Source organism: Streptomyces sp. NPDC030840, assembly GCF_055572015.1.
In genome coordinates this window covers 57672-113886 of the sequence record NZ_JBVIEE010000031.1, presented here as the reverse complement: position 1 = coordinate 113886, position 56215 = coordinate 57672, and the positions used below count along the sequence as shown (strand labels likewise).

The following is a 56215-nucleotide window of genomic DNA, read 5'->3' as shown; positions in this document are numbered from 1 at the left end:
ACGCTGTTGAGTTCTCAAGGAACGGACGCTTCCTTCGTACTCACCCGAGAGACTCTCTCGCGGCTTTCCTCCGGGCGCTTCCCTTCGGTGTTTCCAACACTATCAGCGTTTTTCCGTCTCCCTGACCACCGTCCTGCGGACATGCAGAAGGACCCAGAGAAAGGATGTGACAAGTTGGATGCTGCCGGACTGGGACACCTGATCGTGTCACTCGCCCCCAGGCAGGTGTACGACTCTACATCTGGGTCCGGAGGGGGCGCAAATCGGTGGCGAGGGGCTCCAGGACCGCCACCCCGTACGTCTCACGCGGAACCGGCAGTTCATATGACATACCCTGCTCCCCAGTGCGCCGTCCGGGACAGGCAGTGACGGCCCATATGAATCTCCCCTGGGAGGCTTCCCATGACCACCGTGACGTCCCCCCTAGCCGGGCGGGCCATCGGACTCGCCGCGGTACCCGACCCCGTCTTCTCGGGTGCGATGGTAGGACCCGGTACAGCAATCGACCCCGTGCGGGAGGCCTCCGAGGCCGTCGCTCCCGTGGACGGGGTCATCGTTTCTCTCCACCCGCATGCCTTCGTCGTGGTCGACGATGCCGGCCACGGCGTGCTCACCCACCTCGGCATCGACACCGTGCAGCTCAACGGTGAGGGCTTCGAGCTTCTCGTCACCAAGGGTGACACCGTGACGCGCGGCCAGGCCGTGGTGCGCTGGGACCCCGCCGCCGTCGAGGCCGCGGGCAAGTCTCCGATCTGCCCGATCGTGGCGCTCGAGGCCACGGCCGACTCTCTCACCGGACTCCGCGTCGATGGTGACGTCAAGGCCGGCGACGAACTCTTCGGCTGGCAGTGACAGCAGCGGCGTACCGGACTGCGAGTCGGACAACCACCGCGGCGGTTGGACCCGCCGCACTATCGGAGACGGGTGAGATGGAAACAACGCTGCGAGGCGTCGGCGTGAGCCACGGTGTGGCGATCGGCGAGGTTCGGCACATGGGGACGGCGGTCCTGGAACCGCCTGCCAAGCAGATACCGGCGGAGGAGGCGGAGCGCGAGCAGGGTCGCGCCCGCAAGGCTGTGGAAGCCGTGGCGGCCGATCTGATGGCCCGCGGCAACCTGGCGGGCGGCGAGGCCCAGGCTGTGCTCGAAGCCCAGGCCTTGATGGCGCAGGATCCCGAGTTGATGGCGGATGTGGAGCGCCGCATCGCTGTCGGCAGCACGGCCGAGCGCGCCGTGTACGACGCGTTCGCCGCGTACCGTGCGCTGCTCGCGGGCGCCGGTGAGTACCTTGCGGGTCGTGTGGCCGACCTGGACGACGTGCGGAACCGCATTGTCGCCCGGCTGCTCGGGGTGCCCATGCCTGGTGTACCGGACAGCGACGAGCCGTACGTCCTTATCGCGCGTGATCTGGCGCCGGCGGACACGGCGCTGCTGGATCCGACGCTCGTGCTCGGTTTCGTCACCGAGGAGGGCGGCCCGACCAGCCACAGCGCGATTCTGGCGCGGGCGCTCGGGGTGCCGGCCGTTGTCGCGCTGCCGGGTGCCGGTGAGCTGGCCGAGGGCACGGTGATAGCTGTGGACGGCAGCACGGGTGAGATCTTCGTGGAACCGAGCGCGGAGAAGAAGGCCGAGCTGGAGGCTGCCGCGGCCGAGCGCAAGGCGGCGCTGGCCGCTTCGACCGGCCCGGGTGCCACCTCTGACGGGCACAAGGTCCCGCTGCTGGCCAATGTGGGCGGGCCCGCTGATGTGCCGGCCGCCGTCGAGGCCGGGGCCGAGGGTGTGGGGCTCTTCCGTACCGAGTTCCTCTTCCTCGACGACAGCAAGAAGGCGCCGTCGGAGGAGAAGCAGGTCGAGGCGTACCGGCAGGTGCTTGAGGCGTTCCCCGAGGGCCGTGTCGTGGTGCGTGTGCTCGACGCGGGTGCGGACAAGCCGCTGGACTTCCTGACGCCGGCCGACGAGCCGAATCCGGCGCTGGGCGTGCGGGGGCTTCGGACGCTCCTCGACCACCCGGAGGTGCTGCGGACACAGCTCACCGCTCTGGCGAAGGCCGCGGAGGGGCTGCCCGTCTACCTGGAGGTCATGGCTCCGATGGTGGCGGACCGTACGGACGCCAAGGCGTTCGCGGACGCGTGCCGTGCGGCCGGGCTGAGGGCGAAGTTCGGTGCGATGGTGGAGATCCCGTCGGCGGCGCTGCGAGCGCGGTCGATCCTTCAGGAGGTCGAGTTCCTGTCGCTGGGGACCAACGACCTCGCCCAGTACACGTTCGCCGCGGACCGGCAGGTGGGCGCGGTGTCCCGGCTGCAGGACCCGTGGCAGCCCGCGTTGCTCGACCTGGTGGCGCTGTCCGCCGAGGCGGCGAAGGCCGAGGGCAAGAGCTGCGGTGTCTGTGGTGAGGCGGCGTCCGACCCACTGCTCGCGTGTGTGCTGACCGGTCTGGGTGTCACCTCCCTGTCCATGGGTGCGGCTTCGATTCCCTATGTGCGGGCGACGCTGGCGAAGTACACGCTGGCGCAGTGCGAGCGTGCGGCGGCCGCGGCGCGGGCGGCGGACACCGCCGAGGAGGCACGCAACGCGGCTCAGGCGGTGCTGTCCGGCGAGTGACACCGGGTAGCACCGCGCAACCGCCGGCGTGATCAAGTGGGTGGTCAGGGGCGCTCCGCCTTCGGGTGGGGCGCCCCTGGCGCTTTCAGTGGGCGTGGCCTCCCCTCATCGTGCCGGTGTCGCCGAGGTCGGGTGGGGCGCAGTAGTCGACGCCGGATTCCGGGGAGACGAGGTCACCGGATTCGATGTCTGTGCAGTAGGCGTCGAAGACCTCGCCTGCGGTGAGCGGGTCGAGGGCGTCCCCGCGCAGGCGCCAGCCGTAGACGCGATCGGTCGCGCCGGGAGCGCTGGTGCGCATGACGAGGCCGCCGGCGGTACGGGTGGCGAGGCCCACGGCCAGGATGGTGGTGAATTCCAGGCCTTCGGTTTCGTCGAGGTGGAGAGTGCCGTCGGGCTTCTCGTCCACCCACAGTGCCGCGACGAGTGGTTCGGGTGCGGCCGAGACGCTGCACACGAGGTGGCGTTCGCCCGGGCCCGCGGTGTCGAGGATGCGAGTGAGGAGATCGGTGGCCCGCAGGAAGGCGTCTCGCCCGATGTCCTCGCCGCAGGAGGCGCAGGCGCCGATGCCGGCGAGAAGTGTGGTCGCGTACTGCCAGGTGGCCTGCCGGACGGCCTCGTCGACGAGGTCGGGGACGAGTTCGTCGAGGGGTTGCCCTCGGTAGGGGACGCTGGGCCCCAGGGCGGCCAGTTCGGCGGTGTAGCGGGTGCGGCTGGCTGCGGCGTCGGGGTCCAGGCCGGTCTCGGTGCAGAACTCCGCGTACTCCTCGGGGTCGAAGAGGGCGACCGTGGTGTGGCTGCCCTGGGACGCGAGCGTCCTGAGCAGGCCCTCCACTTGTCGGAGGTAGGTCGCGTGGTCGTCGAAGGCGAAGGTGCGGTAGCGCCGCATCGCCGTGAAGTCGTGCTCGTCCGTGAGCAGGCCGATGGTGCCGGCGATCTCGCGGCGCAGGACGCGTCGCATGGTCCGGTGCCGGGTGTGCGTCATTCTTCCCCCTGTGCTGTGCGCAGTCGATCAGTGCTCACTCACAGTAATCAGCAGCACTGACAACGCCCGTCGGGCCAGGGGGCGAGGGGGGTCAGGTGCGCTTGCGTGCCAGGTCCTCGTAGAAGCGCAGCAGGTCGACGTTGTCGATCGATCCTGGGTTGACCGCCTTCTCCAGTGGCGTGCCCTGGAGAAGGCGCTTGACCGGGACCTCGATGCGTTTGCCGGTCAGGGTGTGGGGGACTCCGGGGACCTCGATGACCTCGTCTGGGACATGACGCGGGGAGAGCTGTTCGCGGATGATCTGTTTGATGCGGTTCAGGAGGGTTTCGTCGAGGACGGCTCCGGGGGCCAGGTGGACGAAGAGGGGCATCCAGTAGCCGCCGTCGGGCTGTTCGATGCCGATGACGAGGGATTCCTTGATCTCGGGGAGACGCTCGACGGCTTCGTAGATGTCGGCCGAGCCCATGCGGACGCCCTGGCGGTTGAGGGTGGAGTCGGAGCGGCCGTGGATCACGACCGAGCCGCGTGAGGTGACGGTGATCCAGTCGCCGTGGCGCCAGACTCCGGGGTAGGTGTCGAAGTAGCTGTCGTGGTACCGGGTGCCGTCGGGGTCGTTCCAGAAGTGGATGGGCATGGACGGCATGGGGTTGATGACCACGAGTTCGCCGACCTCGTCGGTCAGGGGTTTTCCGCTGGGGTCCCAGGACTGGAGGTCGGTGCCGAGACTGGGTGCTTGGAGTTCGCCGATGTGCACGGGGAGTGTGGGGACGGCTCCCGCGAAGCAGGAGCACACGTCGGTGCCTCCGCTGACGGAGGCGATCCACAGGTCTGCTCCGGCCTCCGCGAACTCGTCGTGCAGCCAGCGGAAGCCGTCCGGCGGCAGCGGTGAGCCCGTGGTGCCGACGCACTGCACCCGCGAGAGGTCGTAGTCGCGTGCGGGGTGGACGCCGGCCTTGCGGCAGGCCATGACATACGCCGCGGAGGTGCCGAAGAGGGTGGCTCCGGCGCGTTCGGCGACGCGCCACTGGGCGCCGGTGTCGGGGTACCCGGGGCTGCCGTCGTACAGGACGATCGTGGTGCCGGTGAGCAGGCCGGAGACGAGGAAGTTCCACATCATCCAGCCGGTGGAGGTGTACCAGAAGAAGCGGTCGTCGGGGCCCAGGTCGCAGTGGAGGCCGAGCTGTTTGAGGTGCTCGATGAGGATGCCGCCCTGGGACTGGACGATGGCCTTGGGGAGGCCGGTGGTGCCGGAGGAGTACAGGACCCACAAGGGGTGGTCGAAGGGGACCTGCTCGAAGACGGGTTCGATGTCCGCGGAGGTCAGCGCGGACCACTCCAGGGCGCCGTCGGGGGTTTCTGTGCCGAGGAGCGGGATGTGGACGACGGCGCGCAGGGTGGGCAGTTCGCGGCGGAGTTCGGCGACGGTGTCGCGGCGGTCGTGTTCCTTGCCGCCGTAGCGGTAGCCGTCGACGGTGAACAGGACGACCGGTTCGACCTGCTGGAAGCGGTCGAGGACGCTTCGGGCGCCGAAGTCGGGCGCGCAGGAGGTCCAGACGCCGCCGACGGCGGCCGTGGCGAGGAGGGCCACGACGGCCTGGGGAATGTTCGGGAGGTATCCGCTGACGCGGTCTCCCGGGCGTACGCCGAGGGTGCGCAGCTCAGCGGCGAGGGAGGCGACCTGGCGGCGCAGCTCGGCCCAGGTCACCGGGCGCGGCTCATGGGATTCGTCGACGTGCAGGAGGGCTGGTTCGTCCGTGCGGGTGGTGGCGGCGCGGAGGGCGTGTTCGGCGTAGTTGAGGGTCCCGCCGGGGAACCACTGGGCGCCTGGCATGGTGCGATCGCCGAGTACGCGCGCGTAGGGGGTGGAGAACCGTACGCCGAACCACTCGGTGACGGCTTTCCAGAACGTGTCGAGTTCGTCGACGGACCAGCGGTGCAGGGCCGGGTATCCGCCCTCGGCCGGGGCGCCGTGGTGCTCGGCGGCCCAGGCGTGGAACTTCGTGATCTGGGCCCGGGCGATGCGTTCCTGATCGGGCTGCCAGAGCGGTGCGTCGTTCGCTGAGGTCATGGGGCGGCTCCCGGGGTTCTGCGCGTCGTGTGCGGCTGTCGCGCACGGGCTGGGGTGCGCGCGTACGCGGCTGACACGGACGATGCCATGTGATCGACTTCTACACCAGGGTGCGCCGCACATGGTCGGCGCCGTGAAGATGTGCCCTCACCACGGGTGAACGGCAGTTGAACGACTCACCACCATGGGTGAGCAAGTGGCAGGGTGAGCAGCATGAGCGGTCGTGACCTGGTGCGTTCGGTGAAGGCGGTCGGTTCTGCGGGGGCGGCGCAGGGTTTTCGCGCCGTGCGGGCCGCGTGGCGCAGGCGGCGTGCCGATGCCGCCGGGCTGCCCGAGCGGGGGGCTGAGCGCGCGCGGGTGCCCGGGCCCGTGCGGGAGGCGGAGCCGGGGCCCGGTGGTGGGGTCGTCCGGTTCGCGCGATCCGAGCTGCTGATCACGGTCACCACGAGCGGCGCCGTGTTCTGGGGCTGGGACGGCGCCGGACCGGAGCCCTCGTACGCGCTCGCGGACCGCTGCCCGGAGCCTGATCCGCGGGCCGTTCTGGAGCCGGACAAGGACGGTGCGTGGCGGGTGGTGGCGGAACGCGTCACGATCGTCGTCTCGCGGCACGGAGCCATCGAGGTGCAGACGCCCGGCGGGGTGCTTCTGCGGCGGGAGCTGCCGCCGCGCTGGTGGGAACCTGCCGGTGGGGGCGGGGCGCGCTGGATGCAGCGTTCCGAGGTGCCGGCCGACGCGCGGTTCTTCGGTCTGGGCGGGCGCTCGTCGGGGCCCCGGCTGCGTGACGGAACGTACCGCTTGTGGAACACCGACCCCGGACACACGTTCGTTCCTGGTGACGATCCTCTGTACATCACCATGCCGGTACAGATGGTGGTGGCCGACGCGGGCACTCACCTGCTGTTCCATGACACCTCGTGGGACGGCACCGTGGTGTTGCGGGAGGGCGAGGAGGGCGCCGGTTCCGGGCACGACCGTACCGGGACGAGCGAGCTGCGTGTGGACGGTGGCCCGCTGCGCTGCTGGATGATGGTGGGTACCCCCGCGCGCGCGCTGCACGCCTGGGCGACGCTCACCGGGGCGCCCGCGCTGCCGCCCGCGTGGGCGCTGGGGCACCATCACGCGCGGTGGGGCTTCGGCAGCGAGCAGGAGGTGCGGCGGATCGTCTCGGGTTACCAGGAGCACGATCTGCCGCTGGACGCGGTGCATCTGGACATCGACCACTTCGACGAGCACCGGGTGTTCACGGTCGACAAGGAGCGCTTCCCGAAGCTGCCTGTACTCGCCGAGGAGCTGCGCCGGGACGGGATCCGGCTGGTGTCGATCGTCGATCCGGCGGTGCGGGCCGAGCCGGGCAACGCGGTGTACGACAGCGGGACGGCCGAGGACGCGTTCGTGCGGGACGCGGCGGGCCGGCCCGTGGAGGGCGTCGTCTGGGCCGGGGAGTCGGTGTACCCGGACTTCACGCGCGCGCGTGTGCGCGAGTGGTGGGGCGGGCTGTACGAGGAGCGGCTGGCGCAGGGGTTCGCGGGGTTCTGGCACGACATGAACGAGCCGACGTCGTTCACGGCCTTCGGGGAGAACACCCTGCCCCGGTCGGCGCGGCACGATCTGGACGGCCGGGGCGGTGACCACCGGGAGGCGCACAACGTGTACGGGCTCTGTATGGCCCGGGCCGGGTACGAGGGTCTGCGCAGGCTCGTTCCCGAGGAGCGGCCGTTCGTCTTCTCGCGCTCCGGGTGGGCCGGTATGCAGCGCTACGGGGGGACCTGGTCGGGGGATGTGGCGACGGGCTGGCCGGGGCTGCGGGCGTCGTTGTCGCTGGTGATGGGCCTGGGCCTGTGCGGGGTGCCGTATTCGGGCCCTGATGTCGGTGGTTTCGACGGGAGCCCGTCCGCGGAGCTGTATCTGCGGTGGTTCCAGCTGGGCGCGTATCTGCCGCTGTTCCGTACGCACGCGAGTCTGCGGGCGGGGCGCAGGGAGCCCTGGGAGTTCGGCGAGGAGGTACTGGGCCACGCGCGCGTGGCGCTCGTCGAGCGGCGCCGGCTGCTGCCGTACTTCGTGACGCTGGCGCATGTGGCACGGCGTACGGGGGCTCCGTATGTGCGGCCGGTCTGGTGGGGCGCGCCCGAGGACCGGGCGCTGCGCGACTGCGAGGACGCGTTCCTGCTCGGTGACGATCTCCTGGTGGCGCCGGTGCTGGACCCGGGTGCCGACCGGCGGGCGGTGCAGCTGCCGCGGGGGCGCTGGTACGACACGGTGACCGAGGAGGCGTACGAGGGGCCGGGGCAGGTGCTGATCGAGGCGCCTCTGTCACGCATCCCGGTGTTCGCGCGCGCGGGTGCCGTCCTGCCCGTCCGGGGCGCCGACGGCGGTCTGGAGCTGGAGGCGTGGGCGCCGGAGCGGGGGCGGGCCGGGGGTGGGCTCGTGGTCGCCGACGCGGGCGACGGCTGGGACGAGCCCGAGGTCGAACGGTATGTGACGCGCTGGAAGAAGCGGCGGGTGGTCGTGGAGCGGGAGAGGAACAACGGACGGAGGGAGCCCGCCCACCCCGTGCGGGTACGCGGGCTCGCCCCGTCGTGACTCAGACGTAGCGGCCCTCGAAGAACGCCTGGACCGCCAGCGTGTGCAGCGGGAAGGCGAGTTCGGCCGGCCTGTGCAGCAGGTGCCAGCCCTCCGTCTCGTCGGTGGCGACGGACGGGGGCAGACCGGCGGCCGGGCGTTCCGGGAGGAGCCCGAAGAGGAGGAGGTGGCCGTCGGGTGAGCTCATCGCGTCGGCGAGGCGGACGTCTCGCTCGTGAGCGTCGATGCCCGTTTCCTCCTTGAGCTCGCGGACGACGGCGCCGCGCCAGTCCTCGCGTTGCTCGATGAACCCTCCGGGCAGGGCGGTGCCGCCGCGCGCGGGGGCGATGGTTCGGGTGATGACGACCAGGGCTGTGCCCTTGGTGTCGTACACGGGCTGCAGCGCAACCGCTACGGGCAGCGGGTTGCGGTAGGCGACCGTGTGGCAGGCCGGGCAGGTGCGGGGCCAGCCGGAGACGCCCTCGCCGTAGGGCGCTCCGCAGCTCGAACAGTGGGAGTCCGGCGCGGAGTTGACGTTGGGGTGTTGAGTTGCGGACACGCGGCGGACTGTATCCGATCACGTGGAGGGCGTCTCCTGCGGGCGGCTCAATCAGCGGGAGTGAGGGATTTGCTGGTCACCGGGAAGTCGAAGTAAGTGTCCGGATAGGACTCCGGCTTGTACGTGAAGTGCCACCATTCCTCGGGCAGGTTCACGAACCCGAGGGCTTGCAGAGTGTCCTTGAGGAGCTGCCGGTTGGCGCGTTGTGTGCCGGTGATCCGCGGGTCGTCCGTGTGGGAGAGGGTGTCGAAGCAGTCGTACCCCGTGCCCATGTCCACTGAGTTGTCGGGAAACCGCTCCCTCTGGGGGGCGTAACAGGGCACCAGCGGCTCCCCCGGGTGATACGGCCGGGTGGGCCTTGCGGGGAGTTCCACTAGGGTGAGGTCCACGGTCGAGCCGCGGCTGTGGCCGGACTTCTCCGCGATGTAGCCGTCGGTGAACAGGCGGGTCTTGTCGACCTGGGGGTAGAACTCGGTTTTCATCCGCTGGTCGTCGAGGTCCTTGGCCCAGCGGACGAAGTGGTCCACGGCCCGCTGGGGCCGGTAGCAGTCGTACACCTTGAGTGAGTAGCCCCTCTGCAGGAGTTCCGTCTGGGCCTTGTGGAGTGCTTCGGCGGCGGGGCGGGTGAGGATGCACAGCGGCTGCTGGTAGCCGTCGACGCGCTCGCCCACGAAGTTGTGCGGGGTGAAGTAGCGGATGTCCTGGAGGATGGTCGGGTCGACGGTTCTGAGGGCTACGAAGTCCTCCGGGGCCCTGGGTTCGGCTGCCGCCCGGGCCGCGGGGGCCGTCAGGGCCAGGGCGAGCAGGGACGTGGCGGCGGCGAGCAGGGGGCGCAGCAGTACCGCAAGTCTTTTCATGCCCCTCCATCTACCAGTCGGCCGGGTTCTCCGACAGAGGGCCGTGCGCGGAGGGCGCACGCCCGTCGTGCGTACGGGACGGTCGCGTGCTCTCGCGGGTGGTACGGCCCTGTGGGACGGTGACGGTACCTGGCACGTCTGCGGAGGTCGGATCGATGATGAGCGTCCCACCGGAGCACACTCCGGATGCCGAACGTCTGGCTGAGGAGATCGTCACGGGGCTCCGTGCGGCGCTGGAGATCTTCACCGTCGACGTCGGTGTCCGCCGCGGTCTGTACGAGGCGCTGGCCTCGCACGGCCCCATGACGCCCCGTGACCTGTCGAAGACGTCGGGTGTCCACGCCCGGTACGCGCGCGAGTGGCTGGAGCAGCAGGCGGTGGCCGGCATCCTGACCGCCTCCGGGGCCCCTGGGGCCGGCGGCTACGAGCGGCTCTTCGAACTGCCCGCCGAGCACCGGCGGGTGCTGGTGGACCGGGACGACCCGCTGTACCTGGCCACGGGTCCCCAGTTCGTCGCCTCCCTCGCCGAGACCCTGCCCGAGTTGCTGGAGGCCTTCGCGACGGGTGCCGGTGTGCCGTACGAGCGCTACGGCCGGGGAACCCGCGAGGGCATCGCGGGGCTGAACAGGCCCATGTACCGGCCTGAGACGGTCGGTTCCTGGGTCGCCGCCATGCCGGATGTCCACCGGCGGCTGACGGACGGTCCCCGCGCGCGCGTGCTCGATCTCGGCTGCGGACTGGGGTGGTCGACGATGGCGCTGGCCCGCGCCTTCCCCGGTGCGCGGCTCACTGGTGTCGATCTGGACGCCGTCTCGGTGGACGAGGCCCGGCGCAACGCCCGGGAGGCGGGGCTGGACGATCGGGTGGCGTTCGCGCGCACTGATGCCGCGGGGGTCGACGTGGACGGTTCAGTGGACCTGGTCACCGTGTTCGAGGCACTGCACGACATGGCCGATCCGGTGCGGGTGCTGACCTCGGTGCGTCGGCTGCTGGCGCCCTCCGGCGCGGTGCTGATCGCGGACGAGAAGGTGAGCGAGGAGTTCACCGCCCCGGGTCCGGAACTGGACCGGATCAACTACGCCTTCAGTGTGCTGCACTGCCTGCCCGCGACCCGCGCGGAGGGCGCCAAGGTGGAGGCCGGCACCGTCCTGCGGCCTGACACGGTACGCGCGTACGCGCTGGAGGCCGGGTACGGCGGTGTCGAGGTGCTGGACGTCGAGCACGAGCTGTGGCGCTTCTACAGGCTCAGTGTGTGAACCGCCGTCGTCCGACGCCCTCCCGCCGTGGCGGACGGCACTGAGGGACGGCCGGAACCACCCCCGTGGGCCCCGGCCGTCCCTCCTGATACTGCGACGCCGTTGAGGCGCGGTTGGTTCGCCGGGACGCCTGCCGAATTACGGTTGCCCGTGGCACACTTCTGACGTTCCGTCAGGTCTGGGTGCGGGAGGGGCTTTGGCACGTACACGCACACCCGTGGTCTCGGGATGGTTCACCGGAGAGGGGGATGCCTTCCGGCTCCTCGGCACGCGTTGCTCGGCGTGCGCCTCGGTCTTCTTCCCGCGCGAGGACGCCCACTGCCGCAATCCGGCATGCGATGGAGGTGACCTGGTAGAGGTGCAGCTGTCGCCACGCGGGCGCGTGTGGTCCTACACGGACGGGCGCTACCGGCCTCCGTCACCCTACGTGTCCGATCCGGAACTTCCCTGGGAGCCTCGCACGTTGATCGCTGTGGAACTGGCTGCCGAGCGTCTCGTGCTGCTCGGGCAGGCGGCTCCCGGGGTCACCGTCGCCGAGCTGACGGTGGGCATGGAGGTGGAGGTCGTCCCGGGCGTGCTCAGCGAGGACGCGGAGACGACCTGGACGACGTGGCACTGGCGGCCTACGGGAACACGGGGGGTGAGGGCATGACGGGTGACGTGGCGGTCCTGGGCGCGGGCATGCACCCGTGGGGCAAGTGGGGCAGAAGCTTCGTGGAGTACGGGACGGTGGCCGCACGCGCCGCGCTCACCGACGCGGGAGTCGACTGGCGGGACATCGGCTCGATCGTCGGCGCGGACACGGTGCGTGGCGGCTACCCGGGGTACGTGGCGGGGGCGACGTTCGCGAAGGCCCTGGGCTGGCAGGGGGCCCGGGTGACGAGCGTGTACGCGGCGTGCGCCTCCGGGGCCCAGGCCATCGCCGCGGCACGGGCGCAGATCCTGGCGGGGCTGGCGGACGTCGTTCTCGTGGTGGGGGCCGACTCCGCGCCCAAGGGGTTCTTCCGGCCCGCGGGCGGGGACCGGCCCGACGACCCCGACTGGCTGCGCTTCCGCGTCCTGGGGGCGACCAACCCGACGTACTTCGGGCTGTACGCGCGCCGGCGGATGGCCGTGCACGGGGACACGGTGGACGACTTCGCGCAGGTCAAGGTGAAGAACGCCGCTGTGGGCGCGCTGAATCCGTACGCGCGCTACCGCAAGCGGGTCACCGCCGAGGAGGTCGCCGCCTCGGCGGTGGTCGCCGATCCGCTGCGGTTGCTCGACATCTGCGCGACCTCGGACGGAGCCGCGGCGCTGGTGCTGTCCAGCATGGACTTCGCCCGGCGTCACGGGGTTGCCGATGCCGTGCGGATCCGGGCGGTGTCCACGGTGACCCCGCGCTACCCCACCACGGTGCTGGACCTGCCGGACATCGCGACGGACTCGGCGGTCGCGGTGGAGCCCGCACCCGAGACCTTCCGGGCGTCCATCGCGCGCGCCGCCTATGAGGAAGCGGGGCTCGGGCCCGAGGACCTGTCGCTGGCCGAGGTGTACGACCTGTCCACGGCACTGGAGTTGCAGTGGTACGAGGATCTCGGGCTGTGCGGCGCGGGCGAGGCGGCGAAGTTGCTGCGGGAGGGCGTGACGGCCCCGGGCGGACGCATACCGGTGAACGTCAGCGGCGGGCTGGCCTCGTTCGGGGAGGCGGTCCCGGCGCAGGCGATCGCCCAGGTCTGCGAGGTTACCTGGCAGTTGCGGGGCGACGCGGGTGACCGGCAGATCGACGGTGCGCGGGTGGGGATCACCGCGAACCAGGGTCTGTTCGGGCACGGGTCGTCGGTGATCGCGGTGCGGTGACCACTGGACGGACACCCGCCGCTTGGCCTTCCAGGCGGTGGTCAACCTGCCGACGCGCTGCGCGACGCCGTACGGGAGGCGGGCACACGACCTGGCAGCGGGTGTGCTGTGGGGACGGACCGGTGACGTCGGTTGACGCCGACCGCCCGCTCGGGTGCGGGGCGGTTCGCGGCGGCCTCGTCTTCGGTGCCGTACGGAGCCTCAGTGCCCCACCGCGCGTCGTCCGCCGTGCAACCCGCCTGCCTCCGACCGCGGTTGCCCTGAGCGGGAGGGTCGGGGACCGGGGCCCCGCCGCAGGTGCCGGGTGGCACCGGAGGCCGACCCGGCTCCCACGCCCACTCCCCATCACCACCACCAACCGGTGTCGTCCGCGACCTTGACGCTCCCTGGGCGCCGGTGAACACTTCCGGGTGTCAGTCGGCATCGCCGCTTTCAAGTGACTTTGCGCACTGCGCCGTTCGGGCACCCCGCCTGCGTACGGGCCATCCCCCACGGGCGATTCGGCTGCGGTGGGACGCTCGTCGCGGACGTCGAGCGGGGCGCGGAATCCTCCCTGCTTCGGCCGAAGCAGCCATGGGAAACGCACCTGCACGGAGGACCGGGGGGATCACCCCGGCCCAGGGCCTAGGAGCCGCCATGAGCAACGGAGACATTTTCGTCGGAGAACTCATCGGAACCGCCATCCTGATCCTCTTCGGCGCCGGCGTGTGCGCCGCCGTCACCCTCAGATTCTCGAAGGCGAGGGCCTCGGGCTGGATCGTCATCGCGTTCGGCTGGGGCTTCGGCGTGCTGGCCGGGGCGTACACCGCCGCTCCCCTGTCGGGCGGCCACCTCAACCCGGCCGTCACCATCGGCATCGCCGTGGACACAGGGAAGTGGGACAAGGTCTGGGTCTACCTGCTGGGGCAGATGATCGGCGCGATGCTGGGCGCGGTTCTCGCGTATCTGGTCTACCTCGCGCAGTTCCAGGCCAACGTCCCCAAGGTGGGCTCGGCGGACGAGCCGTTGCCGACGCTCGGCATCTTCTCCACCATCCCGGAGATCCGGAACCCGGTCGCCAACCTCATCACGGAGACCATCGCCACGGTCGCCCTCGTCCTCCCGGTCCTCGCGTTCGGACTCACCAAGGGCCTCGGCGAGTCCGGCACCCAGGTGCTCATCGTGTCCCTGCTGGTCGTCGGGATCGGTCTGTCACTCGGTGGCCCCACCGGCTACGCGATCAACCCGGCGCGTGACCTCGGCCCGCGCATCGTGCACACCTTCCTGCCGATCCCCCACAAGGGGACCTCCGACTGGGGTTACGCCTGGATACCGGTCGTCGGCCCGCTGCTCGGCGGGGCACTCGCGGGACTCATCTACAACGCAGCCTTCTGACGCATCTGACGTGAGACGTAAGGGGACGTCATGCCGGACAACGCCCAGAAGTACGTCGCCGCGATCGACCAGGGCACCACTTCGAGTCGCTGCATCATCTTCGACCAGGACGGCGCGATCGTCGCCGTCGACCAGCGCGAGCACCGTCAGATCTTCCCCAAGCCGGGCTGGGTCGAGCACGACGCCACCGAGATCTGGTCCAAGGTGCAGGCCGTGGTGGCCGGTGCGATCGCCAAGGCCGGCCTGCGCGCCGACCAGCTCAGCGCGCTCGGCATCACCAACCAGCGGGAGACGACGGTCCTGTGGGACCGCGCCACGGGCAAACCCGTCCACAACGCGATCGTCTGGCAGGACACGCGCACGTCCTCGCTGTGCACCGAACTCGGTGGCGCGGACGGGCAGGACCGTTTCCGCGAGCAGACGGGCCTGCCGCTGGCCAGCTACTTCTCGGGCCCGAAGGCGGCCTGGCTGCTCGACAACGTGCCGGGGCTCAGGGCCCGCGCCGAGCGCGGTGAGATCGCCTTCGGCACGATCGACTCCTGGCTGATCTGGAACCTCACCGGCGGCACGGACGGCGGACGGCACGTCACCGACGTCACCAACGCCGGACGCACCATGCTGATGAACCTCTCGACCCTTCAGTGGGACTCCGCGATCCTCGCGGCGATGAACGTCCCCGAGGCGGTCCTCCCGGAGATCCGCTCCTCCGCCGAGGTGTACGGCACGGCCGTGGGCCAGCTCGCGGGCGTGCCGGTCGCGTCGGCGCTCGGTGACCAGCAGGCGGCCGTGTTCGGGCAGGCCTGCTACGACGTGGGCACGGCGAAGAACACGTACGGCACCGGCAGTTTCCTGCTGCTCAACACCGGGAACCGGCCCGTGCCGTCGAAGAGCGGACTGCTCACCACCATGGGGTACAAGATCGGCAGCGAGGCTCCGGTGTACTGCCTGGAGGGGTCGATCGCGATCACGGGTGCCCTGGTGCAGTGGTTCCGCGACCAGCTGGGCATCATCCGCGCCGCGGACGAGATCGAGTCCCTGGCGGCGAGCGTGGACGACAACGGCGGCGCGTACATCGTGCCCGCGTTCTCCGGCCTGTTCGCGCCCTACTGGCGGTCCGACGCGCGCGGAGTCGTCACCGGCCTCACGCGGTACGTCACGAAGGGACACCTCGCGCGTGCGGTGCTGGAAGCGACGAGCTGGCAGACGCGTGAGGTCGTGGACGCCATGTTCCAGGACTCCGGGGTGAAGATCACCACCCTGAAGGTGGACGGCGGCATGACCAAGAACAACCTCCTGATGCAGCACCAGGCGGACGTCCTCGACGTGCCGGTGATCCGCCCGAAGGTCTCGGAGACGACGTGCCTGGGCGCCGCGTACGCGGCCGGCCTCGCCACCGGGGTGTGGAACGACCTGGACGAGTTGAAGTCGCACTGGCAGAAGGACGTCGAGTGGACGCCGGCCATGGAGGCGTCCGTCCGCGACCGCGAGTACCACAACTGGCGCAAGGCGGTGGAGAAGAGCTTCGGCTGGCACGAGGACGACCCGAGCTGAGAATCGAGGTCCACGCGCGCGTGCCGTTCTTGCCTCCGTCATGAAGGTCCACGCGCGCGTGCCCCCGGGCCCACGGCTCGTACCCCGGTCGGCGGGGGTACGAGCCGTGCTCGTGCGTCCGGACCGGGGCGTGGCGTCAGGTCGTGACGCTCTGTCGGCGTTCGGCCACCTGCGTCATGGCGTGCTGTACGACCGTGACGAGGAGGTCCTTCACGGAATCCCGCTCACGTGCGTCGCACAGCACGACCGGTACGTCGGGGTCGAGGTCGAGCGCCTCACGGACGGTGTCGGCCGGGTACCGTGCGGCGCCGTCGAAGCAGTTGACGCCGATCACGAAGGGGATGGAGCGCCGCTCGAAGTAGTCCACGGCGGCGAAGCAGTCCTCGAGCCGGCGGGTGTCGGCGAGTACGACGGCCCCCAGGGCGCCCGTGGCGAGCTCGTCCCAAAGGAACCAGAAGCGGTCCTGGCCGGGAGTCCCGAAGAGGTACAGCACCAGGTCCTCGCGGAGCGTGATGCGCCCGAAGTCCATCGCGACGGTGGTCGTGTTCTTGCCCTCCACGCCACTGGTGTCGTCGACCGGCCGACCCGCCTCGGTGAGCATCTCCTCGGTCCTCAACGGCTTGATCTCGCTGACCGCGCCGACGCAGGTCGTCTTGCCCACGCCGAATCCGCCGGCCACCAGGATCTTGAGCGTGACGGGCTCGACCGGGGACTTGCCGCGCTCAGAACGCCCGAAGATCATCGGTCTCTCTTCCTGCTGGTTCGTGGTCACGCGGCGGTGGTCCGTAGCCCCCGCCGCCGGGGGTTTCGATGACTAGTACGTCGCCGGGGCCGACTTCCGCCGTATCACTTCCGCCGAGTTGGACGACACCGCCGTCGGCGCGCTCGACCCGGTTGGCGCCCAGGGTGCCGGGGGCGCCGCCCGCCATCCCGTAGGGCGGGACCCTGCGGTGCTGGCAGAGCGTGGAGACCTTCATGGGCTCGTGGAACCGGATACGGCGTACGGCCCCGTCCCCGCCGCGCCAGCGTCCGGCGCCACCGCTGCGGTGCCGCAGCGAGAACTCCTCGAGCCGGACGGGAAGCCGCCACTCCAGGACCTCGGGGTCGGTGAGGCGGGAGTTGGTCATGTGGGTCTGGACGACGGGCGCGCCCGGGAAACCGTCGCCCGCGCCCGACCCGGAGGCGACGGTCTCGTAGTACTGGTGCCGCTCGTTGCCGAAGGTGACGTTGTTCATCGTCCCGGACCCCTCGGCCTGAACGCCCAGGGCGGCGTAGAGGGCGCCCGTGATGGACTGTGAGGTCTCCACGTTGCCGGCGACGACGGCGGCCGGGGGTTCGGGGGCCAGCATCGAGCCGGGCGGAACGATGATGTCGAGGGGGCGCAGACAGCCGTCGTTGAGCGGGATGTCGTCGGCCACCAGCGTGCGGAAGACGTACAGGACGGCCGCGTTGACCACCGACAAGGGTGCGTTGAAATTGGTGGCGAGCTGCGGTGACGTGCCGGTGAAGTCGACGGTCGCGGAGCGCTTGTCGCGGTCCACGCGTACACGTACGCGGATGACGGCGCCGGAGTCGGTCTCGTAGCCGTATGCGCCGTCGTCCAGGGCGTCGATGACGCGCCGTACCGCTTCCTCCGCGTTGTCCTGGACGTGTTTCATGTACGCCTGGACGACGTCGAGGCCGAAGTCCTCGATCATGCGGGCGACCTCGTCGACGCCCTTGTTGTTGGCGGCGATCTGGGCGCGCAGGTCGGCGAGGTTGGTCCGGGGGTTGCGGGAGGGGTACGGGGCCTCGGTGAGCAGGCGGAGGGTCTCCTCCTCGCGGAAGCGGCCGGCCTCGGCGAGCAGCCAGTTGTCGAAGAGGACGCCCTCCTCCTCGATGGTCCGGCTGTTGGCCGGCATCGAGCCGGGCTGGATGCCGCCGATCTCGGCGTGGTGACCGCGCGAGGCGACGTAGAACAGGATCCGGTCACCCTCCGTGTCGAAGACCGGGGTGATCACCGTGATGTCGGGCAGGTGGGTGCCGCCGTGGTACGGGTCGTTGACGGCGTACGTGTCGCCCTTGCGCATGCCGTCGCCGCGCCGCCGGATGACCTCCTTGACGCTGGTGCCCATGGAGCCCAGGTGGACCGGGATGTGGGGCGCGTTGGCGACCAGGTTGCCGTCGGGGTCGAAGAGGGCGCAGGAGAAGTCCAGACGTTCCTTGATGTTGACGGACTGGGCGGTGGACTCCAGCCGGGCGCCCATCTGCTCGGCGATGGACATGAAGAGGTTGTTGAAGACCTCAAGCAGAACCGGGTCGACTTCTGTGTCGAGATCGGAACTCTCCGTAATCGCCGTGCGTTCCATGACCAAGTGGCCGTCGCCGGTGACGGTCGCCTGCCAGCCGTCGTCGACGACCGTGGTGGCGTTGGCCTCGGTGATGATCGCGGGTCCGGTGACGGTCCCGCCGGGCGGGAGGTGCTCGCGGCGGTGCAGGGGTACGTCGCGCCAGGTGCCGCCCGTGTGGAGGCGGACGGTCTCGGGGGCGGTGGTCCCGGTTCCGGTGGTGGGGCGCTCGTAGGAGGCGAGGGCGGAGAGATCAGGGGGGTCGGTGATTCCGGTGGCTTCGACGGAGAGTGCCTCGACGACGACAGGGCGGTCGAGGGTGAAGGAGTACGTGGCGCGATGACGTTCTTCGAAGGCGTGCCGCATGGTGGCGGGCCCGGCGAGCTCGACGGTGAGGGTCGTGTCGGTCCCGTCGTAGCGGAGCTGGGCGCGGCGTGTGACGCGGATGCGGTCCTCCGGGACGTCCTCGGCGAGGAGTTCGGCGCGCGCGGCTCCTTCCAGGGCGTCGGCGGTCTTGAGGACGCCTGGCATCGAGGCGGGTTCGAGGGGTGCCTCGACGGATTGTTCGCGCATGGCCGTGGTGTCGGCGAGGCCGATGCCGAGCGCGGAGAGCACACCGGCCATGGGCGGGACCAGCACGGACCGGATGCCGAGCGAGTCGGCGACCATGCAGGCGTGCTGGCCGCCTGCACCTCCGAAGGTGGTCAGCGCGTACCGGGTGACGTCGTGGCCCTTCTGGACCGAGATCCGCTTCACGGCGCCCGCGATGTTGGCGACGGCGATCTGCAGGTAGCCCTCGGCGACCTGTTCGGGCGTGCGGTTGTCGCCGGTCCGGTCGCGGATCTCGTGCGCGAGAGCGTTGAACCGGTCGCGGACGAGTGCGTCGTCGAGGGGCTCGTCGCCGCCGGGGCCGAACACGCGCGGGAAGTGGCCGGGCTGGATGCGGCCGAGCATGACGTTGGCGTCGGTGACGGTGATCGGGCCGCCGCCGCGGTAGCAGGCGGGCCCCGGGTCCGCGCCCGCCGAGTCCGGCCCTACGCGGTAGCGGGAGCCGTCGAAGTGGAGGATCGAGCCGCCGCCCGCGGCGACGGTGTGGATGTCCAGCATGGGCGCGCGCAGCCGGACCCCGGCGATCTGTGTGGTGAAGAGGCGTTCGTACTCGCCCGCGAAGTGCGAGACGTCGGTGGACGTGCCGCCCATGTCGAAGCCGATGACCCGGTCGAAGCCGGCGAGCTGCGACATGCGGGCCATGCCGACGATGCCGCCCGCGGGTCCGGAGAGGATGGCGTCCTTGCCGCGGAACTGCCCGGCTTCGGCGAGCCCGCCGTTGGACTGCATGAACATCAGGCGCACATCCCGCAGGTCGTCGGCGACGTGCTGGATGTAACGGCGCAGGACGGGCGACAGGTAGGCGTCGACGACGGCGGTGTCACCGCGCGGGACGAGCTTCATCAGCGGGCTGACCTCGCTGGACAGCGAGACCTGCGGGAAGCCCGTGCGGCGGGCCAGCTCGCCGATGGCCCGTTCGTGGGCGGGGTGGAGGTGACTGTGCAGGCAGACCACGGCGACGGCGCGGATCCCGTCGTCGTACGCCTCCCGGAGGGGCCCCGCGAGGGCGTCGAGGTCGGGGGCGTGGAGCACGGTGCCGTCGGCGGCGATGCGCTCGTCGACCTCGATGACGCGTTCGTACAGCAGCTCGGGCAGCTCGATACGGCGGGAGAAGATGCGGGGGCGGTTCTGGTAGGCGATGCGCAGGGCGTCGCGGAAGCCTCGGGTGATGACGAGGAGGGTGCGCTCACCCTTGCGTTCCAGCAGGGCGTTGGTGGCGACCGTGGTGCCCATGCGGACCGTGTCGACGGGGTCCCGGGAGCCGTCGAGGAGTTCGCGGACACCCGCGACGGCCGCGTCCGCGTACCGTGCGGGGTTGTCGGAGAGGAGCTTGTGCGTGAGCAGGCGGCCGTCCGGGCGACGCGCGACGATGTCGGTGAAGGTGCCGCCTCGGTCGACCCAGAACTGCCAGCCCGTCACTTCTCCACTCCGCTTCCGCGCTGCTCAGAGCGCCCGGAGGCCGTTGATCACGTCGCGCAGGATACTCTCGTCGACCAGCTCGGCAGGGGGTACGGGGCGTGTCACGTGGACCATTTCCCCGTCCACGAGATCGCCCACGAGGACGCGCACCACACCGACGGGCAGGTCGAGCTCCGCGGCGAGTTCGGCCACCGACTGCGGGGTGTCACGGCAGAGCTCGACGATGTTCACGTGCTCCGGGGACAGCGAGTGATCCGCCTCATGGCCGTCCGCCCGCGTCTCCGCCACGACCACGGCGATGAGGTCGAGGCGATGCTGGACCGCGTGGCTGGTGCGGCCCCGCGTCATGGCGTACGGCCGGACCACCGGTCCGGCCTCGTCGTCGAACCAGTGGCTTCTTCCCTGACCGTCTCCGCTCATGACATCCCACTACCCGTCCTAGGGCACATCGGTGCGCGGAGCGGCGCCCAGATGTACGCCGACGCGCTTCACGAGGAGTGTCATCTCGTACGCGATCTGTCCGATGTCCGCGTCGGCGTCCGCGAGGACTGCGAGACAGCTGCCGTCGCCCGCGGCTGTCACGAACAGGAAGGCGTCGTCGAGCTCGACGACGGTCTGCCGGACGTTGCCCGCGTCGAAGTGGCGTCCGACGCCCTTGGCCAGGCTGTGGAAGCCCGAGGAGACGGCCGCCAGGTGCTCGCTGTCCTCGCGTGTCAGGTCCTGGGAGAAGCCGGTGGGCAGCCCGTCGCTGGACAGCACGAGTGCCTTGCGGATGCTGCCGACCCGCTCCACCAGATCGTCCAGAAGCCAGTTCAGCTCCCTCGACTGCGAGCCTGCGGCGGGCCCTGGGCCCTGCGGTGCGGTCATCGACCGTCCCCCTTAGTCGTTCCTCGTGCTGAGCCGTCCCGGGCGTCGTCGCCCGCGGCGTTCTCCTCGCGGCCGCGCTGCCAGCCCCGCTGGAGGGAGGCCATACGGCTGCGTACCTCGTCGGCGTCCCGTTCGGCGACGTCCACCCGGTCCTGGCCGGCCTTGTCGCGTTCCGCGAGCCGTGCGGGGCCGTCCTTCAACTGTGGCGCCAGGTTGGCCTGTCGTACGCGCCGGGGCAGCGGCCTTGTTCCCGATTCTGCCTCGCCGCGTGCGCTGTCGTCGCCCGGGGTGGTCCCGACGGTGTGGGCCGACGAGGTCGTACGACGGCGCTGGGGCAGAGCGGGCGGCTCGTCCGTCGCGCGGGCGGGGGACTGCCTCGGGTCGGTGGGCCGGAGGGCGGACAGCCCCGGGCGGTCACCCCGCCGGGCAGGCAGACGCTTCGGCTCCTCGAGGCCGCCCTCCGCCGGCTCGGAGCTCTCGGGGAACTGCTCGTCCTCGCGCCGGGGCCTGCCCGTGACCGGGCGGCCGTGGGAGCTGACCAGCTTCGGCACGCGCCGCTGTGGCAGCGGTGCGGGGCCGCCACCCGGCTGGTCGGGGGCGGCGTCCGTGGGGCGCTCGACCCGCCCCTCGCCACGCTGCGGCTGCTCGTGGGGGACACCCGCGATGGAGCGGCGTGGCCGGAAAAGACCGCCGTGTTCACCGTCCTCGTCGCCCAGGACACCCGGAAAGGCGCCGAACGTGTCCTCCAGGCCTACCGGCGCGTCGAGGTCGACCGGTGCCTCCAGCTCGACCGGGCCGTCCAGCAGCGAGGCCGGGAGGCCGGGGAGCCGCACGGGCACGTCGGAGAGGGCCGCGCGGCGCTCCGCCTCGAGTTCGGCCTCCCTGGAGGGGTGCGCCCGGTCGAGACGGAAGCCGATGCCGTTGGTGTCCGGGACGTCGTCCGTGAGCAGGGCGTCGGGGATGAAGACGACGGCGGTGGTGCCGCCGTACGGCGAGGGCTGCAGGGACACCCGGACGTTCTGCCGCTGGGCCAGCCGGCTGACCACGAACAGGCCGAGCCGATCGGTGTCGGACAGTTCGAACTCCGGGGTCTCGGCGAGCCGCAGGTTCGCCTCGAGGAGTGCCTCGGCCGTCATGCCCAGGCCCCGGTCGTGGATCTCCAGGGTGAAGCCGTTGGCGACACGCTCGCCCAGGACCTGGACGGCGGTGTGCGGGGGCGAGAACACCGTGGCGTTCTCCAGGAGCTCGGCCACGAGGTGGGTGAGGTCGGCGACCGCCGGGCCCGTGACGGCGACACGGGGCAGCCGGCGGACCTCGATGCGCTCGTAGTCCTCGACCTCGGCGACGGAGGCGCGCACGACGTCCATGAGCTGGATGGGTTTGCGCCACTGCCGGGAGGGTGCGGCGCCCGAGAGGATGACCAGACCCTCGGCGTGGCGGCGCATGCGCGTGGTGAGGTGGTCGAGGCGGAACAGGTCGGCGAGTTCGTCGGTGTCCTCGGTGCGGCGCTCCATGGTGTCGAGAAGGGTGAGCTGCTTGTGGAGCAGGACCTGGCTGCGGCGGGCGAGGTTGACGAAGACCTCGGAGATGCCGTCGCGGAGTTCGGACTGCTTGACCGCGGCCTCGACGGCGGCGCGCTGGAGGGTGTTGACGGCCTGGCCGACCTCACCCATCTCGGTCTTGGCGTACTCCAGGCGCGGGACCTCCGTCTCCACGTCGACCTTCTCGCCCGCGGACAACCGCCGCATCACGCTGGGCAGGCGGACACCGGCGGCCTCGTTGGCGTCCTGGCGCAGCCGGCGCAGGTCGCGGACGAGCGACCGGCCGATACGCACGGACATGAACAGCGAGAACAGCAGGGCGGCAAGGCCGAGGACGCCGGCGATGACGGCCTTGAGGACGACGTTGACGACCAGGGGCCGGACCCGCTCCTGGAACCGGTCGCCCGCCTGGACGTTGAGGTCGGCGAGTTCGTCGAGGACGTCACCGGCGGCGGTGTCCCAGGTCTTCGCTGTGACGCCGCGGGGCTTGCCGGGTTCGGCGTTGGTGACGGACTGCTCGATCACACGCAGGGGGCCGGTACCGGCGTTGTCCCAGTAGCTCTCGAAGCGGTCGCGTTCCTCGGAGGGCAGCAGCGGCAGGTTGGCCTCGTACATCAGCGTGCGCTGAGCGATCAGGTCGGAGACGTCCCGGATCTCGCCACGCGTGATGGTGCCCGAGACGAATGCCGAGCTCAGGAGGGCGTCCTCGCGGGAGAGCAGTTCACGGGCGCGGGCCACGTTGACGAGGGCGCGGCCCTGTTTGTCCATCTCGACGTTGTCCAGGACCTGGAGGTTGGCCAGGAGGGCGAAACCGGGGTCGACGAGGCGGTTGTAGAGGTCGAGGGCCTGGGAGACGTTGACGGTGCCCTGTTCGACGCTGCTGCGCAGGGAGGCGAGGCCGTCGAGGGCGTCCAGGAGCGCGGTGAGGCCGGTGGACGTGGTCTCACCCATCTCGTCCCGCACCTCGCCGTCCTCGGACTTCTTCCGGATGGTGGCGACGGCCTTGTCGGTGGCGGCCCGGCTGCGCTCCAGTGCGGTCAGCGCGTCGGAGGCGCGGGGGTCGGCGAGGTAGACGAGGGTCTGGCGGCGTTCCTCCTGGAGGACCTGGATGGTGTCCTCGGTGGGATAGCCGATCTGCTCGACGACGTCCGAGACCGCGAAGAGCTGGTTGACGTCGCGGACCGTGAGGTACGTGGCGAAGGCCCAGATGCCGGTCAGCGACAGCAGGGGCACGAGAAGCAGCGCCACGATCTTCCGGCGGATGGACTTCCCGCGAAAGCGCATGGCCTCCCCCAGCTCGGCCCCCACCGCACCGGGGGCACACACGTGCGTCAACAAACTTGCGTGAGCCTACTACTGAGACACAGGTAACTCGAAGGCCAGTCCGGGTGCACGCCCTGCGTCCGGGGAACGAGACATGGGGAGTTGTCCGTTCATTACGGGAGATTGCCTCCCGCCGTCCGGCACTTGGGCCGATGACATCCCGTCGGGGAACTTTGCCGGTTGGCCGGAATTCTTCGGTCGTCGGGAATCTTCTCCGGACGCCGATCGTCCTTCTGTACAGGATGTGGGGGCGGAATCGGCCACAGGTGCCGCATGCCGCGCTCAGGCGGCGTAGATCAGCGTAAGCCGGGCAGCCAGAGGGGTGCCGGGGTCTTGTGATCCCGGAGAGAGAGCTGTCTGCGGCGGTGGGGAGGACATGTTGATGGGCACGGCGGAGCGGCGCATGGCGCCCGGAGACGGCGTGACCGCGCCCGAGGCGGACAACGGCCGGGAGCCCGGGTCGGAGCAGGGCATGGCGGCAGGAGCCGCGCCACGGCGGAGCGACCCGACCCGTGACCCGACCGGCGCGCGGGGCGGTGGGACGTACGAGCGGGACGGCGGCGAAGACCAGCCGTACTACCGGCCGTTGTGGATCGAGGAGCCCGCGCGGAAGCGGCGGTTGCCGGATCCGGTGCGGACCGCGGCCGTGCGCGCGGTGCTCATCGCGGCGGTCACCCTGCTCCAGGCGATGGTGGCGTTCCTGTGCACGATGGCCGGCTCCTGGCTGGCGTTCCCCATGGTCCTCAGCAGTGTCGCCAGCACGGTCGTGGCGACCTGGGGCGTGCTGGACGTGTGGGTGACCCGGCAGGTGTGGAACCAGCGCAACGGAGTGGTGTCGGCCCCCAGCAGCACCGCTCGTGCCCTGCGCCGTGAGCGCCGTCGGGCGCGGCGGCAGGCCCGGGCCGCGGTACGGAGTCAGGAGCGAATACGCCGACGGCAGGGCAGGGCTGGGCAGTTGTCGCACTCGTAGGGTTCACCAGACCCGCGAAACGCTGCCGCCCGGCGACCTGTGCGCCTGTGCGCCTGTGCGCCTGTGCGCCTGTGCGCCTGTGCGCCTGTGCGCCTGTGCGCCTGTGCGCCTGTGCGCCTGTGACGGAGTGTCAGTCCTGCGGTGTCACGGGGTGCCGGCCGGACGTTTGAACATCCGGGTCGCCGTGATCTCGCTGTGGACCGCCTCTCCCGCCTGGGGCTGCTCGGGCAGTCCGGGGCGGAGGTGTTCCTCCACCCGGATGTACTTGAGGCCGGCGCGCAGGTCGGCGTCGTTGCGCAGCCGGATGACGAGGGGGAACTCGGCGAGCGCGGTCGTGTCGAAGAGTCCTGTGGTGTAGAGGAGTTGGACACCGAGGGCGTCGGACACGGCCCGCTGGAGCTCCAGCAGATACGTGGCGTTCGCTCGCCCGATGGGGTTGTCCAGGAACAGCGTGCCCGCGTGCCGGTGCTTGTCGCGGCCCCGGTCATTGCTGCGCAGCGCGGCCATCGTGCAGTACAGGGCGATGGCGGCCGTGAGCAGCTGACCGCCCGAGAACACGTCGCCCATCTGCCCGACGGGCACGCGCTCGGCGCGCAGCACGGCGTCCGGCTTGAGGATCTCGACGGCGACGCCCTTGGGCTGGAGGGCCGCGCTGACTCCCCTGAGCAGCAGGGACATGCCGTCGCGGCGCAGGTCGGAGTTCTTTCTGACGGCGGCGCGGGTGGCGTCGTCGATGACTTCGCCGAGCCGTTCGGTGAGGGTGGCCTGGTCGGGTTCCTCGAAGCGGATCCGCAGGAACTCCTGGCCGGACCACTCGCCGAGCCCCTCGGGCAGCCGGGACAGCCGCTGGGCGGACCGGAGGGTGGCCAGAGCCGACTCGACGAGGCCGCGCAAACGGTCCACGATCGAGTCCCGGTTGCGCTCCAGTTGCTCCAACTCGTCCGTGAGGACCCTCAGTCGGGGCGCGAAGGCAGCGGCCCACTTCTGGGCGTGCTCGGGGAGCGCGGACGCGGGCAGCTCACGGATCTGCTGTCGGGCGGGTGTGCGGACCTGCTCGTAGCGCGTGGAGTTGGCGTGCCGTACGAGAACGTCGCTTGCCTCACGGACGGTGGCCTCGGCGGCGGACAGGTCGGCGGCGCAGCCGCGCAGCGAACGGCGGGCCTCCGCGGCCGCCTTGCGGGCCTCCTCGGGGCCGCCCGGGTACGGCTCGGGTTGTTCCTGCTCCTCGTCGGCCGTGTGCTCGCGGAGGAGGTCGCGCAGGAGCGCGGCCGTCTCGTCGAAGCCGCCGGCGGCGTCCTCGGCTGCGCGGTGGGCGTCGAGCAGTTCGGCGTGGGCTTCCCGTGCCTGGGTCAACGCCTCCGTGTGGGAGACGAGTTCGGCCGTGGCGGTGCGCAGGAGGGCCTGAGCGTGGTCGGCGTCGCGCGGGACGAGTTCCTCGGGCAGCTCGGTGTGTGCCTCGCCGTCCTCGGGGGCGTGCCGCTCCGCCTCTCCGCGCAGCCGTCCGAGTTGCTCGCTCGCGGTGGACATGCGGGTCTCCAGGAGCTGCACGAGCTCCTCGGCGCGGGCGGCGGCGGCCTGCCGGGAGGGCCCGTCGGAACCGTCGGGGGACTGCAGAAGCTGCTCGGCGCGGTTGCGGACCTTGTTGCTGAGCCGGTCGAGTTCCGTGCGGGCGGCGCTCTCGTCGCTCTCGGCCCGGGCCTGCTCGGCCCGCAGGTCGGCGCCGACGCCGACCTTCTCGTACACCTGGGAGGCGGCGCGGTACGCCTCGCGGAGGGCGGGCAGGGACGCCTTCGGTGCCTGCGTACCGTCGTCCGGTACGTCGTCGGGGGCGCCCGCGATCTCGGCGCGCTCGGCGCGCAGGGCGCGGGCCGTGCGGCGGGCGTCGTCGGCGGCGCGCTGGGCGGCACGACGGTCCTCGTCGGCGGCGCGGGCGCGCTCCAGGCAGACCTGGGCGCGGGTCTCCGACTCGGCGGCCTCGTCGGCGAGTTCACGTACCTTGACCTGCCAGCCGGAGCGCTCGCGCAGGCGGTAGGCGAGGCCGGCGAGGGCGTCGGCGGAGCGGCGGGCCCTCTGCGCGGCCTCCTGCCGCTCGTCGCGCACCTGGGCTGCCTCGGCCGCTGCCTCCTCGGCCTCTGCCCGTACGGTGCGTGCCTCGGCGAGCTCGGCCTCGGACTCCTCGGCGAACGCGCGCGTGTCCCGGGCGGCCGTGGCGAGCTCGGTGAGTCGTCCGGCCGGGCATCCCGTGCGCCAGGAGGCGAGCCGTGCCGCCAGTTCGCGGTCCTTGCCGAGACGTGCGGCGAGGGTGCGGATCTCCTCGTCCCGTTCGGTCGCCCGCGCGCGCAGCGCCTGCCGCTCCTCGTCGGCGGCGTGCTCGTCGTGCATGGCCGGGTTGGGTGGTACGAGGAAGACACCGCCGTCCCCCTCGTCGGGGGCCGGGGTCGGGGCGAGCAGGGCGGCGGCCGTGCCGACGGCCACGGCGGACCTCGGCAGCAGGGCCGCGTCGGAGAGCGCAGCGCGGGCGCGGGCGTGTGTGTCCGGGTCGGTGATGATCACACCGTCGACGAGTTCCGGCCGCGCGGCCAGCACGCGCGCGTGGTCGGTCGGGTCGACGGCCTGGGCGAGGTAACGCCAGCCGGGGAGCGCGGGGATGCCGTGCTCGCCGAGGAACTCGACCGTGGCCAGCACGTCCGGGCCGGGCGGCAGCAGCCCGCCGTCACCGAGGGCGCCAAGGATCCGGGAGTCGTCGGCGGCGGCGGTCCGCAGTTCGAAGAGGTGACGCTCGGCGGAGGCGACGTTGTCGTCGAGCAGTTCGCGGAGCTCGTCGGCGTAGCGGTCCAGCTCCTCCGCAGTGAGGTACCCCTCGTCGGCGGCGCGGAGCTCGAGGTCCGCGGAGTCGGAGGGGTCCGCGGTCGTGGTGTCGTCGCGCCGCTGCTGCGGTACGGCCTTGCGTGTCCGCTTTCCGCCGCCGAGGCCCAGCAGTTCCGCCAGCCGCTCCTCCCCCGCCAGTGCCTCGGCGGTGCGCCGTTCGGCGTCGTACGCGCGCTCCGCGGCGGTCGCCGCGTCCGCCGCGCGGGCCGCGGTCAGCTCGGCCCGCGACTCGGCCGCGGCCGCCTCCCGGGCGTGCTCGGAGGCACGGCGGGACGTCTCGCGCGCGGTGTCCCAGGCGGCGACGGCCGTCTTCTCGGCGTCGCTGGCGGCGAGCGCGGCGCGCGCCGGATCGGCGTCCGGGGCGCTGTCGTCGAGCCAGCCCGCGCGGACGGCCTCGGCGGTCTCCTGCTCGACCTCGGTGAGTCGCTCCCGCAGGTGCCCGGCCTCACTGCGGGCGCGCTGGGCCTCGGTCGCGGCGGCCGTCGAGTCCCGGTACGCGGCCTCGCTCACCTCCTGGAGGGCGGCGGACCGCTCCTCCTCCTCGTTGGCGTGGGTCTCGGCGCTCTCGGCGGCACCGTGCAGGGCGCGTACGAGGTCGACGGCGGCCTTGGTGCGGGCGGCGAGCGCCGGCGCGGCGTCCCGCTCGGCCTCCTGGATCGCGGCGGCCACGCGCGCGACCCGGTCGGCCGCGGCGCGGTGGCGCAGCACGGCCTCGGCGGCCTGCCAGGCGGAGTGCAGGGTGCGGGCGTCGGCGAGTTCGCGCTTCTGCGCGGCAGCCGACTTCTCGGCAGCGGCGAGCGCCAACGAGGCATGACGGTAGGCGAGTTCGGCTGCGATCAGTGCGCTGCGCTCGCGGGCGGTCTCGGCGTGTGTGACCGCGTGCGCGGCGGCGGTGACGCGTTCGGCGAGGTCGGCGCCCCGGAGGCGCTCCTGGGCGGCGCGGGCGGACAGGCGCCTGGCCAGGGTGCGGGTGCGCCGCTCGGCGCCGGCGTGGATGTCCCGCGCGCGTGACCTCGCCTCGGCCGCGTCCACGATCCGGTTGAGCAGGTCCACGGAGCCCGCCGTGAAGTCCCGCTCGGCGATCAGCTCGGCCCGCCGGCCCAGCTTGTTGCCGAAGCCGCTGACCAGGTCCGCGAGCCCGTCGGTGTCCCGGGTGTCGGTCACGGCCCGCAGCAGCAGGTCGGTGAAGTCGGAGTCCTTCTTGACCGCGAAGAGACCGGCGGCCTCACCCTCGTCGGCGTTCATCTCCCGCTGGTACCGGAAGAGTTCAGGGTCGAGGCCGAGGTCCGTCAGGTGCTCGTTCCAGCGGTCGTGGATCTCTTCCCAGTGGACCTCGAGGTACGGATACGCCTTGCCCGCCTCCATGAGCGCGTCCCGGAAGCCCTTCATGGTCCGGCGCCGCCCCTTCGCGCCCGACTGGCCCTCGACGGGCGGCCGTACGGCGGTGGACTCGGCTACGGGAAGGTTGTCCAGGCTCATCCCCGGACCGGGCCGGAAGGAGTACCAGGCTTCGGCGAACTTCCGTGGGTCGTTGGAGACCTGACGCCCCCGCCACTCGCTCACCTTGCCGACCACGACGCACTCGCCGGTCAGCGTGTGCTGCCACTCCAGGGCGACGTGCCCGCAGTCGTCCGCGAGCAGGAACTTGCGCAGCACACCGGAGCTGGCGCCCCCCAGCGTGTTGCGGTGGCCGGGCAGCATCACCGAGAAGATCAGCTTCAGCAGCACCGACTTGCCGCCGCCGTTCTCCAGGAAGAGCACACCGGCGGGCGCCGGGCGGCGCGGCGGCCCGGTGGGCTCCTCCTCGAAGAACTCCGCCTGCTGGGGCGCGGGGTCGGGCACGGGCTCACCCACACCCCGCAGGTCCAGCACGGTGTCGGCGTAGCGCGCACCGGCCGGCCCGATGGAGTAGAGGCGGACCCGGGACAGCTCGTACATGGCGGCGGAACTCTCGCAGTCGTAACGGTGGTTCGAACGGTCAGGACGACCAGGACGGTCAGAACGGTCAGGAGTGGAACGGCAGCCCGGCGTCGGCCACCAGCTCCAGGTCGTCGGTGTCCTCGGCGGGCAGCAGCGTGGCCGTGCCGTCGGTCACCGGGACGACGCCCAGCTCCAGCAGCTCGGCCATGGCGGCGCTGCCCGCCATGTCGCGCACCTGGAGCTGGTAGCGGGCGGTGGTCCGGTACGTCCCGCCGTTGTCGTCACCGGTCCGCTGCAGGAACCCGGAGTCGGTGAGGAAGGCGACCGCCTTGCCGACGATGCCGGTGGTCGAACCCACCAGTCTGCGCGCGTCCTTCGTGGCACCGGTGGCGCTGCGCCTGACCCAGATACGCCAAGCGGCCTCCAGCCCCGGCGCGTCCGTGGCCGGGTCGGTGTTCTCGCCCTGCTCCTCGGCCCGCTCCTCCAGCCGCCGGCAGGCCTGCCGTACGAAGGCGTCGACCCCGTTGACCGACACGCGTCCGATGTACCCGTCGTCGGCCAGGTCCTCCGGGCGCGGGAACGCCAGGGCGGCTACCGCGAGATGGGCCAGCCCGTGCAGGAACCGGTCCCCCGAGTCGGCCGAGGTACGACGCGCGTAGTCCCCCATCCGGACGGCGAACACGGAGTCCTCGGCCGCCGTGACGGCCATCCCCGCACGTGGGGACACCTCCAGCACGACGAGCCCCAGGCCGGCGGCCACGGCATCGGCGAGCCGCGCGAACGGCGGGTCCTCGCGGTACCGGCGCAGCAACTCGCCGTACTCCTGGTCACGGGCGGGCTGCAGCTTGGGCTGCAGCCCGAACGCCACGAGCCGCGCCGCGTCGGCGGCGTCGGCGGGGGTGACGGCGGCGGACGCCGGCGCGGCGGCGGCTTCCGGCTCACTCCACTCGACGTGCTCGGTCACGGTTGGGGCTCCTTGGTCTGAAGTACCTGACATGGGGTGGTGAGGGAGCGCGCCCCGCAGGGGGCGCGAGGAACTGCGCGAGCAACCACGGACGACCCGAAGCCAAGAAACGACCCGCACTCTCCCGGCTCTCTCAGCGGAGCGCTCACGCCGCGCTTTCTCAGCGGAGCGCTCACGCCGCCTCCGTTCGATCCGCCGCCATCCCCGCCGCGTCCAGCAGGGCCGTCCCCACGATCAGATCCGCGCCCCCGAACTCCGGATCGTCCAGCTCGGTCCCGTCGTCCACGGCGAACAGCAACTTCTCCTCACCCTGCCGGTAGGCGGTCCCGACCGGCGGACTGGCCGCGTGCACCGCCAACAGCGCGACGAGGTAAGGCAGTTCGGGATCGCTGCGGCGGGCTTCGGCGAGAAGCCCCGACAACCGGCGCGGCGCGTCCGCGGGCAGGTCGAGCAGCTCCATGGCGGCGGCCAGTTGCTCCTCGCTGAACCGGCTGTCGTCCGGCGTGGCGATGAGGTCCGGCTCCGGCATCTCCGCACCGAGGTGCTCCCGCTCGACCGGCGGGGTCAGCAACAGGTCGACGAGGTCCGCGACGCGCACGGAGGCCCGCGTACGGAATCCCGTGCCGCGCCTGAAGAAGGCGTCCGTGACGCGGACCGCCTGCTCCAGCGGGAGCGGGAGCACGGGCGCCAGCAGATGCCCGTACAGGTCTGTCCCCGACGTGGCCAGCGGCGTGGCGAAGGCCTGCCGGTCCTGTTCGGCGCGGAAGAGCGGGCCGGCTTCCAGCAGCCGGGACTGCAACTGCGTGTGACGGCGGATGCAGTCCTTGACGATGTCGACGAGCTCCGCGGCACGCCGCTTGTGCTCGGGGTCCTCGGACTCGTCGCGGGCCTTGCGGATGTTGGTGAGGATCGCGTTCTCGTGGCGGTAGCGGTCGGCGACGTGGTCCAGCGCCTCGGCGATCATGTCGGGCACGGCCTGGAGCCAGTCCACCGCGCGTACGTTGCGCCGGGTGGCGTCCAGCGCCCTGCGCAGGCTTTCCGAGTACTGCACGGTGCGGTAGCGGGCCTGCTCGGCGGCCAGCTGGGCGTCGGCGAGGCGACCACGGCTGATGAGGACCTCCAGCTTGACCTCGGCGGCGATCTGCGCACTGGTGACGTCGGTGTCGAGGGCGCCCACGAGGACGTTGACGGCCTCGTCGGTCGTACGGAGGTAGACGCCGCCCCCGTAGCCGGGAACCTCTTCGATCAGCTTGAAGTCGTAGTCGCGGCGCACGTACGTGCCGTCGGGTGCGAAGGTGCCGTAAACGGCCCGGAAGCCGCGGTCGACGCTGCCGACGTTGATCAGGTTCTCCAGGACCCAGCGGGCGACGCGCTCGTGTTCGGCGACGGGGCGCCGCGGGGCCTGGGCAGCGATGCGCGGGATGAGACGGGCGACGATCTGGTCGTGGTCGGCGCCCGTGTCGAAGTCCATGTTCAGCGTGACCAGGTCGATGGCCGCGAGGGCGACCTCCGCCATGCCGTACACCGAGTACTCACCGGCGAGGTTGGCCTTGCGCGCGTCGAGGTCGTGCAGTGGCGCGGTGCAGGCGAGCGCGCGCAGGCGCCGCGCCAGCCCCTCGTCGGCGGCCGGGCCCAGGGCGGGGCGCGGCCCCGCGCTGAGCTGGGGCGGAGCAGTGTCCGTCGATGCGGGTGAAGTCACGCTGGACAGATTAGGTCCTGGGTCTGACATCCACCCAAACGATGGCGCTCCGCTGGGAGAGCCGCGTACTAGGGGGTTTGTCTCCCGGGTGCGGGTCGTCCGTGGTTGCTCGCGCAGTTCCCCGCACCCCTTTCAAGGGCACCCCCGAACCCGTGTTCAGCCGATTCCTTGCGCCCCGTCCGCGACCCTCCGCCCGTACACCTCGACCAGCCCCTTGAGCGAGTCCGAGAGGTAGGCCTCCAGCAGCTTCTCCGCCTCGTCGCGCTCGCCCGCCTCGAGGGTCCGCAGGATCCGCTGGTTGCGTGCCAGGTACGGCTCGTGGAGGCGGCGTGGGTCGTCCACGACGTGGAAGGCCAGCCGGAGTTCGGCGAAGACGCTGCGCATCAGTTCGTCGGTGCGCTCGCTGCCCGCGAGGGCGACCAGCTCCTGGTGGAAGTGGATGTTGGCGGTGCCCACGCCTTTCCAGTCACCTTCGCGCGCCGCACGCTGCCCTTCCGCGACGGCCCCGGCCGGCCCGTCCACGGCGTACGGCGGCTCGCCGAGACCACGGACGACGGCGCACTCGACAAGGCTCCGGACGCGGTAGATGTCCTCGACGTCCTCGACGGTCAGCACCCGGACGAAGACGCCGCGGTTGAGCTCGTGCACGAGCAGCCGTTCGTGGGTGAGCAGGCGGAAGGCCTCGCGGAGCGTGTTGCGGGAGACGCCGAGCGCGCCGCCGATGCTGTCCTCGGACAGCCGTGTCCCCGGCGGGAAGAAGCCCTCGGCGATACGGCTCCGGAGGATGTCCGAGACCCGCTCGGCGGTGCTGGTGCGGCCCAACAGCGCTCGGTCGTCGGCCAGTCCCGTCAGTTCTGCCATGCCCCGAATTCAATCGCAGATACAAGAACGAAACAACATGGGTATTGAAGGATCGTTCAACGATCCCCTACCTTGCTGGGAACGCACTCGACGGGCGCCGGCCGCACCACCCCTGCTCCCGTCGCTCCCGCACGGCTCGGCTCCACTCCTCACGCACCCTCCGTCCCTCACTGCGAGGTGCCCATGAGCACGACTCCTCCCCCTCAGGCCCTGACCGGCGACACCCAGTCGACATCGGGTGAAATCACTGCGGATGACGGCGCGTTCGCCTGGCTGCGAGCGCTCGGTCCGCGCGGCCGCCGCGCCTTCGCGGGCGCGTTCGGCGGCTACGCCCTCGACTCGTACGACTACTTCACGCTGCCGCTGAGCATGGTGGCGCTCGCGGCCTACTTCGGCCTGGACAGCGGCCAGACGGGCCTGTTCACCACGGTCACCCTGGTCGTCTCGGCGATCGGCGGGGCAGCCGCGGGGGTGCTCGCGGACCGGATCGGCCGGGTGAAGGCGCTGATGATCACCGTGGCCACGTACGCGGTGTTCACGGTGGCCTGCGGCTTCGCGCCCAACTACGAGACCCTGCTGGTCTTCCGGGCCCTCCAGGGGCTCGGCTTCGGCGGTGAGTGGGCGGTCGGCGCGATCCTGGTCGCCGAGTACGCGAGCGCCAAGCACCGTGGGCGGACGCTCGGAGCGATCCAGAGTTCCTGGGCGGTCGGCTGGGGGCTGGCGGTCATCGTCTACACGCTGGTGTTCCAGTTCCTCGACGACGACGTCGCCTGGCGCGTGATGTTCTGGACCGGCGCGCTGCCCGCGCTGCTCGTCGTGTGGGTGCGGCGCCAGGTCAAGGACGCTCCCGAGGCGAAGGCCGCGCGGGAGAGGAGCAGCGAGAAGGGCTCGTTCAAAGCGATCTTCAAACCGGGTACGGGCGGGGAGCCGGGGCTGCTGCGCACCACGGTCTTCGCCGTGCTGCTGTCCACCGGTGTCCAGGGCGGTTACTACACGCTGGCCACCTGGGTCCCCACGTACCTGAAGAGCGAGCGCGAACTGTCCGTCGTCGGCACCGGCGGCTACCTGACGTTCCTGATCTCCGGGGCCTTCATCGGCTACCTCACGGGCGGCTACCTCACCGACCGGCTGGGCCGCCGGCGCAACATCTGGCTCTTCGCCGTCCTGTCGGCGCTGTGCATCCTGGCGTACGCGAACATCCCCAGCGGCGCCAACACCTTGCTCCTGGTGCTCGGTTTCCCGCTCGGGTTCTGCATGTCGGCGATCTTCAGTGGCTTCGGCTCGTTCCTGAGCGAGCTGTACCCGTCGGCCGTGCGCGGTACCGGGCAGGGCTTCACGTACAACACCGGCCGCGCCGTGGGCGCCGTCTTCCCCACCACGGTGGGCTTCCTGGCGGACAGCTGGGGCGTGGGCGGCGCGCTGGTCTTCGGCGCGATCGGCTACGGCCTGGCGGCACTGGCGCTGCTCGGGCTTCCGGAGACGCGCGGAAAGGAGCTCGTGTGAACCGCACCGCCACAGCCCAGGACCGCCCCACGGCCCCGATCGAACAGGGCCACCCCACCGCCCTCGCCGAGCAGGACCGCCCCCTGACCCTCGTCGACGAGCACGCGCACGCGTGGACCCCCGGCGAGGCGCGCGCCCGGTTCCGCTCGGGCGTGTCGGGCCCCACCGCCGGGGTCGCCGCCGGGCACACCCAGGCGAACCTGATCTCGGTGCCCGCCGACTGGGCCTACGACATGCTGCTGTTCTGCCAGCGCAACCCCAAGCCGTGCCCGGTGCTCGACGTCACGGATGCCGGTTCCTGGACGACTCCGCTGGCGGATGGCGCGGACCTGCGCACCGATCTGCCGCGCTACCGCGTGTGGGAGCACGGTGAGCTCGTTGCCGAACCCACGGACGTGGTGGACGTGTGGCGCGACGACCTGGTGTCGTTCCTGATCGGCTGCAGCTTCACCTTCGAGTGGGCGCTGACGAAGGCAGGCGTCCCCATGCGCCACATCGACCAGGGCCGCAACGTCTCCATGTACGTGACCAGCCGCGAGTGCCGCCCGGCGGGACGGCTGCGTGGCCCCATGGTGGTGTCGATGCGGCCCGTGCCACCGGAGCACCTGGCGACCGCGATCCGCGAGAGCAGCCTGCTCCCGGCCGTGCACGGCAGCCCGGTGCACTGCGGCGAGGCGTCGGGCCTGGGCATCGCGGACCTGGCCCGCCCGGACTTCGGTGATCCGGTGGACGCCGAGCCGGGCGACATCCCGGTGTTCTGGGCCTGCGGGGTGACGCCCCAGGCGGCGGTGATGGCCTCGCGTCCGCCCTTCGCCCTCACCCACGCGCCGGGCCAGATGTTCCTCACCGACGCCCGCGACGAGCAGTACCGCGTGGCCTGATCAGTACCGCGTGGCCTGATACTCAAGGCCGGACACACGGAGTCAGAACGGAACCCCATGACCTCGATCGACCTGAACGCCGACCTCGGCGAGGGCTTCGGCCGCTGGCGGCTCACCGACGACGAAGGGCTCCTGTCCACCGTCACCAGTGCCAACGTCGCGTGCGGCTTCCACGCCGGGGACGCGGCCACCATGCGGCGGGTGTGCGAACTGGCGGCCGAGCGCGGCGTACGGATCGGCGCGCAGGTCTCGTACCGCGACCTGGCCGGGTTCGGGCGGCGCTCGATGGACGTTCCGCCCGGCGAGCTGGCAGCCGAAGTGGCGTACCAGATCGGTGCGTTGGAGGTCTTCGCGCGGGCGGCGGGCGTGCGCGTGGCGTACGTGAAGCCGCACGGCGCGCTCTACAACCGCGTCGTGCACGACGAGGAGCAGGCAGGTGCGGTGGTCGAGGGCGTCCGGCTCGCGGACGTCGCCCTGCCCGTGCTGGGGCTGCCCGGCTCGCGCTTCCTCAAGCTGGCCGAGCAGGCCGGGCAGCCGGTGGTCACCGAGGCGTTCGCGGACCGCGCGTACACCGACGAGGGCACGCTGGTGCCGCGTGGTCAGGAGGGTGCCGTGATCACCGACGCTGACGCGGTGGTCGAGCGGTCGGTGGGCCTGGCGCGCGACGGGGTGGTCACGTCCCGCTCCGGGGAGCGCGTCATGGTCCGCGCCCGCTCGCTGTGTCTGCACGGCGACACTCCGGGCGCGGTGGAGCTCGCCCGCCGGGTCCGGGGCGCGCTGGAGTCCGCCGGCGTGCGCGTGGAGGCGTTCGTATGAGGGCGCTTCCGGTCGGGGACCGCGCGCTCCTGATCGAGGTGGGGACGGGTCAGGAGGCACAGGCCCTGCACGCCGAGTTGCTGCGCCGCCGTGCCGCGGGTGACCTGACGGTGGCCGAGATCGTCCCGGCGGCCCGCACGGTCCTCCTGGACGGTCTGGACGCCCCGTCCCGCCTCGCCGAGCGGCTCGCCTCCTGGGAGGTGCCGCCCGTGCCCCCGCGCGCGGAGGACGTGGTGGAGATCCCCGTGCGGTACGACGGACCCGATCTGGCGGAGGTCGCGGCGCACTGGGACATGGACGAGGCCGAGGTCGTCCGCACCCACTCCGCGGCCGAGTTCCGGGTCGCGTTCTGCGGGTTCGCCCCGGGCTTCGGCTACCTCACGGGCCTGCCCCGCCAGGTGCCGCGCCGGGCGACGCCCCGGACCGCCGTGCCGGCGGGATCGGTCGCCCTGGCGGGGCCGTACACGGGCGTGTACCCGCGCTCCTCCCCCGGCGGCTGGCAGCTGATCGGTACGACGGACGCGGTGCTGTGGGACCACGCGCGCGTGCCGGCGGCTCTGCTGTCACCGGGTACACGGGTCCGCTTCGTCCCGGTGGGGGCGCCGTGACGGACCGTGCCCTCGCCGTCGTGCGTGCCGGGGCCCTCACCACCGTGCAGGACCAGGGGCGGCCCGGCCACGCCCACCTCGGGGTGCCGCGCTCGGGAGCGCTGGACGCGCCCGCCGCCGCACTGGTCAACCGTCTCGTGGGCAACGCCCCGGAGGCGGCCGTTCTGGAGACCACCCTCAACGGGTGTGCCGTACGGCCGCGTTCGACGGTCACCGTGGCCGTCGGCGGCGCCCCGTGCGCGATCACCGTGGACGGGCGCCCGGCGGCCTGGGGCACCGCACTGCGGGTCCCCGGAGGGGCACTGCTCGACCTCGGGCCCGCCCGCTCAGGAGTACGCAGCTACCTCGCCGTCTCCGGTGGCGTGGCCGTGGAGCCGGTGCTCGGCAGCCGCTCGACGGACCTGCTGTCGGGGCTGGGCCCCGCTCCGCTGACCGACGGCACGGTGCTGCCTCTGGGGCCACCGACGTCGGCGCACGCGCGTGTGGACGTCGTTCCGCACCGGGCGCCGCCCACCGAACTCGTCCTGCGCGTGACGCTGGGCCCGCGCGACGACTGGTTCACGGCGGCGGCCGTCCGGGCGTTCACCACGCGCGCGTACACGGTGTCCACCGCGAGCAACCGCATCGGCCTGCGCACGGAGGGGCCCGCGCTGGAGCGGGCGGTCCCGGGCGAACTCCCCAGTGAGGGCATGGTCCTGGGCGCCGTGCAGGTCCCGCCGGACGGCCGTCCGGTCGTGTTCCTCGCCGACCATCCGACCACCGGCGGCTACCCGGTGATCGCGGTCGTCCACCCGGCGGACCTGCCCACGGCGGCCCAGGCGGCGCCGGGCACACCGGTGCGCTTCGTCGCCGTACGCCGGCGGGGCTGAGGCACGCCGACGGAGCTGAGGTACCCGGTCACGCCGCCCCCTGCCGTTCCCCCACCGTCAGCGCGGCCAGCGCCGAGGCCACCGCGTGGGAGGCACCGATGTCCAGCCGGGCGCTGGTGCCGCGGGCCTTGTGGCGGATCTCGGCCGCGGCGAGGGTGAGGAGCTGCGGCAGGAGGTCGGTGCACCGCCGGGCGACCCAGCCGGTGCCCTTCGTGGCCAGCCACCACAGGCCGGCCGACCGGGTGGGCTCGGGGAACTCGGGATGGGGAGACGGGGCGGCCCCTTTCGCGATGCCCGCCCCGGCGAGCGTCGCGTGGAAGCGGAGGGCGAGCTGCCGGTGCCCGCGCTCCCCCGGGTGGAGCCGGTCCACGCTCCACAGGGCGCGGTCCGTCAGCCACTCGCCCTCGGACGCGTGCAGATGAACGGCCTCGTACCGCTCGGACAGGGCGTGGACCACGGCGTTGACCGCGCGCTGCCGCCGGGCGAGCGGGCGGGCCAGGGCGCCGGGCAGGCCGAGCATCGCCCCGGGGTCGGGCAGACAGGCGGTGAGCAGGGCGGCGCCCTGGGCGCGGAAGGCCGCGTACACCTCGTCGAGGCGGGCGGCGACGGCGTGGATGTCGAAGGTGCAGCGCAGGGTGTCGTTGACGCCGATGACGACGGAGACCACGTCCGGCCGCAGGGCCAGCGCGGCGGGGGTCTGCCGCTCCAGGACGTCGCGTGTCTGCGAGCCACTGACCGCGAGGTTGGTGAAGTCCACGTCCGGGCCGAGCCCCTCGGCGAGGAGCGCGGCCCAGCCGCGCCGGCTCGCCCCGACGGGGTCCCCGATGCCCTCGGTCAGCGAGTCGCCGAGGGCCACGAACCGCAGGGGTCTCATCCCGCGCCCTCCCGGACCGGGTCGGCACCCTCCCGAAGGGGCCACCGCACGGCGGCGTCGTGGGCCGCGAGGAACGCCTCGACCGCGGTCGTCCACCCGAAACACTCGGCACGCGCGCGTGCCACCTCCCGGCGCTCGTGCTCCGGGCGCGTCAGGAGCGTCTCCACGGCGTCGGCGAACGACTCCCCGCTGTCGGCGGCCGTCGCCCCGGCCGGCCCGACGACCTCGGGGAGCGCGGACGAGGCGCTGGCCACCACGGGCGTGCCGCAGGCCATCGCCTCCAGCGCCGCCAGCCCGAACGTCTCCGCGGGCCCGGGAGCCAGGCACACGTCGGCGGAGGCCTGCAGGGCGCCCAGCGTCTCCCGGTCGGCCACGTGCCCGAGGAAGGTCACAGGGAGCCCCCGCGCCCGCTGTTCGAGGCGGCTGCGCAGCGGCCCGTCCCCGGCGACGACCAGGACGGCCCGCCGCCCGCGCCGCAGCAGCGCCTCCAGCGCTTCGAGCCCCGTACCGGGCCGCTTCTCGACGGACAGCCGGGAGCACATCACCAGCAGCACGTCCCCGGCGCCCGCGTGCCGGGCCCGCAACCCCGGGTCCCGCAGCGTGGGGTGCCGTCCCACCAGGTCGACGCCCAGCGGGGCCCGTACGACGTTGCGCGCCCCGATCCGCACGAACTCGCGCTCGGCGAACTCGGTGGTGCACACGACCTTCGCGTAGGTGTGGGCGGTACGGACGTTGAGGGCGTCGGAGGCGCGACGGGCCATCCCCTCGGACAGGCCCCAGGTCCGCAGCACCCCCTCGGCGGTCTCGTGGGAGACCATCACGGCGGGGACCCTGGCCCTGCGGGCCCACTTGCCCGTCCACCGCAGGGTGGTGCGGTCGGAGACCTCCAGGCGGTCCGGTGCGAGCGACTCCAGGAGCGCGGCCACGCGCCGCTTGTCCGCGAGGACGCGGTAGCCGCCGGTGCCGGGCAGCAGCGGACCGGGCAGGGTGATGACGCGCCCCTGCTCGGTCTCGCGGTCGGTGTGGCGTTCGCCGGGCACGACGAGGACGGGTTCATGCCCGGCCCGTTGGAAGCCCTTGCCCAGTTCGCGCAGGGCGGTGCGCAGGCCGCCCGAGGCCGGGGCGACGAAATTCGCCAGCCGGACGATGCGCAGCGACTCACTCATGCCGCCACCACCGTCCGTGCGGACAGCACGTCGGCGTAGTGCCCGATCAGTTCGTCACCGATGGCCTCCCAGGTGCGGTCCTCGACCATCGCCCGTCCCGCCGCGCCGTACCCGGCGCGCAGCACGGGATCGGCTGCCAGGACCTCCACGGCGTTCCGTACGGCGGCGGCGTCACGCGGCGGGACCAGCAGGCCGGTCCGCCCGTGCGCCACGAGGTCCAGCGGGCCGCCGGCGGCCGGAGCGACGACGGGCACGCCGCTCGCCATGGCCTCCTGGACGGTCTGGCAGAAGGTCTCGAAGGGCCCGGTGTGCGCGAAGACGTCCAGCGAGGCGAAGATCCGGGCGAGGTCGTGGCCGGTGCGACGGCCCAGGAAGGCCGCGCCGGGCAGGGCATCGCGCAGGCCGGGCTCGCTGGGTCCGTCGCCCACGACGACGACCCGGACGCCGTCGAGGCCGCACACCCCGGCCAGCAGCTCCACCTGCTTCTCCGGGGCGAGCCGGCCGACGTAACCGACGATCACCTCGCCGTTCGGCGCCAGTTCGCGGCGCAGGACCTCGTCACGGTGGTCGGGGCGGAAGCGGAGGGTGTCCACGCCGCGCGCCCACAGCTTGACCCGGGGCACTCCGTGCGCCTCCAGGTCGTTCAGGGCCACGCTGGACGGGGCGAGGGTGAGGTCGGCGGCGGCGTGCACCGAGCGGATGCGCCGCCAGGCGGCATTCTCACCCGCGTGCACGTAGGTGCGGGCGTATCCCGCGAGGTCGGTCTGGTAGACGGCCACGGCGGGGATGCCGAGCCGGGCGGCGGCGGCCATGCCGCGGACGCCGAGGACGAAGGGGCCGGCCAGGTGGACCAGGTCGGCGCGGTGCTCGGTGATCGCCGCGGCGACGCGTCGGCTGGGGAGGGCGACGCGGACCTGGGGGTAGCCCGGGAGCGGTAGGGAGGGGACGCGGACGACGGGGCACGGCGCCAGGGCGTCGGCCTCGGTGCCCGCGGCGGTGGCCGGGGCCACGACGAGCGGGGCGTGACCGCGCGCGGCGAGGTGCCGAGCGGTCTGCAGGGCGCAGTGGGCCACGCCGTTCACATCGGGGGGAAAGGACTCGGTCACGATGACGACACGCATACCCGTGTTGTCCTCGGGCTGGACGTGGCCGCGTCAACGTGGATCTTTCCGGGCGGGGAACGACGCGTGAGCGTTACGCACCGCTCCCCTCCGGCTCCACGCGCCTTTCCCCCAGGTCACCCGCCGTTCATACAGTTGTTCAAACGTTCACGCGGTCGTGCTCGTCGTCGGTGGGGCGAGGGTGCACCCAGCCTGTCCTCACATGGCTGGGTTTCACGCGGCGGGGGTGTCCGGTCCGATCCGGCTGCGTACGGCTGTCTGGACCTCGGCCTCCTCGGCGGGGTCGGCGGCGAGCCGGCGGAGCTGCTCGACGACGCGTACGTCTCCGGTCTCCGCGTGCCGGGCGGCGATCTCGCGGGTGGACTCCTCGCAGTCCCACAGGCACTCGACGGCGAAGCCGGACGGGAAGGAGGGATCGGTCGCGGCGAGGGCGCGGGCGGCTCGGCCCCGGAGGTGGGAGGAGGCGGTCTCGCGGTAGATGTGGCGCAGCACGGGCGCCGCGCACACGATGCCGAGCCGCCCGGTGCCGTCCACGAGGGTCCACAACGTGGGAGCGTCGGGTCCTTCGCCGCGCACGGCCTCGCGGAGGGCCCCGAGGACCAGGTCGCTGTCCTGGGTGCCGCCCCGGCAGGCGAGGGCGCGTCCGGCGGCGGCGCCGAGCGCGTCGGGCCGGTGCACCCAGCGCCGCGCGCGGTCGACGGCGGCGAGACTGCGCATCCGCTCGAAGGCGTCGACGGCGGCGTCCACGACGGCCGCGGACCCGTCGGCCACCGCGTCCTCGATCAGGTCGAGGACGTCGGGATCGTTGCTGTCGGCGAGGTAGCGCAGTGCGGTGCAGCGGGCGCCGTCACTGCCGGAGCGGGCCGCCTCGATGATCTCGGGGCGGTCCTCGGGGCCTGCCACGGCCGCGAGACAACGGGCGGCCGGTACATGGAGCACGGCGCCGCGCTCGATGCCCTGCTGGGCCCACTCGAAGACCGCCTGCACGCTCCATCCCGGACGGGGGCCCGATGGCCGCATCTGGCGCTGCCATCGGTCGAAGCAGCCGGTTTCCTGGGCGGCGCGCACGCGGGTGGCGATCGATGCGCGGGAGTCCTCGGCCCACAGCCGCCAGGGCCGTGGTTCGAAGGCGTCGCGGACGGCGGCGGCGAGTTCGGCCTCGCCCTCGGGATCGGTGGCGAAGCGCGCCAGCACGGGTGCGGCAAGGGCACGCAGACCGGCGTCGTCGTCCCTGAGGGCGAGTTCGTCGAGGGCCCAGGTCCAGTTGGTGCCCGAGGCGGCGTACCTGCGCAACAGGGCGAGCGCGTCCCGCCTGCCGTAGGAGGCGAGGTGGCCGAGGACCGCGAGGGCGAGTCCGGTGCGTGACTCGCAGGTGTCGAGCACGTCCTCGGCGTCGAAGAGGTGCCGCTCGATCTCGTCCAGCTCGCCGTTCAGATCGAGGTAGAGACGGGCGTAGTACAGGGAGCGGTTCTCCACCTGCCAGTCGTGGCGGGGGTCGCTCAGCACACAGTGGTTCAGCGCCGCGAGCGCTTCGGCCCGCGGGGCGGTGAGCGCGTGCAACGTACCGTCGCCGCGGCCCCGCTGGAGCAGGCCGAGCAGCGTACCGCTGGGCGCTATGACCGGTTCGAACATGGGAAACAGCCTCACATCAAGCGTCGACGCAACCGGGAATCCGCGTTACCTGGCCGCGTGACAACACGTCGGAGCGCCCGCCGTCTCTTGCTTGCTGAAGACCATCTTCCTCTGCCTCTCGTCGGTGGCCCATGCGGACCGCATCACGGCCCACGCGGTGCGGCAACACCTGCCCAGCCATCGTGTCCGTGAATCACGAGGTCATGATGACTCGACCGTTCTGCCTGCCGCGACCGAAATTTCCGGCGGCCCCGTACCGCCTCCCCCGTCTTCCGTGTTCTACCTGGTCAGAACAGTCGGATCAGTGTGCGCCGAAGAGTTCGAGCAGGTGTGTCCTGCCGAACATCCGGGCGGTGTCGACGGCCGAGGGCGTGCCCGCGAGCGTGTCGGCGCCGCCTTCCAGGAGGACCTGGATGACCGCTTCCTCGCCCTTGAAAACCGCCCCCGCGAGCGGTGTCTGGCCTCGGTCGTTGACGTGGTCGGCCTCGGCGCCGCGCTCCAGGAGGGCGCGCACCGCCTCGGCGTGACCGTGGTAGGCGGCGAGCATCACGAGCGAGTCGCCGCGGTCATTGGTGAGGTTGGCCGGAACGCCCGCGTCTACGTACGCCACGAGCGCCTCGGTCTCGCCCCGGCGCGCCAGGTCGAAGATCTTCGTCGCGAGCTCCACGACCTCGGGGTCGGGGGCTTCACTCATGGGTCGGACCGCCTCTCACAGCGAGCGCGTACGAGCCCGGGAGGGCTCCAGGGACAGCTTCAGGGCGCGTACGGCGGCGAACAGGTGCCGCCGTACGGGTGAATCGCCAGAGTACTGGCCTTCGCGCGCACATGACCGGAGCCGCCCGAGGCAAAGTTCACAGCAGCCCCCGTCAGGCGGGACCTGATGGCCCGGTCAGCCCGGCGCCGACTCCGCCGTTCGGGCGAAAAATCCCCCGGACAACCCATTTACCCCTTTTATCGTATAGATACATTTTGTGACCCTGGAAGAACTCATGGTGACTGTCCCCCTCGACCAGGAGAGCACACATGATTCTGTCCATCTCAGGCGTCGTCCTGCTCGGCGTCATCGTCTTCCTCTACTTCCGGAAGGACAACCTCAAGGCCTCGCACGCCATCGTGGCCACGCTGTTCGGCTTCTACCTCGCCAGCACGGGCATCGCGCCGAGCATCGAGGCGGGCGGCGAGAGCCTCGCGAGCCTCCTAGGAGGCATCAAGTTCTGATCCCCCTCCCGCCGCCCCGTACGCACCAAGAGGAGACCGACGTGGCCCGCCGCCCCCTGCCCCGCATCCTGAGCAACGGCAGTGCGCACCTCGCCCGAAGCCGGGAGCTGGCCCGGACGGCGGCCGACGGTGCCACCGACGTCCTCCACCCACTGATCACGATCACCCGTGGAATGCGTCGCCTGGCGGCCGCCGGGCGACGCAGGTGGGCCGGCACCCCGAAGGACCAACGGGCCTCGTTGTTCCTCGTGGGGGCGTCGCTGGTGGTGGTGGTCGCCTTGCTGCCGTACGGACCGCTGCTCGCCGCCATCGCGCTGATGGCGGCGGCAGCCTGGCACGGCCGTGCGGGCGCGGCGGCACCCACGGGCCCGGACGAGGCACAGAAGCAGCGCCTCCAGGCGTTGTACGAGGCCCTCGTGCCGTACTTCACGGCCGCCGACGACCCCGACCCCCTGTACAGCCACGGCGGCGACTGGCAGAAGGCCATCCCGGAGTACGGCTTCGACGACTCCGGGCGCGTCCAGCGGCTGGAGATCCACTACCCGGCGTACTTCACGGACGGCGAGGCCGAGTCCCGTGCGCGGATCGAGCGGGTGGTGCACTCCAAGTCGGGCCGCGGCCGCGAGTACCTGTTCGACTGGTTCGAAGAGGGCAACCAGCTCACGGTCACGGTGCTGGCGCCACTTCCCACCGACATCACCGCCCAGCGCTTCGTCACGGCACCGGGCGAAGTGGTTCTCGGCTTCACCGACGCGACGCACGTCCAGCGCACCCTGCCCGTGGAACACGGCGACGAACGGCGCGACGTCCCTCCGGTCGTCTGGCGCACGGGCACCCGCTCCACCGAGCCGCATCTGCTGGCGGTGGGCGGTCCCGGCAGCGGGACGACGACACTCCTGCGCTCCCTCGCCCTCCAGGCCCTGCAGTACGGCGACGTCCTGATCGTCGAGGGCAGCGGCACCGACGAGTGGGCGTGCCTGACCGGCAGGGACGGTGTGCTGGCCGTCGAGTGCGGCCTCGCCGGGGCGCTGGCCGGCCTGGAATGGGCGGCTCACGAGACGGAGCGCCGGCTGATCGCGGCGAACCGCGCACGCCAGGCGGGCCACCCCCCGCCCGAGGACACCAAGCGCCCCCTGTGGATCCTGCTGGACCGCCCGAGCGCCCTGGGCCACGTGGCCGCGGCCGACGGAGGCCCGGATCCGCAGTCCCTGCTGCAGGTGCCACTGCGCCACGGCCGCCCGGCGAACGTGACGGTCGTCGTCGCCGAACAGTTCGACGGTCTGGACACCCTCTCGGAAGCGGTACGGCAGCACACGCGCGCGCGTGTGCTGCTCGGCCCCGCCTCACCGGAGCAACTGCAGGACGTCCTCGGCGCGCGCCCACGCACCACGCCCACCACGGACATCCCGCCCGGCCGCGGGTACGCACGTCTGGGCGCGGGCCCGGTCCACCGGCTCCAGGTGCCGGCCACCCCGGATCCGTACGACGACGCAACGGCCGAGAGCCACCGTCAGGCGGTGCTGGACCTGCTGCCGGCCCGGACCGACTTGGCGGACGAGGTGCCCACGCAGACCGACGGGGTGCCGGGGCAGACCGACGGGGTGCCGTCCGGGGCCGGGGCCGCGCCGGTGGAGTCCGCGACGGTACGGCTGGACAAGGCCGCCGACAAGGCAATCGACAAGGCAGTCGACAACGAGGGCGACAAGGGCGTCGTCCCGGCCAAGGCCGCGGTGGCCGAGGGCTGACCGCGCCAGGGTCAGGCCACGAACGTACGCGGCGCCTCCGTGCCCCCGCCCGCCCCCGTCTCCACCAGTCGCGCCGCCGCCGCGAGACGCACGGCAGCCTCGTCCGCCACCGCACCGACCACGGTGAACGGAAGGCGCACATACCCCTCGAAGGCCCCGTCGACCCCGAACCGCGGCCCCGACGGCACACGCACGCCGACCCGCTCCCCGGCCTCGGCGAGCCGCGAGCCCGACAGACCGCCGGTGCGCACCCACAGGGTGAGCCCTCCCCGCGGCACCTCGAACTCCCAGTCGGGCAGTTCCCGGCGCACGGCGGTGACGAGCGCGTCCCGCATCTCGCGTGCCTGACCGCGCCGGATGTCCACGGCCTGCTCCCAGCCTCCCGTGCTCATCAGCCAGTTCACAGCCAGCTGCTCCAGCACGGGCGTGCCGAGATCGGCGTAGGCGCGGGCGGCGACGAGGCTGCGGATCACGTCGGGCGCGGCACGCACCCAGCCGATGCGCATGCCCGCCCAGAACGCCTTGCTCGCCGAGCCGACCGTGATCACGGTCGAACCGGCCGGATCGAAGCCGCAGACCCGCCGGGGCATCGCCGCGTCGTCGAGCTCCGGGTCGAGGCGCAGCTCGCTCATCGTCTCGTCGACGACGAGCACGGTTCCCGCGGCCCGGGCCGCGTCCACGAGCCGTCGCCGCTGGTCCTCGTCGGCGAGCGCGCCCGTGGGGTTGTGGAAGTCGGCGACCACGTAGGCGAGCCGGGGCGCCGCGTCCCTCAGCACCTGCCGCCAGCGGTCCAGGTCCCATCCGCGGAGCCCCTCGGCCATGGCGACGGGCACCAGCCGGGCGCCGGCCTCGCGCATCAACTGGAGGATGTTGGCGTAGGAGGGCGACTCCACGGCGATGCGCTCGCCCCGCCCGGCGAAGAGGTGACAGATCGCGTCCATGGCACCCATCGCTCCGGTGGTGACCATGATCTGCTCGGGCATGGTGGGGATCCCGCGCGCGGTGTAGCGCTCGGCGATCATCGCGCGCAGCGCGGGCAGCCCGGCCGGGTAGTCGCCGTGCGTGTGGGCGTAGGGCGGCAGTTCCTGCAGGGCGCCCTGCACGGCCTGGGTGAGCCAGGGTTCGGGAGCGGGCAGGGCCGCACAGCCCAGGTCGATCATCGAGCCGAGCGCCTCGGGCGGCAGCGGTTCAAGACCGCGCGCGGGGACGGGGTTCCCGGCCGGCACGGCGGTCCAGCTGCCCGCTCCCCGGCGGGACTCCAGGAAACCCTCGGTGCGCAGGGCCTCGTAGGCCGCCGCGACCGTCGTACGGCTGACGGAGAGGGACAGCGCGAGCTCACGCTCCGCGGGCAGCCGGGCCGCGACCGGCACACGGCCCTCCAGCACCAGCAGCCGGATGCCGTCGGCGAGCGCGCGATAGGCGGGCGGACGGCGGGTGCCCGGGCCCGCGGGGCGCTCCTGCTGGGAGGTGAGCAGCCGCGCGAGCTGGGCCGCGCCCACCGCCGAAGTCCACTGGGCCATGATTTCCAGTCCACCTTCCCCGAATTGGCCATGGATGGCATGTCCTGCCGAGCCACAGGGTGTCATGTGTCAGGCCACCGCCACCACCTCAAGGGGGAACGTCTTGTCCAGCGACCCGTCCAGTGCCCCATCCGCGCAGCGCCGCCTCGGGCGACGGTTGGTCCAGCTGTACGCCGGTCTCGCGCTGTACGGCGCGAGCATGGCGCTCCTCGTGGAGGCGGGCCTCGGCCTGGCGCCCTGGATCGTGCTGGACGAGGGGCTCTCCGAACTCACCGGGCTGACGATCGGCGTGACGGTGATCGTCGTGGGGGCCGTCGTCCTGCTGCTGTGGATCCCGCTGCGCCAGCGGCCGGGACTCGGCACGGTCTCCAACGTCCTCGTGATCGGCCTCGCGATGGACGCCGCCCTCGGGGTGGTGCCCGACGTGCGCACCCTCGCCGTACGGGTTCCCGTGCTCGTCGCCGGCGTCCTCCTGAACGGCGTGGCGACCGGTCTCTACATCGCGGCCCGCTTCGGGCCCGGCCCGCGCGACGGCCTGATGACGGGCCTGCACCAGCGCACCGGAGGCTCGATCGGCCGGATCCGCACGGCGATCGAGGTGGCGGTCGTGGCGACCGGTTTCGCCCTCGGGGGCACGGTGGGCGTCGGCACAGTCCTGTACGCGCTGTCCATCGGCCCGCTGACCCAGCTGTTCCTGCGTGTGTTCGCCGTCCCCACGACAACCGTCAGCACGGTCGTTGCCGCCGGTCCACCCGAGCGAGCGATACTTCCCAGGTGACCACCTCGATCCGCCACCCGTACCTCGACCACCCCGGTCCCCTCGCCTTCGCCCACCGGGGCGGGGCTGCGGACGGGCTGGAGAACACCGTGGCCCAGTTCCGGCGCGCGGTCGAGGCGGGCTACCGGTACCTCGAGACCGACGTCCACGCCACGGCCGACGGCCGGCTCGTCGCCTTCCACGACGCGACCCTGGACCGGGTGACCGACGGCGCCGGCCGTATCGCGGACCTCCCGTGGAAGGACGTGAGCCACGCGCGCGTGGCGGGCGTCGAACCGGTACCCCTCTTCGAGGAACTGCTCGAGACGTTCCCCGAGGTGCGCTGGAACGTCGACATGAAGGCGGAACCGACGCTCCACCCGCTGCTGAACCTGATCTCCCGCACGGGTTCCTGGGACCGCGTCTGCGTCGGGTCCTTCTCGGAGGCGCGCGTCGCCCGCGCCCAGCGCCTGGCCGGTCCGCGCCTGGCCACCTCGTACGGCACCCGGGGCGTCCTGGCGCTCCGGCTGCGCTCGTGGGGCATGCCGGCCGCCCTGCGTGCCTCGGCGGTCGCCGCTCAGGTGCCCGAGTCGCAGTCGGGCGTCCCCGTGGTCGACCACCGCTTCGTACAGGCCGCCCACGCGCGCGGGCTGCACGTCCATGTGTGGACCGTGAACGAACCGCAACGCATGCACCGGCTCCTCGACCTCGGTGTGGATGGCATCATGACCGATCACATCGACACGCTGCGCAAGGTTCTGGAGGACCGGGGGACCTGGGTCTGACACCGCTTCGGCCCTCGCGCGGCCCGTTCACGGGGAAGCGAGGAGCACGGGTGGGCACCGACACCGTGCGGACGGACTCGGCCGACGAGGCCGCCGGCCGCCGGCGCGAACAGCGCGGCTGGTACTTCTACGACTGGGCGTGCTCCGTCTATTCGACGAGTGTGCTGACCGTGTTCCTGGGCCCCTACCTCACCTCGGTCGCCGAGACGGCGGCGGACGCGGACGGTTACGTCCACCCGCTGGGCATACCGGTCCGCGCGGGCTCCTTCTTCGCGTACTCGGTGTCCTTGTCGGTGATCCTCGCCGTGGTGGTGATGCCCCTGGTGGGCGCGGCCGCCGACCGGACGGGCCGCAAGAAACCGCTGCTCGCGGCGGCGGCCTACGTGGGGGCGGCCGCGACGGCGGGCATGTTCTTCCTCGGCGGCGACCGCTACCTTCTCGGCGGCCTCCTGCTCGTCGTCGCCAACGCCGCGCAGTCGGTCGCGATGATGCTGTACAACTCCTACCTGCCGCAGATCGCGCCCCCCGAGGAGCGCGACGCGGTCTCCTCCCGCGGCTGGGCCTTCGGGTACGCGGCGGGCTCGCTGGTCCTGGTACTGAACCTGGTGCTGTTCACCGCCCATGACAGCTTCGGTGTGTCGGAGAGCACAGCGGTCCGCATCTGCCTCGCCTCGGCCGGCCTGTGGTGGGGCGCCTTCACGCTCGTACCGCTGCGGCGGCTGCGCGACCGCCGGGCTCCGGAGGGCCGGGCCGCGGTCCCCGGCCTGCGCCAACTCGCGGCGACCGTACGGGACATGCGCCGCCACCCGCTGACTCTGGCTTTCCTCCTCGCGTACCTCGTGTACAACGACGGCGTCCAGACGGTGATCTCCCAGGCCTCGGTGTACGGCTCCGAGGAGTTGGGCCTCGGGCAGTCGACGCTCATCGGGGCGGTGCTGCTGGTTCAGGTGCTCGCGGTGGCGGGTGCGCTCGGCATGGGGCGGCTGGCGCGGATGTACGGCGCCAAGCGCACGATCATGGGCTCGCTGGTGGCGTGGACGCTGACGCTGGCCGCCGGCTACTTCCTGCCGGCGGGGGCACCGGCCTGGTTCTTCGTCCTCGCGGCCGGGATCGGCCTCGTCCTCGGCGGCAGTCAGGCCCTCTCCCGCTCGCTCTTCTCCCATCTCGTCCCGCCCGGGAAGGAGGCCGAGTACTTCTCGGCGTACGAGATGAGCGATCGCGGCATGAGCTGGCTGGGCCCGTTGCTGTTCGGTGTCACCTACCAGCTGACCGGAAGTTATCGGGACGCGATCATCTCGCTCGTGGCCTTCTTCGTCCTGGGATTCGCCCTGCTCGCACGGGTTCCGGTGCGCCAGGCGATCACTGCCGCGGGCAATCCGGTACCGGAGAGGATTTAGCACCCGGAGCGAAAGGGCTGTAGTGTACGCGTTTGGCCTGCCAGGCGTACCGTTACTGCGCGTCAATGATGCCGAAACGCTAGGTGACATCTGCTGCCAGATGTGACAAACCGGGCGCCGGTGGGTACTGCATTGGTTGACAAGGCTGCGGCTACGACGGCGACGCATGACCCGGAACGGGACACGGGACGGGAATCTTTACCGCCGACCGGACGTTGACCGGATGACGACGACAGCGACACCTGTCCTGTGGGCGACAAGCCCGGGAGGCACGATTCATGAGTGAGCGAGCTCTTCGCGGCACGCGCCTCGTGGTGACCAGCTACGAGACGGACCGCGGCATCGACCTGGCCCCGCGCCAGGCCGTGGAGTACGCATGCGAGAAGGGGCACCGATTCGAGATGCCCTTCTCGGTCGAGGCGGAGATCCCGCCGGAGTGGGAGTGCAAGGTCTGCGGGGCCCAGGCACTTCTCGTGGATGGCGAGGGCCCTGAGGAAAAGAAGGCCAAGCCCGCGCGTACGCACTGGGACATGCTGATGGAGCGGCGTACCCGTGAGGAACTCGAAGAGGTCCTCGAGGAGCGCCTGGCCGTTCTGCGCTCCGGTGCGATGAACATCGCCGTACATCCGCGGGACAGCCGCAAGTCCGCGTAGTCCCTCCGGGGGTTGGGCGGCATACACAGCGCAACCGAAGACCGCGGGCACCGTACGTGTGGTACGGGGCCTCGCGGTCTTCGCCGTGTGCGGGTACGTCCGTGTGCGGGTACGTCTACGGGTGCGCGCGATCGTGCCTCTGCCCCCTGGGCTCCGCGCCCGGACCCCAGGGGCCGACCCCAGAAACGGGGTCTGGAGCGGAGCCCCGAGAGGGCCCACGGATCACGGGCGAGGCACAGTCCCCACGCCGCCGCCACGGGACGCAGGGGGCGAAGGAGCTCAACGGTTCAGCGGCGGCCGCGGATCCTGCGGAGTATCACCGGCGTCGTTCCTGATCACCTCGCCCTGGACCACCTTGCCGTCCGGCCGGTGCATGCGGGCCTGCTGGAAGGCGCCGCCAAGGCTCCCCGCCTCGGCTTCACGGATCTTGCGCTCGAAGGTCCGCTCGGCGTACCGCCCCAGGACCTTCTGGAGCGGCGGGATCAGCAGCAGCAGACCCACGGCATCGGACACCAGCCCGGGCAGCATCAACAGCAACCCGCCCAGCATGAGAAAGCCGTTGCCCTCACTGCCGCCTCCGCCTGCGGGAACCTCACCACGCTGCTGCTGTTGCACCGTCTCGGTCAGCTTGCGGAACGCCCGCCGCCCGGCTCGCTTGACCACCACGGAGCCGAGGACGAAGCCGGCGACCAGCAGAAGAAAGACCGTGAGACCGCCGGCCGCCCCGGCGACCATCGTCAGCAGCCAGATCTCCAGCACCAGCCACGCGGCGATGCCCAGCGGCAGGAACGTACGGAGCCGGGACCGCCGCGGCCGGGCCGGGTACGGGGGACTCTGAGCGCCAGTCGTCATGGTTCCAGTGTGCCTGTACCGGGCTCAGTGCGGGATAAGGGGCTGGTCGGACCGCGCCCTGAAGCACCCAGGTCCGGGGACCGGACCTACGACGGTCGGCCCCCGCGCCCCAGCACCTTGCCCACGCGCTCCCCCACACCCCATGCCGTGACCCGCCACAGGGCCTCCACCAGAATGTCGCGGCTCATCTTGGAGTCACCGAGCTCCCGCTCGACGAAGGTGATGGGCACCTCCACGACGTGGTACCCCGCCTTGATCGCCCGGCGGGCCAGGTCGACCTGGAAGCAGTAGCCCTGGGAGGCGACCTCGTCGAGACCGAGACCTTCGAGCGTCTCCCGGCGGAAGGCCCGGTAGCCGCCGGTGATGTCACGCAGGGGCAGGTCGAGGGCGAGCCGCGAGTAGAGGCTGCCGCCACGGGAGATGTACTCGCGGGACTTGGGCCAGTTCACCACGCGCCCGCCGGGCACCCAGCGGGAACCGAGGACCAGGTCGGCGCCCTTGAGCGCGGTGAGCAGCCGGGGCAGTTCCTCGGGCTGGTGGGAACCGTCGGCGTCCATCTCGATCAGTACGCCGTAGCCGTGCTCGATGCCCCAGCGGAACCCCGCGAGATAGGCGGCGCCGAGCCCCTCCTTGCCCTTGCGGTGGAGCACCTGAACGCACTCGTCCTCGGCGGCCAGCTCGTCCGCGAGCTTGCCCGTGCCGTCGGGGCTGTTGTCGTCGGCCACGAGAACATGCGCCTCGGGGACGGCCTTCCTCACCCGGCCGACGATCGCCTTGATGTTCTCCGCCTCGTTGTAGGTCGGGATGATCACCAAGGCCGTGCCGAGGGGACCGAACTGCCTCTCCTGGGCTCCTGCCGCGAGGGTCCCGTCGCCGTCGTTCACTGCCTGCCCCTTCATGTCCGTACGCAGGGGTCCACCTTAGTGTCCCCGGCCTGCGCCGACGCGTCGGCACGTGGGTAGAGGGTGTCGATCGCACAGGATGCAGGGTGAGACCGTTCCTCGCGTCTCCTGCGTGCTGTCCAGGATGCGCCGTCCTGCTCCGGATTGCGCGCCGGGGACGTGAGCCGGATGCGGGGCCGGTCCGGGTGAGCGCCCGCTGCGGATCGGGGCCCGGCGCCCTTCGGGCCGACCTGGGGCCCGCTGGCTGCGGGTCGACCGAAAGCCGTTGTCTACTGAGCGTCCGGGCCCCCACCCGGGTCACACCAGTCCCCCAGGCTCTCGGTGTCTCTCCCGCTCTCGTCTTCACTCGAGCAGGAGGGACCCGCGGAGCAGGGAGGGACCCCCATTTCACTGAACCTTCCTCGCCGGAGCGGACCGCGCTGGGCCTGGTTCCCGGTGACGGTGCGCCGGTGCGGCACACCACCCCTGACCCAGCGGCGCCCCGACGACCGAGCGGAAGTTCCCCGGTCGGACGTCCGGTGGTGGACCCGGCCGAACCTACCCGCCCCCCGCCGTCGGCTGTCAACAGCCGTTCGACCTGCGGCGTTTCACTGAAGCCCCAGGTCAGCGCGGAGGGCACCCAGGTGGCGTGACAGGGCGGCGGGCCCCGATCGGGGGCCGCGCCACCCCGGGAGATCACTCGCCCGGCCGTACGAACACCGTCCGTCCGCCCACGACCGTGCGCAGGCAGACGGGCAGGGCCCTGCCGGGGCTCAGGTCGGGCAGTCCGGGAGTACCGGAGCGGGGGTCGGTGGACCAGCGGGCGACCCGGTCGTCGGGGGCCTGCACGACGAGTTCGCCGGTGCGCCAGACGGCGTAGTCGGCCGGCGCCCCCGGGACCAGTACGCCCGCGTCGTCCCGTCCGACGGCCCGCCAGCCGCCCCGCGTGTGCGCCGTGAACGCGGCGCGTACGGACACCCGGTGCTCCGGCGTACGGTGGAAGGCCGCCGCGCGGACCGTGCCCCACGGGTCGAGCGGGGTGACCGGGCTGTCGGAGCCGAAGGCGAGGGGGACGCCGGCGCGCAGCAGGGCCGCGAACGGGTTGAGCGTACGCGCCCGTCGGTCGCCCAGGCGCTGCGCGTACATGCCGCCCTCCCCGCCCCACAGCGCGTCGAAGGCGGGCTGCACCGAGGCGGTGAGGCCGAGTTCGGCGAAGGCCGCGACGGTGTCGGGGGTGAGCATCTCGGCGTGCTCGACACGGTGCCGGGCGGCGCGGACGCGGGCGAGGCCGACCTTCTCGGCGGCGGCCCGTACGCCCTCGACGACGGCGGTCACCGCGGCGTCCCCGATGGCGTGGAAGCCCGCCTGCAGGCCGGCCTCGGTGCACGCGACGACGTGGGCGGCCACGTCCCCGGCGTCCAGGTAAGCGGTGCCGGTGTGGCCGGCGTCGGCGTACCGCTCGTGCAGGCACGCCGTGTGCGAGCCGAGCGCCCCGTCGACGAAGAGATCACCCGCGGCGCCGACGGCACCGAGGGCGCGCGCCTTCTCGACGTCCCGTTCCGCCCAGTAACCGACCACTCGGGGCCCCGGCACCTCGGCGGCCAGTCGCAGCAGCCCCGTGAAGTCGTCCTCGGAGGAGATCTCCGGGCCCGCGCACTCGTGGAGGGAGCCGATGCCGAGCGAGACGGCGTGGGCGAGCGCCGCCCGTTGGGCCTCGGCGCGCTGGGCCGGACCGACGGCGCCCAGCGCGGTGGCGCGCACGGCGTGGTGGTCGGCCCCGGTGAGCGGTGCGTCCGCGAAGGCGGTGCCGCCGGGGACGAGGTCGAGCAGCGCCGTCGTGACGACCGCCGAGTGCACGTCGATCCGCGAGAGGTACAGCGGGCGCCCACCGGTCGCCGCGTCCAGCTCGGCGCGCGCCGGGGGCCTTCCCCCCGGCCAGCGGGACGCGTCCCAGCCATGACCGAGGAGCACCCGGTCGCCGGGGCGATCGGCCGCGAACTCGCCTACGAGGGTGAGCGCCGCCTCCAGTGAGGGCGCGCCGGACAGGTCGAGCCCGGTCAGCGCGAGCCCGGTGGCGGTGGTGTGCACATGTGCGTCGGTGAACGCCGGAGTGACCAGAGCGCCGTCGAGGTCGATCACCTCGTCGACGCCCTCCGCGAAGGCGTCGGCCGCTCCCTCGGAGCCGACCCAGGCGATCTGCCCGCGTTCCACGACCATCGCGGTGGCGAACGGGTCGGCGGGACTGTGGACTTCTCCACCACGCAGCAGCACGGTGTCCGGCGAAGCGGTGCTCTCACTCATGGGGAACAGTCTCGCGCCTGGGGCGCACCGCCTGGCGCACGGGGCAGCCGAGAGCTGCGCACGAGGCGTCCGAGAGCTGCGCACGGGGCAGCCGAGAGCTGGCGCACGCGCTCACCCGACGTCCGCGCACGCGCTCACCCGACGTCCGCGCACGCGCCCCTCGAAGCCGTCGGCGGTGCTCCTCAGATACGCGGCGGCCGCGCCTCGTACGGTGTCGACAGGACGACGGTCGTGCGCGTCGACACCCCCGCCAGCGTCCGCAGCCGTGCCAGCAGTTCCTCCAGTTCGTGCGGGGTGGCCACGCGGACCTTGAGGATGTAGTTCTCGTCGCCCGCGACACTGTGGCACGCCTCGATCTCCGGAACGCCGGCGAGCCGTTCGGCGATGTCGTCGGGGGCGCTGGGGTCGAACGGTTTCACCGAGATGAACGCGGTCAGCGGCAGCCCGACGGCCTCCGGGTCGACGACCGCGGCGTACCCGCGGATGACGCCGCGCTGCTCGAGCCGGCGCACCCGCTGGTGCACGGCGGACGTGGACAGGCCCGTGGCCTTGCCCAGGTCGGTGTAACTCATCCGCCCGTCCTCGACGAGCAGCTGCACGATCTGTCGGTCCAGCTCCTCCATGGCGCAAGAACCTACAGGGCGGTTGATCTCCTCGGATACCTGAGCGGCGCAGGTCATACCCGGTTCGTGATGCGGCTGAGAGCTCTCTGTGAGCCGCTGGGGTGATGAGCCCGGCTCCCCGGGCACCTGCGATTGGCATGTGACGAACGCCACAGTACCCGAACAGGCTTCGTGATGTTCTCGTGATTACCGCCGAGACGGGGCGGGAAGTGCTTGCTGTGGTCGAGGCCGCAGATGCCTTCACGGCCCAGCCCGAGGGGGAGTAATCCATGCACAGTCTTAAGCGCCCTGGTCGTACCGCGCCCAAGCGCCAGCAGCCGGTCGTCGAGCCCGAGCCGGAGGGTGTCGAACCGGACGACGAGTTCGACGCGTACGACACCTGCGAGATGTACCGGGTGATCTGCCCGGACTGCGCGCAGCCCATCGCGCTCCTCGCGGACGAGGAGGTCCTGCCGGAACACGCGCTGTGCGCCTCGCCGTGGAACCCGTTCGGGCTCACGGTCTGCGCCGGTACGGGCCGCGCGGCCACCGAGGCCCGGTCCGCCGACGAGTCCGCGGAGCTCCAGGAGCAGGACACGGCCCTCCTGTTGACGCTCCCTCAGGGGCTCGACTGGCGGACGCAGCCCTTCTCGCACGTCGGCGGCCCCGGCTCGCGACCGATCCGGATGCCGGCGATGCGCCGCCAGGTGGACCACCGCCAGGCCGCCTGAGCACCAGAGCCGGCCCGACGGCCGGCGCGAGGGCCGTTCAGCCCTCCTCTTCCGAGTGACTGCCCTGCACCATGGCGCGCGGACTGCCGTGGTGCGGGATCGGTGTGCCCGGGCACGCCGGGGCAGCGCTCGTGACGTCGCGGAGCGAGACCGGGGCGAAGGCCGGGCCCGCCGTACCACCCTGCGCGGACGGCACGCCGTACACCCCGGCGAGCACAGTCCGGGGCGCCCTCACCGGTACCCCCGTACGTGGTCGCCGTGGACACATACCCGATTCCGGGGAGGGGTGA

The 56215-nt window shown here is 72.1% G+C and carries 44 protein-coding genes; 21 read left to right on the top strand and 23 right to left on the bottom strand.

Annotated features, from left to right (window positions below):
* Positions 1–402 precede the first annotated feature (402 nt).
* On the top strand, positions 403–852 hold the full coding sequence (locus ACZ49J_RS41045) for a PTS sugar transporter subunit IIA (protein WP_467456161.1): 450 nt from the start codon (positions 403–405) through the stop codon (positions 850–852).
* A 77-nt stretch (positions 853–929) separates the two neighbouring features.
* A complete protein-coding gene (gene ptsP / locus ACZ49J_RS41040) occupies positions 930–2600 on the top strand; it encodes a phosphoenolpyruvate--protein phosphotransferase (protein ID WP_467456163.1) in 1671 nt (556 codons plus the stop codon).
* Positions 2601–2685: 85 nt separating this feature from the next.
* Here ptsP and ACZ49J_RS41035 read toward each other — a convergent pair whose 3' ends face one another.
* Both ACZ49J_RS41035 and ACZ49J_RS41030 read right to left on the bottom strand, forming a co-directional pair.
* On the bottom strand, positions 2686–3582 hold the full coding sequence (locus ACZ49J_RS41035; protein ID WP_467456165.1) for a hypothetical protein: 897 nt from the start codon (positions 3580–3582) through the stop codon (positions 2686–2688).
* Between the two features lie 91 nt (positions 3583–3673).
* Complete coding sequence (locus ACZ49J_RS41030) at positions 3674–5650, bottom strand: acetoacetate--CoA ligase (protein WP_467456166.1); 1977 nt, start codon at positions 5648–5650, stop codon at positions 3674–3676.
* 213 nt (positions 5651–5863) lie between these two features.
* Here ACZ49J_RS41030 and ACZ49J_RS41025 point away from each other — a divergent pair, with 213 nt between their 5' ends.
* A complete protein-coding gene (locus ACZ49J_RS41025; RefSeq protein ID WP_467456167.1) occupies positions 5864–8230 on the top strand; it encodes a glycoside hydrolase family 31 protein in 2367 nt (788 codons plus the stop codon).
* Between the two features lies 1 nt (position 8231).
* Here the strand turns inward: ACZ49J_RS41025 and ACZ49J_RS41020 are convergent, their stop codons facing one another.
* The gene (locus tag ACZ49J_RS41020) at positions 8232–8768 is read right to left on the bottom strand and encodes an NUDIX domain-containing protein (RefSeq protein WP_467456168.1); all 537 of its coding nucleotides are present in this window, start codon (positions 8766–8768) and stop codon (positions 8232–8234) included.
* 47 nt (positions 8769–8815) lie between these two features.
* On the bottom strand, positions 8816–9625 hold the full coding sequence (locus tag ACZ49J_RS41015) for a M15 family metallopeptidase (RefSeq protein WP_467456169.1): 810 nt from the start codon (positions 9623–9625) through the stop codon (positions 8816–8818).
* A gap of 155 nt (positions 9626–9780) precedes the next feature.
* Between ACZ49J_RS41015 and ACZ49J_RS41010 the strand changes: the two genes are divergently transcribed.
* The 5 genes from ACZ49J_RS41010 (at position 9781) to glpK (ending at position 15645) form a co-directional block, all read left to right on the top strand.
* Positions 9781–10881 carry a class I SAM-dependent methyltransferase gene (locus ACZ49J_RS41010; protein ID WP_467456170.1) on the top strand — a complete coding sequence of 367 codons (1101 nt, stop codon included), beginning with the start codon at positions 9781–9783 and terminating at the stop codon, positions 10879–10881.
* Between the two features lie 217 nt (positions 10882–11098).
* On the top strand, positions 11099–11533 hold the full coding sequence (locus ACZ49J_RS41005; RefSeq protein ID WP_467456261.1) for a Zn-ribbon domain-containing OB-fold protein: 435 nt from the start codon (positions 11099–11101) through the stop codon (positions 11531–11533).
* Positions 11530–12720, top strand: coding sequence for a lipid-transfer protein (locus ACZ49J_RS41000; protein WP_467456171.1), 1191 nt, complete (start codon positions 11530–11532; stop codon positions 12718–12720). Before ACZ49J_RS41005 ends, ACZ49J_RS41000 begins: the two co-directional genes overlap by 4 nt.
* 636 nt (positions 12721–13356) lie before the next feature.
* Entirely contained in the window at positions 13357–14094 is a 738-nt protein-coding gene (locus ACZ49J_RS40995; RefSeq protein ID WP_467456173.1) for an MIP/aquaporin family protein, read from the top strand.
* A 30-nt stretch (positions 14095–14124) separates the two neighbouring features.
* Positions 14125–15645, top strand: coding sequence for a glycerol kinase GlpK (glpK, locus tag ACZ49J_RS40990; protein ID WP_467456174.1), 1521 nt, complete (start codon positions 14125–14127; stop codon positions 15643–15645).
* Positions 15646–15781: 136 nt separating this feature from the next.
* On the opposite strand, the gene ACZ49J_RS40985 is transcribed toward glpK, so the two are convergent.
* Genes ACZ49J_RS40985 through ACZ49J_RS40965 form a run of 5 tightly spaced genes read right to left on the bottom strand, consistent with a single transcriptional unit; the run spans position 15782 to position 23692 of the window.
* Complete coding sequence (locus ACZ49J_RS40985) at positions 15782–16387, bottom strand: GTP-binding protein (RefSeq protein WP_467456263.1); 606 nt, start codon at positions 16385–16387, stop codon at positions 15782–15784.
* The gene (locus ACZ49J_RS40980) at positions 16368–20000 is read right to left on the bottom strand and encodes a hydantoinase B/oxoprolinase family protein (RefSeq protein ID WP_467456175.1); all 3633 of its coding nucleotides are present in this window, start codon (positions 19998–20000) and stop codon (positions 16368–16370) included. The genes ACZ49J_RS40985 and ACZ49J_RS40980 overlap by 20 nt, the downstream gene beginning before the upstream one ends.
* Positions 20001–20024: 24 nt before the next feature.
* The gene (locus tag ACZ49J_RS40975) at positions 20025–20420 is read right to left on the bottom strand and encodes a DUF742 domain-containing protein (protein WP_467456176.1); all 396 of its coding nucleotides are present in this window, start codon (positions 20418–20420) and stop codon (positions 20025–20027) included.
* A gap of 18 nt (positions 20421–20438) precedes the next feature.
* Positions 20439–20867: a roadblock/LC7 domain-containing protein gene (locus tag ACZ49J_RS40970; protein ID WP_467456178.1), complete on the bottom strand. Its 429-nt coding sequence runs from the start codon at positions 20865–20867 to the stop codon at positions 20439–20441.
* Positions 20864–23692 (bottom strand): sensor histidine kinase, encoded by a 2829-nt coding sequence (locus tag ACZ49J_RS40965; protein WP_467456180.1) that lies wholly within the window; start codon positions 23690–23692, stop codon positions 20864–20866. The genes ACZ49J_RS40970 and ACZ49J_RS40965 overlap by 4 nt, the downstream gene beginning before the upstream one ends.
* Before the next feature lie 421 nt (positions 23693–24113).
* Between ACZ49J_RS40965 and ACZ49J_RS40960 the strand changes: the two genes are divergently transcribed.
* Positions 24114–24701, top strand: coding sequence for a hypothetical protein (locus ACZ49J_RS40960; RefSeq protein WP_467456182.1), 588 nt, complete (start codon positions 24114–24116; stop codon positions 24699–24701).
* A 144-nt stretch (positions 24702–24845) separates the two neighbouring features.
* Here ACZ49J_RS40960 and ACZ49J_RS40955 read toward each other — a convergent pair whose 3' ends face one another.
* The 4 genes from ACZ49J_RS40955 to ACZ49J_RS40940 form a co-directional block, all read right to left on the bottom strand.
* Positions 24846–29507 carry a coiled-coil domain-containing protein gene (locus ACZ49J_RS40955; RefSeq protein WP_467456183.1) on the bottom strand — a complete coding sequence of 1554 codons (4662 nt, stop codon included), beginning with the start codon at positions 29505–29507 and terminating at the stop codon, positions 24846–24848.
* Between the two features lie 67 nt (positions 29508–29574).
* Positions 29575–30453 (bottom strand): hypothetical protein, encoded by an 879-nt coding sequence (locus ACZ49J_RS40950; RefSeq protein WP_467456185.1) that lies wholly within the window; start codon positions 30451–30453, stop codon positions 29575–29577.
* Between the two features lie 172 nt (positions 30454–30625).
* Positions 30626–32152, bottom strand: a complete 1527-nt coding sequence (locus ACZ49J_RS40945) for a hypothetical protein (protein ID WP_467456187.1) — start codon at positions 32150–32152, stop codon at positions 30626–30628.
* A gap of 156 nt (positions 32153–32308) precedes the next feature.
* Complete coding sequence (locus ACZ49J_RS40940) at positions 32309–33013, bottom strand: GntR family transcriptional regulator (RefSeq protein WP_467456189.1); 705 nt, start codon at positions 33011–33013, stop codon at positions 32309–32311.
* A gap of 183 nt (positions 33014–33196) precedes the next feature.
* Here ACZ49J_RS40940 and ACZ49J_RS40935 point away from each other — a divergent pair, with 183 nt between their 5' ends.
* The 5 genes from ACZ49J_RS40935 to ACZ49J_RS40915 are packed head-to-tail and all read left to right on the top strand — an operon-like array spanning position 33197 to position 37690.
* Positions 33197–34516, top strand: coding sequence for an MFS transporter (locus ACZ49J_RS40935; RefSeq protein WP_467456190.1), 1320 nt, complete (start codon positions 33197–33199; stop codon positions 34514–34516).
* Positions 34517–34554: 38 nt separating this feature from the next.
* A complete protein-coding gene (locus ACZ49J_RS40930) occupies positions 34555–35397 on the top strand; it encodes a putative hydro-lyase (RefSeq protein ID WP_467456264.1) in 843 nt (280 codons plus the stop codon).
* Between the two features lie 57 nt (positions 35398–35454).
* Complete coding sequence (locus tag ACZ49J_RS40925; protein WP_467456192.1) at positions 35455–36213, top strand: LamB/YcsF family protein; 759 nt, start codon at positions 35455–35457, stop codon at positions 36211–36213.
* Complete coding sequence (pxpB, locus tag ACZ49J_RS40920) at positions 36210–36821, top strand: 5-oxoprolinase subunit PxpB (protein WP_467456193.1); 612 nt, start codon at positions 36210–36212, stop codon at positions 36819–36821. Before ACZ49J_RS40925 ends, pxpB begins: the two co-directional genes overlap by 4 nt.
* Positions 36818–37690 carry a 5-oxoprolinase subunit C family protein gene (locus ACZ49J_RS40915; protein WP_467456194.1) on the top strand — a complete coding sequence of 291 codons (873 nt, stop codon included), beginning with the start codon at positions 36818–36820 and terminating at the stop codon, positions 37688–37690. The genes pxpB and ACZ49J_RS40915 overlap by 4 nt, the downstream gene beginning before the upstream one ends.
* Before the next feature lie 28 nt (positions 37691–37718).
* On the opposite strand, the gene ACZ49J_RS40910 is transcribed toward ACZ49J_RS40915, so the two are convergent.
* The 5 genes from ACZ49J_RS40910 to ACZ49J_RS40890 all read right to left on the bottom strand — a co-directional run bounded on the left by ACZ49J_RS40910 (position 37719) and on the right by ACZ49J_RS40890 (position 43177).
* On the bottom strand, positions 37719–38564 hold the full coding sequence (locus ACZ49J_RS40910) for an SGNH/GDSL hydrolase family protein (protein ID WP_467456195.1): 846 nt from the start codon (positions 38562–38564) through the stop codon (positions 37719–37721).
* Positions 38561–39730: a glycosyltransferase gene (locus ACZ49J_RS40905; RefSeq protein WP_467456196.1), complete on the bottom strand. Its 1170-nt coding sequence runs from the start codon at positions 39728–39730 to the stop codon at positions 38561–38563. The genes ACZ49J_RS40910 and ACZ49J_RS40905 overlap by 4 nt, the downstream gene beginning before the upstream one ends.
* On the bottom strand, positions 39727–40851 hold the full coding sequence (locus ACZ49J_RS40900) for a glycosyltransferase family 4 protein (RefSeq protein ID WP_467456198.1): 1125 nt from the start codon (positions 40849–40851) through the stop codon (positions 39727–39729). The genes ACZ49J_RS40905 and ACZ49J_RS40900 overlap by 4 nt, the downstream gene beginning before the upstream one ends.
* A 213-nt stretch (positions 40852–41064) precedes the next feature.
* Positions 41065–42483: a HEAT repeat domain-containing protein gene (locus tag ACZ49J_RS40895; protein ID WP_467456199.1), complete on the bottom strand. Its 1419-nt coding sequence runs from the start codon at positions 42481–42483 to the stop codon at positions 41065–41067.
* A gap of 301 nt (positions 42484–42784) precedes the next feature.
* Positions 42785–43177, bottom strand: coding sequence for an ankyrin repeat domain-containing protein (locus ACZ49J_RS40890; RefSeq protein WP_467456200.1), 393 nt, complete (start codon positions 43175–43177; stop codon positions 42785–42787).
* A 329-nt stretch (positions 43178–43506) separates the two neighbouring features.
* On the opposite strand from ACZ49J_RS40890, the gene ACZ49J_RS40885 reads away from it, so the two are divergent.
* Both ACZ49J_RS40885 and ACZ49J_RS40880 read left to right on the top strand, forming a co-directional pair.
* Positions 43507–43701 (top strand): hypothetical protein, encoded by a 195-nt coding sequence (locus tag ACZ49J_RS40885; RefSeq protein WP_467456201.1) that lies wholly within the window; start codon positions 43507–43509, stop codon positions 43699–43701.
* Positions 43702–43742: 41 nt separating this feature from the next.
* Entirely contained in the window at positions 43743–45446 is a 1704-nt protein-coding gene (locus ACZ49J_RS40880) for a hypothetical protein (RefSeq protein WP_467456202.1), read from the top strand.
* An 11-nt stretch (positions 45447–45457) separates the two neighbouring features.
* Here ACZ49J_RS40880 and ACZ49J_RS40875 read toward each other — a convergent pair whose 3' ends face one another.
* A complete protein-coding gene (locus ACZ49J_RS40875) occupies positions 45458–46966 on the bottom strand; it encodes an SCO1417 family PLP biosynthesis transcription factor (protein ID WP_467456204.1) in 1509 nt (502 codons plus the stop codon).
* A gap of 64 nt (positions 46967–47030) precedes the next feature.
* On the opposite strand from ACZ49J_RS40875, the gene yczE reads away from it, so the two are divergent.
* The 4 genes from yczE to ACZ49J_RS40855 all read left to right on the top strand — a co-directional run bounded on the left by yczE (position 47031) and on the right by ACZ49J_RS40855 (position 50558).
* Positions 47031–47744 (top strand): membrane protein YczE, encoded by a 714-nt coding sequence (yczE, locus tag ACZ49J_RS40870; protein ID WP_467456205.1) that lies wholly within the window; start codon positions 47031–47033, stop codon positions 47742–47744.
* A complete protein-coding gene (locus ACZ49J_RS40865; RefSeq protein ID WP_467456206.1) occupies positions 47741–48508 on the top strand; it encodes a glycerophosphodiester phosphodiesterase in 768 nt (255 codons plus the stop codon). Before yczE ends, ACZ49J_RS40865 begins: the two co-directional genes overlap by 4 nt.
* A 50-nt stretch (positions 48509–48558) precedes the next feature.
* Complete coding sequence (locus tag ACZ49J_RS40860) at positions 48559–49905, top strand: MFS transporter (RefSeq protein ID WP_467456207.1); 1347 nt, start codon at positions 48559–48561, stop codon at positions 49903–49905.
* 278 nt (positions 49906–50183) lie between these two features.
* Positions 50184–50558 carry an RNA polymerase-binding protein RbpA gene (locus ACZ49J_RS40855; RefSeq protein WP_099500427.1) on the top strand — a complete coding sequence of 125 codons (375 nt, stop codon included), beginning with the start codon at positions 50184–50186 and terminating at the stop codon, positions 50556–50558.
* Positions 50559–50837: 279 nt separating this feature from the next.
* On the opposite strand, the gene fxsA is transcribed toward ACZ49J_RS40855, so the two are convergent.
* From fxsA to ACZ49J_RS40835, 4 genes are all read right to left on the bottom strand, one after another.
* Positions 50838–51410 carry an FxsA family membrane protein gene (gene fxsA / locus ACZ49J_RS40850; RefSeq protein ID WP_467456208.1) on the bottom strand — a complete coding sequence of 191 codons (573 nt, stop codon included), beginning with the start codon at positions 51408–51410 and terminating at the stop codon, positions 50838–50840.
* A gap of 86 nt (positions 51411–51496) precedes the next feature.
* Positions 51497–52294: a polyprenol monophosphomannose synthase gene (locus tag ACZ49J_RS40845; RefSeq protein WP_467456266.1), complete on the bottom strand. Its 798-nt coding sequence runs from the start codon at positions 52292–52294 to the stop codon at positions 51497–51499.
* A 693-nt stretch (positions 52295–52987) separates the two neighbouring features.
* Positions 52988–54592, bottom strand: a complete 1605-nt coding sequence (locus tag ACZ49J_RS40840; protein ID WP_467456209.1) for an amidohydrolase — start codon at positions 54590–54592, stop codon at positions 52988–52990.
* Between the two features lie 182 nt (positions 54593–54774).
* Entirely contained in the window at positions 54775–55215 is a 441-nt protein-coding gene (locus ACZ49J_RS40835; protein WP_189859173.1) for an Lrp/AsnC family transcriptional regulator, read from the bottom strand.
* A 269-nt stretch (positions 55216–55484) separates the two neighbouring features.
* Between ACZ49J_RS40835 and ACZ49J_RS40830 the strand changes: the two genes are divergently transcribed.
* A complete protein-coding gene (locus ACZ49J_RS40830; protein WP_467456211.1) occupies positions 55485–55925 on the top strand; it encodes a hypothetical protein in 441 nt (146 codons plus the stop codon).
* Positions 55926–56215: the final 290 nt, after the last annotated feature.

What these genes read in the sequence shown, in the direction of transcription:
- ACZ49J_RS40925 (WP_467456192.1), top strand. Translation starts at nt 35,455, where the DNA reads ATGACCTCGATCGACCTGAACGCCGACCTCGGCGAGGGCTTCGGCCGC.
- ACZ49J_RS40895 (WP_467456199.1), bottom strand. Translation starts at nt 42,483, where the DNA reads ATGTTCGAACCGGTCATAGCGCCCAGCGGTACGCTGCTCGGCCTGCTC.
- ACZ49J_RS40835 (WP_189859173.1), bottom strand. Translation starts at nt 55,215, where the DNA reads ATGGAGGAGCTGGACCGACAGATCGTGCAGCTGCTCGTCGAGGACGGG.
- ACZ49J_RS40935 (WP_467456190.1), top strand. Translation starts at nt 33,197, where the DNA reads ATGAGCACGACTCCTCCCCCTCAGGCCCTGACCGGCGACACCCAGTCG.
- ACZ49J_RS40970 (WP_467456178.1), bottom strand. Translation starts at nt 20,867, where the DNA reads ATGACCGCACCGCAGGGCCCAGGGCCCGCCGCAGGCTCGCAGTCGAGG.
- ACZ49J_RS40855 (WP_099500427.1), top strand. Translation starts at nt 50,184, where the DNA reads ATGAGTGAGCGAGCTCTTCGCGGCACGCGCCTCGTGGTGACCAGCTAC.
- ACZ49J_RS40910 (WP_467456195.1), bottom strand. Translation starts at nt 38,564, where the DNA reads ATGAGACCCCTGCGGTTCGTGGCCCTCGGCGACTCGCTGACCGAGGGC.
- ACZ49J_RS40985 (WP_467456263.1), bottom strand. Translation starts at nt 16,387, where the DNA reads ATGATCTTCGGGCGTTCTGAGCGCGGCAAGTCCCCGGTCGAGCCCGTC.
- ACZ49J_RS41030 (WP_467456166.1), bottom strand. Translation starts at nt 5,650, where the DNA reads ATGACCTCAGCGAACGACGCACCGCTCTGGCAGCCCGATCAGGAACGC.
- ACZ49J_RS40840 (WP_467456209.1), bottom strand. Translation starts at nt 54,592, where the DNA reads ATGAGTGAGAGCACCGCTTCGCCGGACACCGTGCTGCTGCGTGGTGGA.
- ACZ49J_RS40995 (WP_467456173.1), top strand. Translation starts at nt 13,357, where the DNA reads ATGAGCAACGGAGACATTTTCGTCGGAGAACTCATCGGAACCGCCATC.
- yczE (WP_467456205.1), top strand. Translation starts at nt 47,031, where the DNA reads ATGTGTCAGGCCACCGCCACCACCTCAAGGGGGAACGTCTTGTCCAGC.
- ACZ49J_RS40885 (WP_467456201.1), top strand. Translation starts at nt 43,507, where the DNA reads ATGATTCTGTCCATCTCAGGCGTCGTCCTGCTCGGCGTCATCGTCTTC.
- ACZ49J_RS40975 (WP_467456176.1), bottom strand. Translation starts at nt 20,420, where the DNA reads ATGAGCGGAGACGGTCAGGGAAGAAGCCACTGGTTCGACGACGAGGCC.
- ACZ49J_RS40875 (WP_467456204.1), bottom strand. Translation starts at nt 46,966, where the DNA reads ATGGCCCAGTGGACTTCGGCGGTGGGCGCGGCCCAGCTCGCGCGGCTG.
- ACZ49J_RS40830 (WP_467456211.1), top strand. Translation starts at nt 55,485, where the DNA reads ATGCACAGTCTTAAGCGCCCTGGTCGTACCGCGCCCAAGCGCCAGCAG.
- ACZ49J_RS41000 (WP_467456171.1), top strand. Translation starts at nt 11,530, where the DNA reads ATGACGGGTGACGTGGCGGTCCTGGGCGCGGGCATGCACCCGTGGGGC.
- ACZ49J_RS40965 (WP_467456180.1), bottom strand. Translation starts at nt 23,692, where the DNA reads ATGCGCTTTCGCGGGAAGTCCATCCGCCGGAAGATCGTGGCGCTGCTT.
- pxpB (WP_467456193.1), top strand. Translation starts at nt 36,210, where the DNA reads ATGAGGGCGCTTCCGGTCGGGGACCGCGCGCTCCTGATCGAGGTGGGG.
- ACZ49J_RS41010 (WP_467456170.1), top strand. Translation starts at nt 9,781, where the DNA reads ATGATGAGCGTCCCACCGGAGCACACTCCGGATGCCGAACGTCTGGCT.
- ACZ49J_RS41035 (WP_467456165.1), bottom strand. Translation starts at nt 3,582, where the DNA reads ATGACGCACACCCGGCACCGGACCATGCGACGCGTCCTGCGCCGCGAG.
- ACZ49J_RS40905 (WP_467456196.1), bottom strand. Translation starts at nt 39,730, where the DNA reads ATGAGTGAGTCGCTGCGCATCGTCCGGCTGGCGAATTTCGTCGCCCCG.
- ACZ49J_RS40940 (WP_467456189.1), bottom strand. Translation starts at nt 33,013, where the DNA reads ATGGCAGAACTGACGGGACTGGCCGACGACCGAGCGCTGTTGGGCCGC.
- glpK (WP_467456174.1), top strand. Translation starts at nt 14,125, where the DNA reads ATGCCGGACAACGCCCAGAAGTACGTCGCCGCGATCGACCAGGGCACC.
- ACZ49J_RS40890 (WP_467456200.1), bottom strand. Translation starts at nt 43,177, where the DNA reads ATGAGTGAAGCCCCCGACCCCGAGGTCGTGGAGCTCGCGACGAAGATC.
- ACZ49J_RS41015 (WP_467456169.1), bottom strand. Translation starts at nt 9,625, where the DNA reads ATGAAAAGACTTGCGGTACTGCTGCGCCCCCTGCTCGCCGCCGCCACG.
- ACZ49J_RS40955 (WP_467456183.1), bottom strand. Translation starts at nt 29,507, where the DNA reads ATGTACGAGCTGTCCCGGGTCCGCCTCTACTCCATCGGGCCGGCCGGT.
- ACZ49J_RS40900 (WP_467456198.1), bottom strand. Translation starts at nt 40,851, where the DNA reads ATGCGTGTCGTCATCGTGACCGAGTCCTTTCCCCCCGATGTGAACGGC.
- ACZ49J_RS41025 (WP_467456167.1), top strand. Translation starts at nt 5,864, where the DNA reads ATGAGCGGTCGTGACCTGGTGCGTTCGGTGAAGGCGGTCGGTTCTGCG.
- ptsP (WP_467456163.1), top strand. Translation starts at nt 930, where the DNA reads ATGGAAACAACGCTGCGAGGCGTCGGCGTGAGCCACGGTGTGGCGATC.
- fxsA (WP_467456208.1), bottom strand. Translation starts at nt 51,410, where the DNA reads ATGACGACTGGCGCTCAGAGTCCCCCGTACCCGGCCCGGCCGCGGCGG.
- ACZ49J_RS40960 (WP_467456182.1), top strand. Translation starts at nt 24,114, where the DNA reads ATGGGCACGGCGGAGCGGCGCATGGCGCCCGGAGACGGCGTGACCGCG.
- ACZ49J_RS41045 (WP_467456161.1), top strand. Translation starts at nt 403, where the DNA reads ATGACCACCGTGACGTCCCCCCTAGCCGGGCGGGCCATCGGACTCGCC.